Here is a 55,334-nt window from a genome sequence, read left to right as displayed (position 1 = left end):
TGGAAAGAAGCGCGCCTGTTGCGCCACGCCGCGACCTGCCCCTTGCCGCCGGTGCCCGCCAACGCAAAGCTGGTCCTTTACGGCAGCAACGATGCACAGGCGCTCTCGTCGGTGGCGATCGGCGGGAACGACAAGGCAACCACGCTTCTGGATGTCGCCATCGAGCCGGGAAGCGAGCAGCTCTACCTGATACTGGTTTCCCGCCAATCGATGCTGTGGCGCCTCAGCGGAGAAACGCGCCGCGTCGCCCATGTCGTCGTCTCGTCATCGAGCGCCGCCGAAAGCGATGTTTCGGCATCGGGCGTTGTCGGAATGCCCCAATCGAAGGTCACGATTTCACGGTCCGATTGCCCGGAAGCCTTCGGAACCATGAGTTACAGCGAGCCGGAAAAGGCACGCGCGTCCATTCAGATATCGTTGCGACGTCCGCCGGATATCATTCTTTCCAGCCCCAAGGCGCAACGTCTGTCGCTGCCTTCGGGCGACGTGATCCGCGCGGATGAACGGGAAACGCCGGTTGCCAGCGGCTTCGATCCCGAGATGTGGAAACAGGCGCTGCAAAGCTGGGAGGCGGGCGTCGTCACCATAAATCCGCGCGACGTCATCGCACGGACTTCGGTCGAATCCTATCAGGTCATGCCGGGTACAATGGGTCTCGCTCAATTGATCGGATCGGGCACATTGGTCAGGGAAGCTTCCGATCGATACCGGCTCGTTCGGCCAATTCCGCATTTCCCGATCAATTTGAACGGAGGCCAGTCCTTCACGCTCGTGATAGCGAAAGGCGTGCCGGTCCCGGCGGGAGAGCCCGGCTATATCTGCCTGATATCCGAAGAGACCGGCGAGGCACTGACCCGATACTGCAGACCGCCGACTGTGCAAGCGACGCAATAGCCCGATTCGGGCCGGGTATCGCCCGAGGCAGACTGCCCGAGGCAATCCTCGCGCCTTCAGCGACAGAAGGGAGCCGAACCCATGCGGGCGTTCACCCTGCCGGGTTGCCGCGTTGGAGGCGCTCCACGGCAAGATCGGACCGATCGACGCCCCAATCCGCCAGACCGGCGGGCCAGTCGCCACCCGTGATCAGCGCCTCCGTGGCGGCAGCCATCGCGGGAGCGGTCTGCAGACCATAGCCGCCCTGACCCGCCAGCCAGAAGAAACCTTCCGCATCGGGCGCGAAGCCAGCGACCGGAACGCGGTCGTGCGTGAAGGTGCGCAACCCCGCCCAGCTATGGCTGATCCGCCGAACGGCGAGCGAGGTATAATGTTCGACCTTCGCCGCCGCGAGCGCGATATCATAGTCCTCCGGCTGGGCGTCGGTCGGCTCGCTCGGAACCTCGTCGACGGGACAGGCCAGCAAGCGCCCCGATTCGGGCAGCATGTAGAAATCGTCGACCGCTGTCTTGGTGAACGGCCAGTCGCCGATCTCCTGATCCGGCGGCGCGTCGAAAACGATGATCGTCCGGCGCAGCGGGCGGAGGCCGAGCGGCGCGACGCCCGCCAGGCGCGCGACCTCGTCGCACCAGGCGCCCGCCGCGTTGACGAGGACGGGAGCCGCGAACCGGTCGCCGGCCGTGGTGGTCGCGATCCAGCTCGCCCCTTCGCGCGCGACCGCGACGACGCGGGCACCCGCGATCGACTGGCCGCCCGCGCGCTTGATCGCGGCGCGATAATCCTGCTGCAGCGCTTCGCTGTCGAGGCGGCGGGCGGTCCGGTCGAGCACGGCGGCGACGATCCCGTCACCCCCGCACCGCAGGACCGGAACGATGCCCCGCACGGCATCGGCGTCGAGGCGTTCAAGCCCGTCGCTATAGGGTCGCATCTCCGCCTCGAGCGCGTCGAGCCCGGCGAGCATCTCCGGCGGCGCGATGAACAGCGCGGGGGACGAGCGCGACAGCGCGGTGCCGTTCGCGCCCACGGTTTCGAAATGAGGACGGCTGAACGCCGTCATGCCGCGCACGACCGATTTGCCGATGCCGAAATGATAATAGGTCGCGCTCCGGCCACTCGAATGATAGCCGAAGCTGTCCTCGGCCTCGAGCAGGAGGGTCCGGCCGTGCGGGGCGAGCCGCGCGGCGGCCGACACCCCGGCGATGCCGCCGCCCACGATCAGAAAATCGGCTGTCTGCAATTGCTGCTCCTTTTCGACCGCCCTGCGTTTGCCGGCGGCTATAGCGGCTTCGGCCGCTCCCTCCTAGTTCGCGGCGATGCGGATGATGCCGACGCCCTTCACAATGTCGATGCGCGTGCCGAAAGGCTCCGACAACCGCTGGAGCCGTTCGAGAATGCGGGCGCCGGTTGCCGCGTCCGCCATGTGCGGCACCCCGCGCGCCGCACCGGTCGCGGTGACGCCGAGGTCGATCGGATAGAGGCGCACCTCGGTCAGCCGTCCGTCGCGAAAATGGGTGGTCGCGATCACCGATTCATAAAGATTGGGATCGGAAAAGCTCTTCGCGTTGCGCGCCTGAAGCAGCTCGGGGGTCGTGACGCTGCCCGGCGTGACACCGAACTGGTCGAACATATCGGCGGGCACGTCGTCGAGCGAATTGTTCATCATCGCGAAGTTGCCGAGCGAATAGAAGATCGGCTTGCCCTTGTAGATCTCGATGCCGCGAAGCTGGTGCGGCCCGTGCCCCATATAGACGTCAGCGCCCGCGTCGATGATCTGGTGGGCGAGGCCGGGCGCGAAGTCGGCGGGGGTCTGGCTGGCGTTGCCGGGTTCGTGATTGTGCAGCGAAAAGACGACGAAATTGCCGTTCTGCCTGGCCTGCCGCACCGCGAGCAGATTGGCGGCGAGATCCTTCGGGTTGAGGTCATAGCCGATCGTCATCGGGGTGGTCGGCGCCTCTACCGCGCGAAAGTCCCGGCCCTTGATTCGCACCGGCGCGCCCGGCTTCGTTCCGGTGATACGGGCCAGCACCGCAAGGTCGGCCTCGGATACCTGTCCGACCTCGGTGCTACGGATCGTATTGGCGCCGGGACGGCCGGGCACGCGGCCCAGCGGATCGGCCGCGGGCGTCATGGGCGTGAAGGTCGTCGTCGCCGAGACCAGCGCGACGCGCCCCTGCGGTCCGTCATAATAAGCGGGCGCGCGCGCTTCGGCCATCGTGCGCCCGGTTCCGGCGCGCACCAGATGCGCGGCATCGAGCAGCTTCAGCGTCTCGATCATCCCCTCGACACCCCAGTCGGTCGCGTGGTTGTTGGCGTGGCCGACGATGTCGATCCCCATGGCGGCGACCTCCTTCGGCACGCCCGGGTCGGCGAGCATCCAGGTGCCGCCCGATTCGGCCTGCGGCGACCCCTTGAAGGTCGCAAGATCAAGCGCGGTCGTCTCGAAATTGCCGAAGGTCACGTCGGCGCCGCGCAGGATGCGGAGCATATCGGGCGCCTGCTTCTCCAGCGTCGCCAGCATCGGGCGCAGATAGATGAGGTCGCCGACGGCGGCGAGGCTGAAATCGCCCGCGATCGGCGTGCTGGGGACCGGCGTGGTTTCGAGCGCTTCGCTGCCGCGCGGCTGGGCCTGAACCGAAAGCCCGGTCAGCGCGATCGCGGCGGACCCGGTGAGCGCCAGAAGGCGCAGCGCCCCGGAGCGGGCAAAGGGACGGGCGAAATGGATCGACATGCTGATGCTCCCCTGATGTGAAGCGACAGCGAATAGGCGGCGGCGCTGACACCAACCTGTCACAGGTCAATCGGCGCGGAGAAATCGCACCGTCACGCACAGCCCCCGCCCCGTCCGGCCATCGGCCAGCTCGATCTCCGCGCCCATGCGCTGCGCCAGAGCGCGCGCGATCGGCAGGCCCAGGCCGGTCCCCGGCGGCTGGCCGCGTCCCTGGATGCGATAGAAGCGATCCCACACCTTCTCGCGCTCCTGTTCGGGAATGCCGGGGCCGTCGTCGTCGATCTCGACCAGCGGTCCGCCCGCACCGTTCGTCAGGCGGACCGAGACCATCCCGCCCGGACGGCTGTAGCGTATCGCATTGTCGAGCAGATTGCCGATCAGTTCGGCGGCAAGCGTCGGCTGGCCCATCGCCATCACCGGACCCTCGCCCTCCTTTTCATAGCTGATGACCCGGTCGGCCGAGGCCTGCGCCGCGCGCTCTCCGGTCACGCCGGCGGCGATGTCGGCAAGGTCGAACGGCCGCACCGATATCGTCCCCTGATCCTCGCTCCGCGCGAGCGCGATCAACTGGCGCAGCAATTGCTCGAGCGTGTCGAGCGCATGAGGGATGTCGGTCAGCGCCGCCTGGCCCTGCCGCGATTGAGGGCCATAGCGTTCGAGCACGTCGAGCTGCACGCGTGCGACCGCCAGCGGCGTGCGCATCTGGTGCGAAGCGTTCGACGTGAATTGGCGCAGCGATTCGCTCGCGCGCTCCAGCCGCGCCATCAAGCCGTTGAACGCGGCGACGAAAGGTCGGATTTCGGTCGGGGTCGCTTCGTCCACGTCGAGTCTAACCGAGGGAGAAGCGGCACGCCGGGCCGCCTCGACCTGTCCGGTCAGCATGGCGAGCGGACGCAGACCCCAACGGATCGCCAGCCAGAACAGCAGGCCGGTGACGACCAGCGCCGTCAGCCCGATCATCAGAACCTGGTGCAGGAAGGCGCGTTCGTGCGCCAGCCGATCATCGACATAATCGGCGATCTGGATCGCGATCAGCCGGTCGTCGCCATGCGCGCGGCGGATTTCCATCGCGATCCGCGCGGGCTTTCCATGCAGCATACCGTCGCGCAGATAGGCAGCCTGCGTGACCTCGCGCGCGTCGGCGGGATCGAGATAGCCGCGTACCAGTTCGGTCCGGCGATAGGCGTTGGTAAAGGTGGTCGGCGGGTGACGGTCGATCGTGCCGTCGCCGACCGGGCTATAGTCAGCGGGCGGGCGCAGCGCCGCATCGCCCGCGATCAGCCGGTCGCCGCGCCAGACACTATAGTGGACGACCGGCCGCGCGCGCCGTTTCAGCAGGTGGACCGCAAGCGGCACCAGCCGCTCGCGGTCGCTTGCCGGGCTGTTGTAGGCAAGGCTCAAGGTGCGCACCGATCCGATCAGCACCCGGTCGACCGTATCGGCTTCGTTGTTGCGCGCGACCAGCGTCGTGATGATACCGAAGAACAGCACGAGCGCGGTTAGCGGCAGGAGGACCGCGGCAGTCAGGCGAAAGCGCAGCGAAGGGGGCAGGCGACGCATCGGTTCAATCGGTCTCGATCATATAGCCGAGCCCGCGGACCGTGCGAATCGCAGGGCCCGACGGCTGCAGCTTGCGGCGCAAGCGGCCGACATAGACTTCGAGCGCGTTCGGAGTGACCGCATCCTCGAAATTGAAGACTTCGGCGGCCAGCCTTTCTTTCGGAATCACCTTGCCCGGCCGCCCCATCAACGTTTCGAGCACCGCCAGTTCGCGGCGGCGGAGGTCGAGGATCCGGCCTTCGAGCGATACGGTACGGCTCGACCGGTCGAACGACAGCGCGCCGATCCGCAGCACCGGGTCGGCCGTGCCCTGGCTGCGCCGGACGAGCGCGCGCAGGCGCGATTCGAGTTCGCGCGGACTGAACGGCTTGGCCATATAGTCGTCAGCGCCGCGGTCGAGGCCGGTAACACGGTCGTCGATCATGTCGCGCGCGGTCAGGATCAGGATCGGCGTCGCGACCCCCCGCGCGCGCAGCGCCCCCAGCACGTCCAGTCCGTCGATGTCGGGCAGCCCCAGGTCGAGGACGATGGCGCTATAGGGCTCGCGGTCGGCAAGCTGCAGCGCGTCCTCGCCATTCGCCAGACAATCGACCGCGAAGCCGGCCGCTTCCAGCGACGCGGCCATGCCGCGCGACAATCGCTCGTCGTCCTCCACCAACAGCACGCGCATGACCCGATCCCGCTTCGCCTCCTCGTCTTTCCACCGGAAATTACAGCCTGCCTCTATCCAGGCATATGGAAATGTCACGCTTGAGGCCGATAATTTTCCATTCCTTGCGCCAAAGCCGCGCCTTCGCATTTGGTGTCAGCTTCGTGACAGCGATCCCCGGTAAGGCGGCGGCATTCGCGCCTTGCCCGCCGCGCCGACGGAGAATCGGAACATGGAGATCAACCTGCCCCTGCTCGCGGGAGCGACCTTGTCCTTATGGGCCGCAGCGCCATCGGCCGCGGCCGCGCCGGCGGCGAGTCCCGACGCCGCCGGCGCACGACTCGACGCGCTCTTCGCGCGCTGGGCGCATGACGATACCCCGGGCTGTTCGATCGCGATTTCGCGGAACGGACAGCCGATCGCGATGCGAAGCTATGGCATGGCCAGCCTCGAACTCGGCGTTCCGGCCACCGTCGACAGCATCTACGAGGCGGGATCGGATTCGAAGCAGTTCACCGCCGCCGCGATCCTGATGCTGGTGCGCGAGGGCAAGATGTCGCTGGACGACGACGTCCGCAAATATCTTCCCGAATTGCCCGCTTATGCCGCGCCGGTGACGATCGCGCACATGCTGCACCACACCAGCGGCCTGCGCGATTGGGGATCGGTCGCGGCGATCGAGGGATGGCCGCGCAATTCGCGCACCGCGAACAACGACGATGTGCTGAAAATCGCCGCGCGCCAGACCGAGCTCAATTTCGCGCCGGGCAGCCATTATCTCTATAGCAACAGCAATTACAATCTGCTGGCGATCGTCGTCGACCGGGTCAGCGGGCAATCGCTCGCCGATTTCACCCGCGACCGCATCTTCGCGCCGCTCGGCATGACCAGCACGCGCTGGCGCGACGATCATGGCGACATCGTGCTCCGCCGCACCGGTGCCTATGAATATGAGGACGGCGTCTGGCGCAACGAGCAGGTGATCGAGGACGCCTATGGCAACGGCGGTCTGCTCACCACCGTCGGCGATCTCGTCAAATGGCAGGCGGCGCTCGACAGCGATGCCTTCGGGCCGGGCTTCACCGCCCAGATGCAGCAGACGACGAAACTCAATGACGGCACGCCGATCGCCTATGCGCTCGCGCTGGTGAACCTCGACCATCGCGGCGAGCAGGAGGTCAGCCATTCGGGCTCGACCGGCGGCTATCGCGCCTGGATGGCGCGTTATCCGGCTCAGCGGCTCGCCGTGTCGCTGCTCTGCAATGCGGGCGATGCCGATACGCCGGTGCTCGGGCGCGCCGCCGCCGACATCTTCCTGCCGGACGAAAGCGCCGAACCGGCCTATGCGCCGCGGGGTGCCGCGCCGACCGGTCTCTATGCCGATGGCGTCAGCGGTGCGCCGCTGCGCTTCGAGGCCGACGGCAAGGGCGGCTTGCGCGCCGATGGCCGCGCGCTCGTTCCGGTCGGCCCCGGCCGCTGGATGCTGCGCGAGGATGTTTTCGCCTTCGGCACGAAGGGCGCGCTGGTCCGCGAAACGCGCGAGGGAGAAAAAATCCCCTATCGCAAGGTCGACGCCGTGACCGCGGCCGATCCCGCGCCTTATGCCGGGCGCTTCTGCTCGGCCGACACCGGAACCTGTCTCAGCTTTCAGGCGCGCGGCGGCCAGCTTGTCTACAGCGGCCCGCGCTGGGCCGACCAGATGCTGACGCCGGCCTATCGCGACGTGTTCACCGGCGACGCCGCGCCGCGCGCCTCGCGCGTCGTCGTCAAGTTCCAGCGCGACGCCGCGGGCGCCGTCACCGCGCTCCGCTTTGGCGAGAACCGCGCCTTCGACCTGCTTTTCACGCGAGCGGACTGACCGCCGATTTCATTCAACGCCATTCAAAAAAGGGGAATATCCATGCGTAACGATCGGACCGGGCTGAAAAGCCTGTTGAGGAGCGGCAGCGCCGCGATGGGCCTGATGCTCGCGCTGGCCTATAGCGGCGCGGCGGCGGCGCAGGAGGCTGGCGACGAAGCCGACACCGGGGATTCGGCGATCGTCGTCACCGGCTCGCGCATCGACCGCAAGGGCTTCGATGCGCCGACCCCGACCACCGTGGTCGGCGAATCCGAACTGGCGCAGGGCGCGCGCCCTAGCATCGCTCAGGTGCTGAACGACCTGCCGCAGTTCCGCGCGACCGTGTCGCCGAACAGCACCAACGCCAACACCAACTCCAGCACCTCGGCGATGGACCTTCGCGGCCTCGGCGCCACCCGTACGCTGACCTTGCTCAACAACCGCCGCTTCAACGGCGCGTCGGACCTCAACAGCATCCCGCAGGATATGGTGAAACGGGTCGAGATCGTCACCGGCGGCGCGAGCGCGGCCTGGGGTTCGGGCGCGATCGGCGGCGTCGTCAACATCATCCTCGACGACAATCTGACCGGCCTGAAGCTCGGCGTCCAGAACGGCATGTCGACGCGCGGCGACGGCTATCGCTACAGCATCAACGGCAGCTTCGGCACCGAATTCGCCGGCGGCCGCGGCCATTTCATGATCGGCGGCGAATATCAGAACGACAACGGCATTCTCAGCCGTAACGCACGCAAGAATGTCGGCAGCGCCGACCTGTTCACGCCCGCGGGCAGCGACGAACAGATCCTGGTGCGCGACGTCAACCCGGCCAACACGGGCCTCGACGGCCTGATCACCACCGGCGCGCTCAAGGGCATGACCTTCGCCGCCGACGGCTCGCTGCGCCCCTATCAATACGGCAGCATGATCAATCAGGACGGAACGCTGATGGTCGGCGGCGAAGGCCGCGGCATCGGCGACCAGAAGTCGCTCGCCAATCCCTATCAGCGCGTGAACAGCTATGCCCGCGCGAGCTTCGAGGTCGGCGATGCGACGTTCTGGATCGACGGCCTCTATAGCCGCATCTGGGCCAAATATCCCTTCTATGCCGAATATGGCAATTACACGCTGAAGGCCTCGAACCCCTATCTCGACGGCATCCGCAGCCAGCTCGGCGCGGGAGAGACGACGGTCAAGATCGGCCGCGTCTTCGAAGATTACGGCATGCGCACCTTCGATTATTACCGCCAGAACGTCGAAGGCGGCATCGGTGTCGACGGCAGCTTCGCCGACGGAGCATGGCGCTATTCGGCCTATTACAACCATGGCGAACTGCGCAACATGCAGAGCTATCACAACCAGATCGTCGGCTCGAAGATGACCGAGGCGCTCGACGCGGTCCGCGTCGGCGACAGCATCGTCTGCGCGGTCGCGCTGACCGATCCGACCACCGCCTGCCGTCCGCTGAACATCCTCGGCGCGGGCCGTGCCGATCCCGCCGCGATCGACTATGTGTTCGGCGACCTCGCCAAGGTCGTCTACACGACCAAGCTCGACAGCATGGGCGCCAGCCTGCGCGGCGACCTCTTCTCGACCTGGGCCGGCCCGGTCTCGGTCGCGTTCGGCGGCGAGGCGCGCTGGGAAAAGCAGGTGACGAACAGCATCGACCCGATTTCGACGGCGCGCGGGTTCAGCCGCTTCAACTTCTCGCCGCTCGACGGCGGCTTCAACGTGCAGGAAGGCTTCGGCGAAGTCGCGGTGCCGCTGCTCGACCAGCCGTTCAGCAAGCTCGATTTCAGCGCCGCCGCCCGCTACAGCCATTACAGCACCAGCGGCGGCATCTGGTCGTGGAAGCTCGGCGCCACCGACCGCATCTTCGACAATCTGCTGCTGCGCGTGTCGCGCTCGCGCGACATTCGTTCGGGCAGCCTGGCCGAACTGTTCACGACGCGCACGACCACCTTCTCGACCGTGTCGGAAGATGGTCAGACCTATAGCGTCACGCGCTACGGCGGCGGCAACCCCAACCTGAAGCCCGAAGTCGGCAGCACGCTGACGATCGGGGCGGTCTTTACCCCGACCTTCCTGCCGGGCTTCAATCTCGCGGTCGATTATTTCGACATCAAGCTGCGCGACGCGATCACCTCGCCGAACGCCCAGGACGTCATCACCGCGTGCGGCAACGGCAACCAGAACGCCTGCTCGCAGATCACGCGCGACGGCCAGGGCCGCCCGACCGAGATCAACTCGACCTATCTGAACCTGGCGCAGTACAAGACCAGCGGCGTCGACATCGAGGCGAGCTATCAGCAGCCGGTCGGCGGCGGTACGCTTCGCCTGCGCGCACTGGCGACCTATGTGTCGAAGGTCGTGATCGACGACGGCATCTCGGTCATCGATCGCGCCGGCGACGTCGGCGACGTCACCTTCGGCACGCCGCACTGGCGCGGGACCGGCAGCGTTACCTACGGCAGCGATAACGCGAGCTTCACGGCGCGCGTCCGCTATGTCGGCGGCGGAGAATATAACCATCTGCTGAACATCGCGAACAACGACACCTCGGCCCGGGTCTATGTCGACCTCAACGCGCAGGTGAATGTCGACGAGCGCTTCACGCTCTTCGCCAACGTCAACAATCTGTTCGATCGCGATCCGCCGCTGAGCCCGGCGGGATCGATCCATTATGACTCGATCGGCAGCTATGTGACGGTCGGCGCCAAGCTCCGCCTCTGATCGCCCCCGGATCATAGGCAAGGAAAAGGGCGGGCATCGCACGATGCCCGCCCTTTTTTGCGTCCCCCTCCGGCGCGAGGGCCGAAGGGGAAGCCTTATCGGATCATTGGACGCCCGCGGTCGCGAGCAGGATGCCGAGGCCGACGCTGGCGCCGTGCACGCTTTTCGTCTTTTCGACGTCGATCCACTCGTCGAGCGAATGGCCGCGTTCGGCATGCCCGCCCGAACCGATCGTGATCGCGGGGATGCCGAGGCTCATCGGGATATTGGAATCGGTCGAGGAATAGGAGGCGATGGGCGTCAGGCCCTTGGCGCGGATGATCGCTTCGGCGTTGCGAACGACCTCGGCGGTCGCGGGCGTCTGCCCCGCCGGGCGATCGCCGATCAGCTTGACGTCGGCGGTCACCGGCCCCTCCTTGATCGACCGCGCGGCATTCTCGTCCGCGACGCTCTTTTTGACGATCGCGAGGAAAGCCTGCTCGACCTTGGCGAGTTCCTCCGGATTCTCCGACCGCATGTCGAATTCCATGAAGACCTCGTTCGGGATCGAATTGACCGAGGTGCCGCCGCCCGTGACGCTGGCGGAATAGGTGGTTTTGGGCTTGGCGGGCACCGGAATCCTGTAGAAATCGACGACCGTCTGGCTCATCGCGACCATCGGATTGACGAGGCCGAAGGCGCCATAGCTGTGCCCGCCCGGTCCCTTGTAGGTGATGCGGTAGCGCCGCGACCCCACGCCGCCGGTGACGATGCGCGCCGGATCGGTGCCGTCCATCGAGATGAAGGTCTTGATACGGTCCTTATATTTGCCCTTGGCCATCATATAGCGGACGCCGCGCAGGTCGCCGGGGCCCTCTTCGCCGACATTGCCGACGAAGACGATGTCCTGCCGCACCTTGACGCCGCTTTCCTTCATCGCCCGCGCATAGGCGAGCAGAACCGCCAGGCTGCGCGTATCGTCGCCGATGCCCGGGGCGTGAAGCTGCGTGCCTTCGCGGCGAACCTTGATCGGCGTGCCTTCGGGAAAAACCGTGTCGAGATGGGCCGCGATCATCACGACCGGACCGCCCGCGGGCCCGGTGCCGCGATAGACGCCCGTGACATTGCCTTCCGGATCGATTTCGACATCGCTCAGCCCCGCATCCAGCAACATATCGCGATAGGCGGCTGCGCGCGCGGCTTCCTTGAACGGCGGCGCGGGGATTTCGGTGAGTTTGACGATCTCCGCCACGAGGCGATCATGATCGCGGTCCAGAATTTTGGCCGACTCTTCATAGGCTTTCGCCTTCAAGACCGCTTCCGGCCTTGATGGGTCCGCAGCCATGGCGACATGGGGCAAGGACAGGATCGCGGCCAGAGGAACGAGAGCGGTGCGTCGCATGAAAAGCCTTTCGCTGAAGAGATTGCCTCTGTCTCTGAAGGGCTTGCGAAAAGCGTGTCAAGCGAACTCATCGCAATTGCGGTGGAATGATCGATGCGTGACGGACGATGCGCACAATTGCGCCGTTTAACCGGCGAAACCGGCCATTTTTCGGTTCGACGAACATGGTTGGAGGCCCGAGCCGGAATCGAACCGGCGTATACGGATTTGCAGTCCGCTGCGTCACCACTCCGCCATCGGGCCTCAGGCGCAGATTTGCGTGGAGAGAGCGCCCCTAGCGATTTCGCTTCGCACTGGCAATGCGATTATTGGGCGATCGCCGACGATTGGCATCGATCCGCAACGATGCGGGCTTGGCGGCTCCCCCGTTGCCAGCTATTGCGCGGCGCAGGTTGACGGCAGGGCTGTATTACTATTGCAATACAGCATGGCATGGGCTAGGGCTGCGCGCAACGCTTTGGGTCCAGAGAATCGGAATCGGATGATGGCGACGAAATTGAGCGAGATGGGGGCGGCCGACATGCGCGCCGCGATGATCGACAGCCAGCTTAGGACGAACGACGTCATCGACCCTGCGGTGATCGGCGCGATGGGCGCTGTGGCGCGCGAGGCGCATGTGCCCGCGGCGCTCGCCGGCGTCGCCTATATGGACCGTGCGATCGATCTCGGCGCGGGCCGCGCGCTCAACCCGCCGCTCGTCACCGGCCGCCTGCTCGTCGCCGCCGATATCCGTGCCGGCCAGCGCGTGCTGCTGATCGGTGCCGCGACGGGCTATACCGCCGCGCTCCTCGCCCGGCTCGGCGCCGAGGTCCACGCCGTCGAGGAAGCGGCCGACCTGCTCGCCGCCGCACGCGCCGCGACGCCGGGCGCGACCATCCACTGGACCGAGGGCTCGCTCGCCGCCGGCGCGCCGAAGGCCGCGCCCTTCGACCGCATCATCATCGACGGCGCGATCGAAATCTTGCCCGACGCGCTTACCGCGCAGCTCGTCGAGGGCGGACGGATCGTCGCCGCGCAGCGCGACGGCAGCGTGACGCGCCTCGTGCAGGGCGTGAAGACCGGCGGCGCGGTAGCGCTCCGTTCGTTCGCCGACATGGACGTGGCGCCGCTTCCCGGCTTTGCGGCGCCCAAGGGTTTCCGATTCTGAGGGCTTCCGACGGCCCCTTTCCTCCCCGCTTCAGGCTGAACATCATAATGCACGACAAGACAGATATCGAGACCGGCCGCCGCGGCCGCTGGCTTGCCGGACTGGCAGGGGCGCTCGCCCTGGCCGCGCCGGCGCAGGCCGAAACGCTGCAGGGCGCGCTCGCCAAGGCTTATGAGAACAACCCGACGCTGACCGGCGCGCGCGCGGGCCAGCGCGCGAACGACGAGAATGTGCCGATCCAGAAAAGCTACGGGCTCCCCGACGTCGGGGCGCAGGCGAGCTATGACGAGAATGTCATCGTCCCGGGCAACAGTTTCAATTCCCCCGCGCGTTCGCTGACGGCCGGCGGACAGTTGACGGTTCCCCTGTATCAGGGCGGCGCCGTCCGCAATGCGGTGAAAGCCGCCAAATATCGCGTCGAGGCAGGGCAGGCCGACCTCCGCGCAACCGAAGCGAGCATTTTCTCGCAGGTCGTCGGCGCCTATATGGACGTCATCCGCGACATCGCGATCGTTCAGCTCAATCAAAAGAATGTCGCGGTCCTCAAGACCAATTTGCAGGCGACGAGCGATCGGTTCGAGATCGGCGATCTGACGCGCACCGACGTCGCCCAGTCGCAGGCGCGGCTCGCGCTCGCCGAAGGCGATCTGCGCACCGCCGAATCGAACCTGATCCGCAGCCGCGAAACCTATATCAAGCTCGTCGGCGATGCGCCCGTCGACCTGCAGCCGCCGCCGGCGCTGCCCAACCTGCCGGCGAGCGCGGAGGATGCGGTCGCGATCGCGCTGAACAACAACCCCGACATCGATTCGGCGAACCAGCTGCTCAAGGCGAGCGACGCCGATATCGGCACCGCCAAGGCGACCCGCGCGCCCAAGGTTTCCGCGATCCTGAACGGTGGCTACAATAATTATCTCGGCTCGCTGAACAGCGGCGTCGAAGGCGTCGGCGTCCTGCAGGAGACGTCGAGCGCCACGGCGGGCGTCCAGGTCACGCTGCCGATCTTCACCGGCGGCCGCCGTTCGGCGCAGGTCCGCCAGGCACAGTCGCGCAGCAGTCAGGCGATCGAAAATTATGTCGCGGTCGAACGCGACGTGATCGCCCAGACGCGCGGCGCCTATGCCGCGTGGCAGGCGAACGAGCGGATCATCGCGGCGACCGAACAGGCGGTCGGCGCCAACGGCCTGTCGCTGGAGGGCGTGCGCGCCGAGAACAGCGTCGGAACCCGCTCGATCCTCGACATATTGAACGCCGAGCAGGAATATCTGAACGCGCAGGTCCAGCTCGTCTCGGCGCGCCGCAATTCCTATGTCGCCGCTTTCTCGGTGCTCGCCGCGATGGGCAAGGCCGAAGCGCGCGATCTGGGGATCGAGGGCGGCGCGCTCTATGACCCGGAGGCCAATTACCGCCGCGTCAAGGGCCAGATCTGGGACTGGGCCGACGATCCGAAGCCGCAGCAGGTCGCGACCGACACCAAGGCCGTCCCCGCCGCCGACGCAAGCGTCCCGCCGTCGATCGACACCGCGCTCCCCCAATAGCCACAATAAGCTTGGCAAAACCCGCTTCGCGCCGGTAGGATGATGGTTAACCGCCCTTGAAGGGCAACCCACGATGGCGTGGGGCCCGGATTCGTGGGGTAAGGGGGCAAATATGGGCGATCTGTCGCGCGAGCCGTCTATGGAAGATATCTTGTCGTCGATTCGGCGGGTGATTGCCCGCGACGAGGCACCGGGCGCCCGCATCCAGCGCGGCGGCGAGGACGTGCTCGACCTTCACGACGAAGAATCGGACGAAGCCGACGAGACGGCGGCGATCCCGACCCCCGCGATCCCGACCGAAGAGGAACTGGTGTCGGCCGCGAGCGCGCACGCCGCACGCCAGTCGCTCGAGGCGCTGAACGCCGCGGTCTCGCCGGCCGCGCCCACGGCATCCGCTCCCGCGGGGGGCCGCACGATGGAAGAGGTCGTGCTGGAAGCACTTCGCCCGATGCTCAAGGACTGGCTCGACGCCAATCTCCCCGCGATGGTCGAGGCGATGGTGGCGAAGGAAATCAGCCGGATTACCGGGAAGAAATTCTAGGGCCCTGCGATCATCCCTGCCGCGCAGCGATGGGGAGAATTTTAGAGCGCCGCGCGTTAAATCGGCACCACCCCCATTCCGTTCGTGTCGAGCGAAGTCGAGACACCCATCGGGGCAGCGCAAGGCCGATGGGTGTCTCGACTTCGCTCGACACGAACGGGACGGTGAGTCAAATGAAGGTGCAGCACTCTATCCCGCCCAATCCTCCAGCAGATATCTTGCGATCGCCAGCGGCGGCGGGGCCACGAAGCTCGCGCCCATGTCGCCCGCGAGCGCCGCAAGCACCTCGGCGCGGTCGACCCACATCGCCGCTTCGATCTCGGTCGTATCGAGCCTCAGCGCGGGATCGCGCGCGACCGCGCGGCAGCCGATCATCAGCGACGAGGGGAAGGGCCAGGGCTGGCTCGCCACATAACTGACGTCCGAAACCTGGATACCGGCCTCCTCGAACAATTCGCGCGCGACCGCTTCCTCAAGCGATTCGCCGGGCTCGACGAAGCCCGCGAGCGCCGAGAAGAATCCCGGCGGAAAGCCCGGCTGGCGCCCGACGAGCACGCGCCCTTCATATTCGGCAAGCATGATCACCACCGGATCGACGCGTGGGAAATGTTCGGAACCGCACGATCCGCAATTGCGCCCCCAGCCGCCGCGGAAAATCTCGGTTCCCTGTCCGCACACCGCGCAAAAGCGATGCCGCGCGTGCCAGTCGACGAGGCTGCGCGCGCCACCATAGAGCGCTGCCTCCTCGGGCGAAAGCAGGGGCAGAAGCCGCATCACGGTGCGCGAGCGCGCGTCGATCCGCGCCCCCGGCGCCGGACCGCGCACGAAGCGCGGTGCCCCGGCATCGTCGATCCCGAGGAGCAGCAGCGGCCGCTCGTCAGCCGGATCGAGCGGCTCCCAGATCAGCCCGCCGCGCTCGCCCGGCACCGGGTCGATCCCGTCCATCGCGAGACAGGTCGCGCGCGGGTCGCGCGTTGCCGCCGCGAACGCCTCGGCATCGGTGCGAAGCGGATCGGCGCGGTCGAGCCGCGCGCCCGTGAACCCCAGTGGCAGCGGCATCAGGCCATCACATCCTTGTAGAAGGCCTTGCCGAAGTCGCGCTGGAAGGGCAGCGCCTCGGCGGGCATATATTGGGCATAGCCGCCGACGCGGTAGCCGCGCGTGCGGTCGACGAAGCCGATCGTCCCCGCCGCGCCGCCCCAGCCATAGACGCCCTCGCCGGTCGGCGATGAGGCAAGCGACACGCGCCCGCCGGCGCCGAAGCCCTCGCCCTCGACGAAGCTGTTCTTCGTCGTCGCCCCTTCGGGCAGCAGGTTCGACATCGCGAGCCGCGCGGTTTCGGGTTTCAGGATGCGGACGCCCCCCGTCTCGCCCTCCCCGAGCAGCATCGCGAGGAAGCGGTCGTAATCGCGCGCGCTCGCGACGAGGCCGCCGCCGCCGTAGGGGATCGGCGGCTTGTCGAGATAGATCGAGCTCGTCGCGGGATCGATCGGCAGCAGCGCACCGCCGAAGGGCGCATAGTTGGTCGAGAGCCGCCCGACATCGGCCGCCGCGACCTGAAAGCCCGTGCTGGTCATGCCTAGCGGATCGAAGATGCGCGCCTTCAGGAAAGCGTCGAAGGGCTGTCCCGACACGACCTCGATCACGCGGCCCATCAGGTCGAGCCCGACCGAATAGCTCCACTGGGTGCCGGGTTCATAGACGAGCGGCAGTTTCGCGAGCCGGTCGGCGAATTCGGCAAGGCTCGGCGCCGACGCCGACGTCGGCATGCCGGGAATCGGCAGTCGGCTGACCTGCCCGCCAAGGATGCCCGCCGCATTATAGGCGTCGCGCAGCGGCCCCTTCTGAATGATGCCATAGCCGAGCCCCGCGGTGTGCGTGAGCAGGTGGCGCACGGTGATCAGCGTCTTCGCGTCGCGCACATCGGTCAGCGAGCCGTCGGGGGTGTTCTGCACCTTCATCTTCGCGAAGGCGGGCAATATGTCGGCGATCGGCTGGTCGAGTTTCAGCCTGCCTTCCTCGACCAGCAGCATCGCCGCCATGCCGGTGACGGGCTTGGTCATCGAATAAAGCCGCCAGATCGTGTCGCCATCGACCGGCTTCGCCGAATCCATCGCCTGCGTCCCCGCGCCGAAAACATCGAGCGCTCCCTGCGCCTTGCCGATCGCGGCGAGCGTGCCCGCGAGTTCGCGGCGGTCGACGAAACCCTCGATGAAGGCATCGGTCGCGGGATAGAGCGCGGCGCCGTCGGCCTTCCACGCGAAGGCCGCGCGCGGCAGCAGCATCCCCGCGCCGCCGAGCGCGATTCCGCCGAGCATCGCGCGGCGCGAAACCATCATATTCATGCAATCCTCTCCCGCATCCTGTCGGTCAGTTTTCGATAGAGCGTCGGCAATCCCGCCGCGTCAAGCGCCGAAAGCGGCCACCATTCGCCTTCCCCTGCGGCAAGCTCGCTTTCGCGCGCGATGAGGGTCAGCCGCAGGTCGAAATGGGTGAAGCCATGATCGACATGGACGAGGCCGGACTCGGGCGGCGCCTCATCGGTCCACTCGCCGCCGGGCAGCGCGCGCATCCCGCCGAGCATCCCCTTGCCGGGGCGGCGCACCAGCCAGATCGCATCGTCCCGCTCGATCCACCAGGCGACGCCATAGCGCTGCGGCTTCGCCTTCTTCGGCGGCTTGACCGGCAGCTTCTCGATATCGGCGCGTCCACGCGCGCGGCAGTCGGTCCTCACCGGGCAGATACCGCATGCAGGCGCGCGCGGGGTGCAGATGGTCGCGCCGAGATCCATCAAGCCTTGCGCGAAATCGCCGGGGCGCCCCTGCGGGACGAGCGGCGCCAGCGCGGCGCGGATCTCGCGCTTCGCGGCGGGCAGGGCCGTCTCGATCAGCCGATGCCGCGCGATCACTCGCTCGATATTGGCGTCGACGACGACCGAGGGCCGGCCGAACGCGATCGCCGCGACCGCCGCCGCGGTATAATCGCCGACGCCGGGCAAGGCGCGCAGCCCCTCCTCGCTGTCGGGAAAGCGCCCGCCATGCCCGGCGACCACCGTCCGCGCGCAGGCGAGCAGGTTGCGCGCGCGGGCATAATAGCCGAGCCCCGCCCACGCCGCCATGACGTCGGCGTCGTCGGCCGCCGCCAGATCGGCCACCGTCGGCCAACGCCGAACGAAGCGCATGAAATAGCCCCCGACCGCCGCAACCGTCGTCTGCTGGAGCATGATCTCGGCCATCCAGACGCGATAGGGGTCGGGAACCGTCTCGCGGCTCGGCGGGATGCGCCATGGCAGATCGCGCGCCGCGCGGTCGTACCAGCCGAGCAGACGGCCTGCGAAACTATCGATGCTCTGGACGCTCACCCCCCGCCTATGGCATGGCCTCCGGCATGAAGAAAGACGCGAGCGGGGGCGATGCGGGCAAAAAGCCCAAGGCCGGGAAGGCGGCCAAAAAGCCGCCTGCCCGCCCCTATGAGCGGCCGCGCGGCGGCGAGGCGCGCTCGATCGCCGACCTCGTCCCCGAAATCGGCCGCACCGCCTTCCGCAAATTCGGCTTCATCCAGTCGTCGGTGGTCAGCCGCTGGCGCGAGATCGTCGGCGACCGGCTCGCCGACGTCACCCAGCCCGCGATGATCCGCTTTCCCGCCGGGCAGAAGGCAGGGGGGACGCTGCACCTGACGATCAGCGGCGCGCATGCCCCGATGCTCCAGCATGTCGCGCCCGACATCATCGCGTCGGTCAACCGCTTCTTCGGCTATGCCGCGATCGCCACCGTGCGCATGACGCACGGCCAGGTCACCCCCGCCGCTCCCGTTCAGCCACCGGCAATGCTGAAACCCGTACCCGCCGAACTGGGGGACAGTCTGCGCGACATCGGCGACCCGGAACTGCGCACCGTGCTCGAACGCATGGCGGCGGGGCTCGCGGGAACGCCGAACATCCCCAAGATCAGTTGAAGGTTCGTCATGCCCGCATTTCATGCCACGCCTCTCGCCCGCCGCGCTGCGATCGCCACCCTGACGGCGGCCGCGTTCACCTTGTTCGTCGCGGCCACACCCGCGAAACCGGCACGCTGGTCGGCGACCGTCAGCGTCAATTCGATCGGTGCCTATGTCGTCGGCAACCCCAGGGCGAAGGTGAAGCTGGTCGAATATTTCAGCTATACCTGCAGCCATTGCGCCGATTTCGCGAAGCTCGGCTCGGCACCGCTCAAGGCGCAATATATCGACAAGGGGCTCGTCCTCTTCGAATATCGCAACCTCGTCCGCGACCCCGTCGACCTGACCGCCGCGCTGCTGGCGCGCTGCGGCCCGGCGAGCGCCTTCGCCGGCAACCACCAGGCGATCTTCGCCGCGCAGCCGGTATGGCTGAACAAGGTGGTCAAGATGAGCGAAGCGCAGAGGGCAAGCTGGTATCAGGGCGAACCCGGCACGCGCGCGCGCAAGATCGCCGCCGACACCGGCCTTGCCGCGCTGATGCAGAAGCGCGGTTATTCGGCGGCGCAGGTGAACGCCTGCCTCGACAGCGAAGTCGCGCAGGCCGAAGTGACCGGCATGACCAATATCGGGCTATCGGCCGATCACGTCCGCGGCACCCCGACCTTCTTCGTCAACGGCCGCGACGCCGAAGTCACCGCCTGGTCCGCGCTGAAAACGAAACTCGACGCCGCGCTCAAGGGCTCGTAAAAGCCCGCTCCAGTCATCATCCCCCAATCATGCCCAAGGAAAGCCCGACCATGATCCAGCCCAAGCTGCGCATCCTCCTCCTCGCCTCGCTCGGCGCGCTCGCGCTCAGCGCGTGCGGCGAGACCAAGACCGACCAGACCAAGCAGCAGGACGTCATCGCCAAGGTCGCCGCGCCCGCAGGGAAGAGCTGGTCGCAGACGGTCAGCAAGAATGCCGACGGCGGCTATGTGATGGGCAACCCCGATGCGCCGATCAAGGTCATCGAATTCGCGTCGATCACCTGCTCGCATTGCGCGGCCTTCTCGACCGAAAGCCATGAAGAACTCCGGCGCGACTTCATCGACACCGGCCGCGTCAGCCTGGAGGTCCATAATTTCATCCGCGATCCGCTCGACGCCACCGCCGCCGCGATCATCCGCTGCGCGCCGGTCGACCGCTATTTCCCGCTGCAGGACAATGTCTTCGCATCGCAGGAAGAGTTGTTCGCGGGCGTGAAGGGCAATGAAGCCGCCGCCGACGCCGCGATGAAACTGCCCCCCGCGCAGCGTTTCCCCGCCTTCGCCAAGGCGCTGAAGCTCGACACTTTCTTTCAGTCGCGCGGCGTGACCGGCGAGCAGATCAACGCCTGCCTGTCCAACGTCGACAATATCTCGAAGCTCGAACAGGGCACCAACGCCGCGGCCGAGAAATATCAGATCCAGGGCACCCCGACCTTCGTCGTCAACGGCCAGGTTCTCGAAGGCGTCGCCGCCTGGGGTCCGCTGCGCGATCATCTGCGCACCATGGGTGTGCGCTGAACGACGGCCTAGCTCATCTCCATCATCCCGGCCCTTCGACTGCCTTGGCAGGCGCTCAGGATAAACCTCAGCAAAGCTGACGGCCGGGATCTCGCCGATGCGCCAGAGCGCAAGGATGAGGTCCCGGCCTTCGCCGGGATGACGAGATGTGAGAAGCCTTGCGACTCCCCCTTGGGCGCGCCATGACGGCGTCAGGGGGAAATGTGACGCAAAGGTTGCAACAGCTCCGATTCGACCGACTGCACGGGGATCGCCCGTGCAGATAAAGCGCCTGCGCCTGACCGGTTTCAAAAGCTTCGTCGAACCCACCGAACTGCGGATCGAGCCCGGCCTGACCGGCGTCGTCGGCCCCAATGGCTGCGGCAAGTCGAACCTGCTCGAAGCGATCCGCTGGGTGATGGGCGAATCCTCGCCCAAGTCGATGCGCGGCGGCGGGATGGAGGATGTCATCTTCGCGGGCACCGCGCAGCGCCCGCCGCGCGATTTCGCCGAGGTCGCAATCCATTGCGATACCGAGGGCGGGGTCGTCGCCGGCCTGTCCGACGCGAGCGAGGGCGACGAGCTCGAAATCATCCGCCGTATCGAACGCGGCGCGGGATCGGCCTATCGCGCCAACGGCCGCGACGTGCGCGCGAAGGATGTCGCGCTGATTTTCGCCGACGCCGCGACCGGCGCGCACAGCCCGGCGCTCGTCAGCCAGGGCAAGATCGCGAACGTCATCGCCGCGAAACCGACCGACCGCCGCGCGATGCTGGAAGAGGCTGCCGGAATCGCGGGCCTGCACGTCCGCCGCAAGGACGCCGAGCAGAAATTGCGCGCGACCGAGACCAATCTCACCCGGCTCTCCGAAATCGTCGCCGACATGGAGGTGCGCGCGAACGCGCTCCGTCGCCAGGCGCGCGCCGCCGAAAAATACCGGAAGCTGTCCGAAGACATCCGCGTCGCCGAGGGGCGGCTCATCTATGCGCGCTGGCGCGATGCCGCGGCCGCCGCCGACCAGGCGCGCCACGACGCCGACGCAGCCGAAGCCGCGGTGAAGGCGGCACAGGCCGAACTCGAAACCGTCTCGACGGCGCAGGTCGAAGTCGCGACCCGCGTCGGCGCCGCCCGCGCCGAGGCGCAGGCGCGGCGCGACGCGCTCGCGGAAGCGACCGCGACGCTCGTCCGCCTGCAGGGCGAGGAACGCGCCGCGCGCCAGCGGCTCGATGATCTGGCGGCGCAGCAGCAACGCCTGGCCGACGACCGCGCGCGCGAGGGCGAACTCGCGCGCGAGGCGCACGCCGCGCTCACCGCGCTCGATGCCGAGGCGAAGCAGCTTGCGCAGGACATCGCCGCGCACGGCGCGAGCCGGGCCACGCTCGTCGAAGCGCATCAGGCCGCGCAGGCGCATCTTCGCGATGCCGAGGTCGCGCTGGCGCAGGCGCGTGCACGCGCCGCGAGCGAGGCGGCCGACCGCCGCATCGCGGTCTCGGCGCACGATAGTGCCGCAGCCGCCGTCCGCCGCGTCGAGCAGGAGAAAGCGCGCGTCGATGCCGACATCGCCGCGCTCGGCGACAGCCACGCGCTCGCCGCCGCCCGCACCGAAAGCGCGCAGGCGGCCGAGCAGGCCGAAGCCGCGATCGCCGCCGCCGAAGCCGCCTTGCAGGAGGCCGAGGCCGACCGCGAAGCGACCGCCGCCGACCTCGCCGCCGCCGAAGCTGGGCTCGCCGAAGCGCGTGCCGCGCTCGCGGCGCTCGACGGCGAAGCCGCAACACTCGAACGCGCGCTCGCCGCCGCGCGCAGCGGCGACGACCGCATCCTCGACCGGCTGCGCGTGACTCCCGGTTATGAGGCCGCGCTCGCCGCTGCGCTCGGCGACGATCTTGACGCCGGCACCGACACCGCCGCCCCGCGCGTCTGGGGCGGTGCCGAACAGCGCCCGGACGACCCGCCCCTGCCCGCCGGCACCGAATCGCTCGCCGACTATGTGCAGGCCCCCGCCGCGCTCGCGCGCCGTCTCGCGCAGATCGCGGTCGCCGAAACCGACAGCGGTCAACCGCTCGCGGCCGGTCAGCGCCTCGTCACGCTGGACGGGGTGATGCGCCGCTGGGACGGCTTCGTGACGCGCGGCGACGGCGCGACCGCGACCGAGCGGCTGCAACGCCAGAACCGGCTCGAGGACCTCGCGGCGCAGCGCCCCCAGGTCGAACTCGGTGTGCAGGAACTGGTGGACCGCCGCGACGCCGCCGCGGCAAAAGCCGCCGAACTCGCCGAAGCAGCCGCCGCCGCGCGCAAGGGTCTCGCACAGGCCGACGAGGCCCGCCGCGCCGCGCTGCGCGCCGCCGATCAGGCCGAAGCGGCGCTCGACCGCCACCGCGACGCCGCCGCGCTGTTCGACCGCCGCCTTGCCGAAATCGCCGCCGCCGCGAAAGAGACCGCCGAAGCGCTCGCCGCGCAGGAAGCCGCGCTCGTCGCGCTTCCCGACGAAGCGCTGGCGCGCGCCGCGCTCGACACCCAGGAAGCCGCGACCGACCGCGCGCGCACCGGGGCGAACGAAGCACAGACCGCGCTCGCCGCGCACGACCGCACACTCGCGGCGCTGAGCGAACGCCAGGCGGTCGTGGGCGCCGAAATCAAGAGCTGGAAGGCGCGCGCGGGCGAGGCCGCGCGCCGCGTCACCGACATGGACAAGCGCGCCGAAGCGCTCGCCGCCGAGGCTGCGAAGCTCGCCGGGCTTCCCGACAAGCTCGCCGGCGACCGCGCCGATGCCGAGACGCGGCAGGCCGGTCTGCGCGAGCAGGTCGGCGCGGCCGAGGCGCACGAACGCGAAGCCGAAGCCGCGCTCCGCGAAGCCGAGGCGGCGCTCACCGCGATCCGCGAGCGCGTCGCCGCCGCGCGCGAGACCCGCGCCGGAGCCGCCGCGCGCTCCGAGAATGCCGAGCTGCGGCGCGTCGAAATGGGCCGCCTGTCGGGCGAGCGCTTCGAGTGCCCGCCGCCGCTGTTGCCGCAAAAGGCGGGCTTCGAGAGCGCGAGCGTCGGCGATGCGAGCACCGAATCGGCGCAGCACGACCGGCTGATCGCCGAGCGCGAACGGCTCGGCCCGGTCAATCTCGTCGCCGCCGACGAGCTCGCCGAACTCGACGTCGAGCGCGAGAAGAGCGCCGCCGAGATCGAGGAACTGACGCAGGCGGTGAACCGGCTGCGCGGCTCGATCGGCAATCTCAATCGTGAAGGCCGCGTCCGCCTGCTCGCCGCGTTCGAGACCGTCAACGAGCATTTCCAGCGCCTCTTCACCACGCTATTCAACGGCGGCCAGGCGCACCTCGAACTCGTCGATTCGGACGATCCACTCGAGGCCGGTCTCGAAATCATGGCGCAGCCGCCGGGCAAAAGGCTGGGCACGCTGACCCTGCTGTCGGGCGGCGAGCAGGCGCTGACCGCGGTCGCGCTGATCTTCGGCCTCTTCCTCACCAACCCCGCGCCGATCTGCGTCCTCGACGAAGTCGACGCGCCGCTCGACGACGCGAATATCGAGCGCTTCTGCGACCTGCTCGACCGCATGAGCCGCGAGACCAACACCCGCTATCTGATCGTCACCCACAATGCGGTGACGATGGCGCGGATGCATCGCCTGTTCGGGGTGACGATGATCGAGAAGGGCGTCAGCCGCCTGGTGTCGGTCGACCTCGGTGGGGCGGAGGAATTGCTGGCGGCGGAATGATTAAATAGGGACAGTCCCTATTATTCAGGGCGCGCTGCCCACCACCAGCATCGCCGCGAACACCAGCAGCCCTGCAAAACGATTGCTGCGGAATTTCGCCAGCGCATCGGCGCCGTTCTCGGGGTCGAGCGTTACCACCTGTCCTGTCAGGTGCAGCGCCGCGGGCACCAGCGCCACAAGCACCAGCGGATCGGGCCGCACACTCCACAGCGCCCCCGCCCAGCCCGCGAGCGCGAAACCATAGCAGAGGCCGACCCCGCCCTTCACATGGCGCCCCAGCGCGCGCGCGCTCGACTTGACGCCGACCAGCGCATCGTCCTCGATATCCTGCAGCGCATAGATGGTGTCGTAGCCGATCACCCAGGCGATGCAGCCGGCATAGAGCAACGGCAGCGCCAACCCCTGCCCTCCGCCGACCGCGATCCAGCCGACGAGCGCCCCCCAACTGAACACGAGGCCCAGCCACGCCTGCGGCCACCAGGTGATGCGCTTCATGAAGGGATAGGCAGCGACGAGCGCGAGGCTCGCGACCGCCACGATCTGCGCAGGAAGCGGCAGTTGCAGCAGCACGACCAGCCCGACGAGCGACAGCAGCGCGGTCCACAGCAAGGCGCCGCGCACCGACACCGCGCCGCTCGCGACCGGGCGCGCGGCGGTGCGCGCAACCTTCGCGTCGAGGTCGCGGTCGACGATATCGTTATAGACGCATCCCGCGCCGCGCATGACGATCGCGCCGAGCAGCATCCACAGGAACAAGGGCCAATGGCTCCGCACCCCGCCCGCGAGCGCCAGGCCCCAGGCGCACGGCCAATAGAGCAGCCACCAGCCGATCGGCCGGTCGAAGCGCGCAAGCAGCGCATAAGGGCGCAGCGGCGCGGGAAGCAGGCCGAGGAAGCCCTGATGCTGGCTGTCGGGAGGATGCGTCGCGGCGGTCATCGATGCCGCGGGCGATAGCAGCAGTCGCGCGCGGGATAAATGCCTATCGCCGCCGCGCGCCCGTTCAGGGGGCTCAGGTGGTGCAGGTCGACGCGGTCACCCCGGTCGAGGGGTAGATTTTCGTCAGGTCGCGCGGCTCGCGGATGTTGAAGGCGGCGGCCGACCGGATCGTTTTCGGTCCCAGCCATTTGCCATAGAGGAGCGGCTTATATTGATAGACGACCTCGACGAACATCACCGCGGTGCCGCTGACCGCGGTGACCTCGTGATCCTTCGGCCCCATACCCTTGAAGTTCGTGCCCGTCGCCCCGGTCCCTTCCGGACCGAAGGCCGAGGTAACCTTCATATTGCCATAGCAGCGCTGCCAGTGGATCCACTGGCCGCCTTCCTTGTTCTGCTCGAGGCTCGACAGGATGATGCGGCCGCGGTTCTTGAAGTCGAGGCCACCCGCCTGCTTCTCGACCCCGGTGAAGACCTCGTTGACGTCGATCTCGCGAACTTGCGGCTGCGCGAGGTTGCTGCCCGCCGCGATGCGCGAGGCATTGTCGGCGGTGTTGAGTCCGATCTGGCTGATGCGGGTGTTGATCAGCGTCAGATTGGCGATTTCCAGCCCCCCGAAGCCAAGCAGCACGAGGAGCGGGATCGAAAAAGCCATTTCGATGAGCACGGTCGCGCGAACGCTGCGGGCGAGGCGCCGCGCCTGAACGCGCAGACGATGAAGAACGGGGCCGGTCATGCGCATATCTCCGCCGCTATTTCGCTTCCCGCAGCAAAGGGCTGGTTGCGTAGCACGGTCGTCGATGACAGCGTCTTATATTCGGACTGCCCCAACATCCGCCACACGGGCAGGATGCGCTTGAATCGCATGGAGGCGGTATAGAGAACCACGTCGTCGGCACCGCCGTTGCCTGTCTTGCCTCCGTCCTCGACGCAGTCGACCACGCCGTCGCCGTCATAATCGACCGTGCGCGGCTCCTTCATTTTGCTGAAATCGTCATAGGCGCGGCGCTTGAAGCTCACTTCGGCACCCTTGAACACCTTGTGCACCTGGTTGCTCACGAAGGTATCGAGCTTCGACTGATCGATGGCATAGGTTTCGATCGTCGCGTCGCGACCGGCCTTGGCGACCGCGCCCTGCAGCACCTGCTGCGCATACATCTGCCAGCAATAGTCGAAGATCCCCATCAGGACGAGGAGAAAGACCGGGGCCGTCAGCGCAAATTCCATCAGCGCCGTGCCGCGCTGATGGCGGCGAAGGCGGCGAAGCAGAGCGGACACCGGGCTCATTGCGACAGCCTCAGCTTGGAGATCTGACGGGCGATCGCCTGGAACTGGTCGTTGAGCTGCGACGCATTGCTGGCTTCGAACGCCTGGCCCGACGAGGCGCAGCTGTTGAGGTTGGCGTTGCTGCCGACCCCGAACGACACCACCCAGATGGTGATCGCACGCTGGCGCGCCGCCCGGCAAAGCTGGACGAAGCGGTTGTTGTGCCGCGCGATCGCGTCATCGTCGCTCGTCGCGCCGATTCGCGGCATCGACCGTTCCTGTCCCTGATGCGACAGATTGTCACGCGGCGTCATCATGTCGCCGTCGGTCATGAAGATGACGTGACGGCTGACCGGGCGGCCGTTATAGGGTCCGTTCTCGTCGGCAAACAGGCCGCTCGGCGACAGCAGCCGCGCGCCCCACGCCATGCCCGCGTCGTGATAGGTATAGCCCTTGGGCTGCAGCGTGTTGATATAGGCCGCGAACTTGTCGTGGTCCGTCTTCGTCATCGTCTCCAGCTTCATCGCCGCCGCCGGACAGGCGGCATAGTCACCGCCCTTTTCGACGAAATTGGTGAGATCTTTCGTCGAGCCCGAAAGCGGCTTCTCCTGGCTGCGATTATAGGTGACGTCGGGGAGGAACAGCTTCCATTGGGTATCCGCATCGCCGGCTGTCGGGAGCGTATCGATATCCATGTCGAGGGCGTTCGAAGGAGCCGTCTCGTTGGACGCGAATTTCGTCGTAATCCGCTCGATGATGCACCCGCCCCAGCTCGTGGTGACCGTCGCGCCCTCATCGCCGGTATCGGACTCGATCGTCGATCCGGTCTTCAGCGGCCGCGTGTCGAATTCGCGATCGAGATAATTATAGGCGCCGTCGAAAACCCTGGTCAGGGTCTCGACCGTCTGCACCTTGTAATAGGTGCGCGTGAACGTCCAGCGGAGCTTTTTGATCTGACAACTGCCGGGCTTCTTCTTGGTGGCGGGCTGCCAGGTGGCGTCATAGGAATAATATTCATACGTCCGCTTCTGATCGCTGACGGTGATACGTGTGCTGCCGTCGATAACGGGATTCTGGACATTCTGGTTCTTGGTATCGATGATCTTGGGTGACGCGCTCTCATCCCAGTCGACGCAATCCTCCTGGACCTTGTCGACCGTCCCTGCGTCTTGCCAGTTGTCCTTCCCATTTTTCTTGTCGGCGATGGGCGGGGTCGCGTCAAAGTCCGTGGAATCGACCGTTCGCGCATCGCTCCATATTTCTTTGGTTTTCGGCGAACGCGAGGGGAGCCACTCGGAGTCGGCGAGCCAGTCGGGATTCTTCGCGATCAATATCTGTCCGACGTTGACCGACGAGCTGTAGGGAACCACCCCAAAGCGAATCCGCCCGTCGCCGACGTCGGCGTTGGTCAGCGTATCGAAGAAATCGACCGCCGCCTTGCGCAGCGCCTCGATCTTGGTGTCGTCGTCGTCGCTGTCCGCCTTGCGCGCCATCGACCCGGTGACGTCGAGCACCATCATCACATCGACGTTCGAGATTTCGAGCTTCGCGGTGCAATTGGCCGCCAGGTCGAACTGGTCCTTGCCGAAGATATACATGAGCGCGGTCGGCAGGATCGCAGTCGCGCGGCCGGCGACGTCCGACGACCCGACACCCCAGGAGGAAAAGGATACCGCGTGACTGCCGAAATTTCCGTCCGGGAAATTGAAGTTGAACATCTTGTTCGCTTCGGTCTTCGCCGGGTCCGTATAGAGGGCGCCGGCCATCGCGCGCCGGCCGGCGAGCACGCCGGCGTCGCACGCCTGTTGCAGGCGAAGCTGGGTCATATAGGCGCGCCCGATGTCGACCGCCGACCCGACGATGCCGACAACGGGCACGATCGCGGCCGCGGTCAGCATCATCGCGTTGCCGCGCTGATCGCGAAACAGGTTCGAGGCGCCAGCCCGCAGGCGGCTGAAAATGGTCCCTCGCATGGTCTAAACCCCTCTAGCCAGAGGCGCCACCCACCCAGATGCGCGACTGGTATCCTCGCACTAGGGGGAAACTGCTTACCAAATTGCTAAGCGGCGGCGCCGCGCGCGGGGCAATTCGGCGACTTCTGACCCGGATCGGGACAGAGGCGGCCCGTCACGGCGGCAGGTGCGCAACAGGAAGCGGTCTGCTATCGCATCGCGATGCCCGCGATCCCCGCCTGGCCGCCCGCCAGTACGCCCCGCCTGTTCACTTCCTTCCCGCTCGGGCCCGACGCCGCCCCGGTCATCGAGGGGGCAGCGGCGCATTATCTGCTGAACGTCATGCGGCTGCGGGTCGGCGATCCGCTGCTGCTGTTCGACGATCGCAGCGGCGAGTGGCTCGGGGTCATCGCCGACGCGGGCAAAAGATCGCTGACCCTCCGGATCGAACGCCGGACGCGCGCGCGCGAAACGGTCCCCGACCTCTGGCTCTGCTTCGCCCCGGTCAAGAAGGCGCGGCTCGACTGGATCATCGAGAAAGCAACCGAACTCGGCATCGCGCGGCTGCAGCCGGTGATCACCGAACGGACGATCGTCGAGCGGGTCAAGCGCGAGCGGATCGAGGCGCAGATCGTCGAGGCCTGCGAACAATGCGGCCGCACCGCGCTTCCCGAGCTTGCCGAACCCGTGAAGCTGCCGCACCTGCTCAGGGACTGGCCCGCCGACCGTGCGCTTCTCTTCGCCGACGAGGAAGGCGGCACGCCCTTCGCCGCGATCGATGCGCCCGCCCCCGCCGCGATCCTGACCGGCCCCGAAGGCGGCTTTACGCCGCGCGAGCGCGAGGCGCTGCTCGGCTGCTCCGCGGTCCGCCGCCTGTCGCTCGGCCCCCGCATCCTGCGCGCCGAAACCGCCGCGATCGCCGCGGTCGGGCTGTGGATGGGGCTCCACGGCGACTGGAGATGATGTCCCGTTTCGAGACAGAAATTGCTTTCAACCTGGCAGCGATTAACTTCAAATTAGCCATGATTGCTGCAATGCCGCATCCGCAACGGCAGGACCGGTGCCCATTCGCTGGCGTGGGGGCCAGTGGACGCACCTTGGCGAGCGACGCGACCATGCTTGCCCGGTCCTCGCCGTTGCAACATCTTCCGACCTCGTTCGCGACGACCGGCGAAACCCGGATCGACCGACGCGCCCGATTGCATTTTTCGCGCACGGCCCTAATGGCGCGGAGATGAGCACGCGGACGGTTTCAGATCAAAACGATCCCATCATCGAAAGCCGCGACCAGCTCGCGGCCCCCATGGCCAACGGCGAAAAGCCCCGCGACCGCTGGCGCATCGGCACCGAGCACGAGAAATTCGTCTATCGCACCGCCGATCACCGCGCCCCCTCCTATAACGAGCCCGGCGGCATCCGCGACCTGTTGATGGCGCTCACCCGCTTCGGCTGGGAGCCCGTCTATGAGAGCGGGAACGTCATCGCCCTCTCGGGCAGCGACGGCGCGATCAGCCTCGAACCCGCGGGGCAGCTCGAACTGTCGGGCGCGCCGCTCGAAAATCTCCACCAGACCTGCGCCGAGACCGGCCGCCACCTGAAGCAGGTCAAGGAAATCGGCGCCGAACTCGGCCTCGGCTTTCTCGGCCTCGGCATGTGGCCCGACAAGAGCCGCGACGAGCTGCCGCGCATGCCCAAGGGGCGCTACAAGATCATGCTCGACCATATGCCGCGCGTCGGCACGATGGGGCTCGACATGATGCTGCGCACCTGCACGATCCAGACCAACCTCGATTATGCGAGCGAGGCCGACATGGTGCAGAAATTCCGCGTCAGCCTGGCCTTGCAGCCGCTCGCGACTGCGCTCTTCGCCGCCTCGCCCTTCACCGACGGCAAACCGAACGGCTATATGTCGTATCGCAGCCACATCTGGACCGACACCGACCCCGCGCGCACCGGAATGCTGCCCTTCGTGTTCGAGGACGGCTTCGGCTATGACCGCTATGTCGATTATATGCTCGACGTGCCGATGTATTTCGTCTTTCGCGACGGCCGATATATCGACGCCGCGGGGCAGAGCTTCCGCGCCTTCCTGAAGGGTGAGCTTCCCGCGCTGCCTGGCGAGCTGCCGCGGATGTCCGACTGGACAGACCATCTCTCGACCGCTTTCCCGGAGGTGCGGCTCAAGAGCTTCCTCGAAATGCGCGGCGCCGACGGCGGCCCGTGGAACCGCATCTGCGCGCTCCCCGCGCTGTGGGTCGGGCTGCTCTATGACCAGGGCGCGCTCGACGCCGCGTGGGATCTCGTCAAGGGGTGGAGCATCGCCGAGCAGCAGGCGCTGCGCGACGCCGTTCCGCGCGACGGGCTCTGCGCACCGGCACCCGGCGGCGGCACCGTCGGCGACCTCGCGTATCGCGTCCTCGACATCGCCGCGGCGGGTCTCGCGGCGCGCGGCGAGGTCAATTCGATGGGCGATAATGAGGTCGGCTTCCTCGAACCGCTGCGCCGCATCGCCGCGAGCGGCAAATCCCCCGCGCACGACCTGCTCGACCGCTACGAAGGGCCGTGGGGCCACGATCTGTCGAAGATTTATGACGAGCTGAGCTTCTGACCCGAATCTCCCTTCCCGCAGGCGGAAGGGGAAAAAAGAATTACGCCACCGGTCCCACGCGCGGATCGGGTTCCAGCCGGATCAACGGCCGGTCGCGCCCGCTCAGCTTCGCAAACAGCCGCGGCACCAGCGCATTTCCCTGTGCCCAGTTCCAGTAAGCGACATAGGCGGGATCGGCGAGGAGATGCTTCTCCTCGGTCTTGGCGCGCCAGTAATAGATGCCGCTGACCGCCGCGAGCAGCAGCGTGTTGCGCAGCCCCTCGGCCCAGCCGCCCGCGGTGACGAGAAAGGGCATCGAGCCGACCCACCAGCTCAGATTCTTCGACACATAGGCGGGGTGACGCGTCAGCCTGTAAGGCCCGTGGGTAAGCACGCCGCGATGCGTGAGGTTCGAGAAGCGGATGCCGAACGCCATCGTCGCCCAGGCATAGACCGCCACCAGCGCAACCAGCACCGCGCCCCACAGCATCATCAGATGGTCGTGGCCCTGTAGCCAATAGCCCCAGTCGGCGCCGTTCACCCGATAGTCGAGCGGGCCGCCGTCCATCATCACGAAGGGCGGATAGCAGACGAGCGCCGCCATCCAGCTCATGAAATAGGGATTCGCGGTGCGGATGTGCGAATCGAGCGGCTTCATCGTCAATATATAGCCGACGGTCGCGATATGGACGTCGACGAGGTAGAGCAGATTGATCGTCCACAGGCTCGTCATATAGGGATTGGCCAGAACTTCGTTCATCGACACCGAGACGAGCGCCGCGAAATTGCCCGGCACGATCGACAGCATGAAGGCGGTGAAGAAGCCCTTCACCGCCCAGGCGCGGAAATGATGCGCGATCGCGCGGCCGTCGACCGGCCTTCCGGGGGCCGTCAGCCAGCGACCGAACTGGTAACAGCCGTCGCGCGGCTCGACCATGCGGCGGTCGAGCCAGAGCATATAGGGGATCGAGACGAGCAGCAGCCACGGCGCCACCCGTTCGAGCAGGTTCATCGAGAAGGCGTAGCTGCCTTCCCAATAATAGCGCATCGTGACGTAGAAGCCCGCGATCAGCGCCCAGGTCGCCCACAGGCCGGCGAGCTTGGTCAGGCTGATGTCGATCGTCTCGCGCCACGGACGGCGCAGCGACCAGTCGATCCCCGTCGACGGATTGCGGTGCACCTTGTCGACGAAGACCGACCACAGCACCATCGGGACGCCGCAGGCGAGAACGCTCGCGATCGCCGAATTGGGCCCGTTCATCGGGCCGCGCTGCCCCCAGTCGATCCCGAGCCAGCCCGCGATGGCGGGCGCGTGACGCGCGGCGAGCAGATAGGTGAAGAGGCCGATCAGACCGACGATCCCCACCCCGGCGCTGACCGCCGAACGCGGCCGATTCGCCTGTGAGTCGGCGGCTTCGACAGACCGCGCCCCTTCGGGCGACACGATATCGGGCATAGGAGTCACAGGCCCCCCTTAGGCGGAAATGGTAAGCAAGCCGTCAATAATATTGCGGCATCCCTTTACTTTGCGTCATTGCGAGGAGCGCAGCGACGAAGCAATCTCCAGTCAGCCTTCCATGTCACCGATAGCTGGAGATTGCTTCGCTCCGCTCGCAATGACAATCTCCCCGCACTGTCGCTCCCACGTAAAGCGGCCGATTCGCGGTGCTATTTCCCGCCAAAATGGCAGCATTTCCTGCACCTGCCACCGTTCACCGCGAGTCCATTTCGATTCGGCGCGAGTCATCCCCCAAAGATTCGCCCCCACTCCCGCACCCTGTTACACGCGCCGCCAAGTCGGGGCGGAGGGCTCCACAAAAACAACAAGACGGGGTCGTAGCTTGTCTTCGCAATCGACGGGTCTGCGCCATTGGCGCCAGCGCTTTTCGGCGCTGTTCCAGGACCATGAAATCTTCATTCGCACGCACGGTCACGTGCGTTTCCTGCGTATCAGCGCGGTCTGGCAAAAGCGTGTCGCGCTGATCGCCGGGCTCGTCCTCTTCGCTTGGGCGGGGGTGACGCTCGCGGTGTTCGTCAACCAGCTTCTGACCTCGGGCGAGCGCGCCGAAGTCGCCGCCAAGCAGGCCGCCGCCGCCGCCTCCGAAGCCCGCATCGCCAAATATCGCGACCGTGTCGCCGAGATTGCCGCCGACCTCGACGAGCGCCAGGGCCAGCTCGAGGAGTGGAAGAAGGATTATTTCGGCGACGAGCCGCTGCCCGCCGACGCCAAGAGCGAGGCTGGCACCGGCGAAACCGCTGCAAAACCGCTCGAAACCAGCGCGATCGACCCGCGCCTGCCCCCCGAGGCGCAGGCGCTCGCACGTCTCGAAGCGCGCCAGGAAGCCTTTTCGGCGCATCTGCTCGCGGCGGTCAAGGCGCGCGCCGCCAAGGCCGAAGTCGCGGTCGCGCAGCTCGGGCTCGACCCGGCCGGCCTCGTCCGCAACGCCGCGGCCGGGCGCGGTGGTCCCTTCACTCCCTTCCGCGGCCGCACCGGCCAGGCCGGCGCGCTCGGCAAGAGCTTCGCGGCGCTCGAAGGCGCGCTGTTCCGCATGGAAGTGCTCGAACGCACGCTGGTCGCGATTCCCTCGGGCCAGCCCGCGCATGTGCTGATGCTGTCGTCGAGCTATGGCTATCGCAGCGATCCCTTCACCGGCGCGGGCGCGATGCATTCGGGGCTCGACTTCCCCGGCCCGCTCGGCACCCCGATCCTCGCCGCCGCGCCCGGCCGCGTCACCTTCGTCGGGCAGAGGTCGGGCTATGGCAATGTCGTCGAGGTCGACCACGGTCAGGGCATCCTCACCCGCTACGCGCATCTGTCGGGCTTCACGACGCAGGTCGGCGCGCAGGTCGCCGCCGGTCAGCAGATCGCCAAGATGGGCTCGACCGGCCGCTCGACCGGCAGCCATCTGCATTTCGAAGTCCGTCTGAACGGCGTCGCGGTCAATCCGCGCCGCTTCCTGGAGGCCAAAGCCGATGTTCTTGAAGTCAAAGCCGACGCCCGACAGCGAGTCGGCGCCCTCGCTTCCGCCGTCCCCGCCCGCAGCGGTGCCCGCTAAGATGGCGACCGGCGCGCGCCATACCACCTTCTCGATCATCGGGTCGGACGTCGCGATCACCGGCAATGTCGCGGCCAGCGTCGATCTGCACGTCGACGGCAAGATCGAGGGCGACCTCAAATGCGCGAACCTCGTCCAGGGCGAGGCGAGCGAGATCAAGGGCGCCGTCACCGCCGAGACCGCGAAACTCGCGGGGCTCGTCGACGGCTCGATCGAGGCCAAGACGCTGATCGTCCACGCCAGCGCGCGGATCACCGGCGACGTCTTCTACGAAAACATCACGATCGAGAACGGCGGCAAGGTCGAAGGCAAGCTCAGCCACCGCCGTGCCGGCGCTGGTGCCGCAAAGGCCCCGCCGCCGCTCGAAGTGGTCGAGAACAAGTCGGTCGGCCTCTGACCCGGCCCGGCGCTTACGCGCCGCCGGTCACCCAGGCGAAGGCCGCGTCGCGGTCTTCGGGCTCGAAGACGCGATAGCTGATGTGCGGCAGGACCGCGCTTTCCATCCTGGTGACGGTGCGGATCCACGCCTGATCGGCGACCACCGCGACCCGCCCGAAACGATCGAGCTTGCCGAGCAGCGGCATCGCCCGCGCCATATAGGCGCCAAGGCCCGCGATCTCGATCCCGTCGATCGATCGCGTCTCGACGAAGACATGCACCTTGTCATGCCGCGCCATCGCGCCGTCGAGACGGTCCATGATCGTATCAAGTTCATCGCCGCTGATCCGGTCCGCAACCCGGACGGCGATCACGTCGTCAGCGCTGTCGATGATGTCGAGCATGGCGTTTCTCCTGCGTCCTGCGATACGCGGGGCAGCGCGCATCGTTCCCAGCCGTCGGGAGGGGAGCCTCAGCTCGACAGCGCCGCCGCCTCGCCGTTCCCGGCATTGCCCGCGACGTCGGTGAAATAGCGCTGCACGACGACGCAGTCGCGCCCGGCGCGCTTGGCGTCGTAGAGCGCTTCGTCGGCCAGCCGGTAGAGTTTCTGGAAATCGCTCGCGGGTCGCACCTCGGCGACGCCGATGCTGGCGGTCACCGTTCCCTCGCCGATCACCGCGCTATGGTCGCAGGCGGCGATGCCGCGACGCACGCTTTCGGCGAAGCGCGCGAGGACCAGCCCCTCCATCCCGACGCTGAGCAGGCCGAACTCTTCGCCGCCGAGCCGCGCGACGGTGCACATCGGCCCTTCCCACCGCTCGATCCGGCGCGCGACCTCGCACAAAACCGCATCGCCGATGTCGTGGCCGTGGACGTCGTTGATTGCCTTGAAGCGGTCGATGTCGACGACGAGCAGCGCCGCCGCCAGATCGTCGGCATGGGCGCGGTCGAGCAGCGGCGTCACGCTGTCGATGAAACCGCGCCGGTTGAGCAGCCCGGTCAGCGGGTCGCGCGCCGCCAATTGCTGGGCAAAAGCCTCGGCCGCACGGGCGCGGTCGCGCTCGACCCGCAGCAGCGCGAGCCGCCGCGTCGCCGAGGCCGAAAGCCAGAGCGCCTGCCATGTCGCGGCGAGCAGCACCATGATCTTCGACCCGCCGCCCCAAAGCCCGTCGTCGACATCGACGATATGGACGAAGGCGAGCACCGCCATCGGCAGGCACCAGGCGGCGAGGAAGTCGCGCGCCTCCACCGAACCGCGACGCCACGCCAGCCCTAGGTAGACGGCAACCGCGAGCAGGTCAGCGAGAATGACCAGCGCCAGCATGTCACCCCATAGGGTCAGGTTTTCGCTGCGGATCAGCGCCAGCGGCACCCCGACGAGGCCGAGGAAGCCGCCAAGCAGCAGCGCGGCGGCGCGCAGACGCCGCGACACGAGGTCGGGCGCGACCGCGAGGACCGCGCTCGCCGTCGCGATGGCGATCGCGAGGCAGGCAAGGAAAGTGCCGAGCTGCGCCGATACCGTGCCCGCGAGCCCCGGAAACAGGCCGAGATGCGCCTGCGACCAGACCGCACCCCACAATAGCATGACCGCCGACCAGCCCGCCTGCCAAGCCAGATATTGGCGGCGCACCGCCACCGCGAGCGACAGGCTGTAGATCGCGCTGACGAGCAGCAAGGTCAGCGCGGCGCCGACCGCGACCGCCATCCCCGTCGACTGAACAACGGCGTCGGTTTTGGGGATCAGCCGGGCATGCAGCAGGCCAAGGCTCGCGAGCCGGTCGAAGCGCATCGTCACCCCGGTCAGCGGCGCGCCGCGCTCGGGCGCCTCGAACATTATCTGCCCGCCGGCGCGCCAGTGCGATCCATAGTCGCCCTGCCGCACCTCCTGCCAGCGGACCCCGCCGTCGGCATAGGTGAACGCAACCGCGAGCCGGTCGAAACGCGACTGGTGGATCAGCAGCGCCAGGTCACTGCGCGCGATCGACAAACGCGCGGGGTCGGTGCGCAGCCACAGACTCGCGCGGTGATAGCCCGCAGGAATTCCTGCACAGGAAAAACGAAGCGCGATCAGGCTGTCATCGGGGGCGTCCACCGCGCTTTGTGCATGGCAAAGCTGGCGATCGATCGCCAGCGTCTCGGCCTGCGCCGGCCCGCCCAGCAGCACGGCGACGAGCATCGCAAAGCCGAGCACGAGTCGGCCGCACATGTTCGTCAGAAGAGCTCCCCCGGCAGTCATGCGCGCCCCTATCGCACCAATATCTTGGGAAATCTTTACCGCGGAGAAGCACCCCGCCCTAACACCGAGCCCTCGTCATTCCCGCGAAAGCGGGAATCCAGCTTTTTCTTCTTCCTTCGCGCCTTTGCGTGAGGTTTTTGAAGTCTCGCGCAAAGGCGCGAAGAATTGAGAGAGGGAAGCTGGATTCCCGCTTTCGCGGGAATGACGAAAGGGCGGGGGCAAATGCCCGGGGCTCACGAACGCGCCCGCTCCACCAACGGCGACCCGAAGCCCTCGACATATTGCGGCGCATCGTCGGCGATGCGGACCCATGGCGCCTTCGACCCGACGAAGATATGCGCGGCATAGCCCCGGAATCCCGGATCGTCGTCGAGCAGGCCCGTGGGCACGAAATAGATTTTCTCCGCGGGGTCGGTATGCGGCGTGGGACTTCCGCACGTCCCGCAGAAGCTCGACGTCCAGCCATCGCTTCCCGGCACCACGAAGTGGGCAATATTCGCCTCGCCGCCCAGCCAGCGGAAGCTCTGCGCCGACGTATAGAAAACGGCATTACCGTCGGTCCCCGACACCTTCCGGCATTTCGAGCAATGGCATTGCCCGGCCGGACCGATCTTGCCCTCGATCGCGAACGAGACCGCCCCGCAAAGGCACGATCCCCTGATTGGTTCCGGCATTCAACCTCTCCCTGCCTGTCTTTGGCGCCTTTACGGTCGGCCGACTTTCAGCGCGACCTCCACCCGGTCGCCGATCCCGATCCGCTCGGCCTTCTGGACTGCGGCCTTGACCGGCACCAGATAGCCGCCGTCACGCGGAAAGAGCGATGTCGCAAAGCGCGTTTCGCCGATCTCTGCGACAACCGGAACGACGCCCCAGCCATAGCTTAGCGACAGTCCCGCATAGCGGATCGCGCCGATATGCGCGTCGGGAACCGCGACGAACAGAAAGGGCGCCGGCCCCCGCCATTCGAAAATCACCCCATCGAACAGGATCGCTTCGTCGTCCATCGCTCAGTTCCGCGGCGCTTGCCGCCGATAGCTCAGCGCCTCGGCGATATGGATGCGTCCGACCGCCTCCGCCCCCGCAAGGTCGGCGATGGTGCGCGCGACGCGCAGCATCCGCGTATAGCCGCGCGCCGACAACCGCATCGCCGCGGCCGCCTGCGCGAGCAATTGCCGCCCCGGCTCGTCGGGGGTCGCGACCGCCTCCATCAGTTCGCCGTCGATCTCGGCATTGGTGCGCGCCTTGTGCCCCACATAGCGTTCGGTCTGGACCCGGCGCGCCGCCGCGACGCGCGCCGCGACCTCGGCGCTGCCCTCGGCGGGCGGCGGCAGGACGAGGTCGGCGGCGCTCACCGCCTCGACCTCGACATGCAGGTCGATGCGGTCGAGCAGCGGCCCCGACAGCTTCGCCTGATAGTCAGCGGCGCAGCGCGGGGCGCGGCTGCACGCGAGCGCCGGGTCACCGAGATGGCCGCAGCGGCACGGGTTCATCGCCGCGACGAGCTGCACCCGCGCCGGAAAGGTGACATGCGCATTGGCGCGCGCGATGCTGACCTCGCCGGTCTCGAGCGGCTGGCGCAGGCTGTCGAGCACTCCGCGCTGAAATTCGGGAAGCTCGTCGAGGAACAGCACGCCAAGATGCGCGAGGCTGACCTCGCCGGGCCGGACACGCAGCCCGCCGCCGACGAGCGCGGGCATCGACGCCGAATGATGCGGCGCCCGAAACGGCCGCGCGCGGACGAGCCGTCCGCCCTCAAGCCCGCCCGCGACCGAGGCGATCATCGACACCTCCAGCGCTTCGGCGGGGGTCAGGTCGGGCAGGATACCCGGCATGCACGCGGCCATCAGCGACTTGCCCGACCCCGGCGGCCCCGACATCAGCAGATTATGCGCGCCCGCCGCGGCGATTTCGAGCGCGCGCTTCGCGGTCTCCTGCCCCTTGACCTGCGCGAGGTCGGCCGCGCGCAGCGGCGCCGCGACCTCGCCCGGCTGCGGCGGCGGCAGGATCGCCTGCCCCTTGAAATGGCCGAGCAGCGCCAGCAGGTCGGGCGCGCCGATCACCTCGACATGCCCCGCCCACGCCGCCTCCGATCCCTGCGCCGCCGGACAGATCAGCCCGCGCTGGACGCTGCCCGCGTGGATCGCCGCGAGCAGCACCCCCGGCGACGGCGCGACGCGCCCGTCGAGGCCGAGTTCGCCGACGACCACATAAGAGGCAAGCGTTTCGGGGTCGATCACCCCCATCGCGCCGAGCAGCGCAAGCGCGATCGGCAGGTCGTAGTGCGAGCCTTCCTTGGGCAGGTCGGCGGGCGACAGGTTGACCGTGATCACCTTGGGCGGCAGCGCGAGCCCGATCGCGGCGATCGCGGCGCGCACCCGCTCGCGGCTTTCGCCGACCGCCTTGTCGGGCAGACCGACGACGACGAAGCGCGGCAGGCCGGGCGTGATCTGACACTGCACCTCGACCCCGCGTGCTTCAATGCCGAGATAGGCGACGGTTGAAACGATCGCGACCAAAGACTTCCCCTGTGCCCCCTTTGTTCCCACCCCCTTCATAGGATGGGGGGCGGGAAGGTCGAGTCCCTTTTGCGGCCGTTGTGGCGGGAAAAGGATCGAGGTGGAAATGGGTTCACGCGGAGGCGCGGAGGCGCGGAGAGGAAAATAGAAGAGGATTCGCGCTGAGGCGCAAAGGTCGCAGCGAAGAGAAGAATAGGGTGGCAAAGCCGCCAATCTCTTTCCTCCTTCTTTTCTCCGCGTCTCCGCGTCTCCGCGTGAACCAGATTTCTGCGACCTCTGCGCCTCTGCGCGCATTTTCCGGCCCCTGACGAAGGAGCAGACGCCGCTTCATCGAACCGTCCCGCTCTCCCAATTGACAACATACCAACCAGTCGGTATGTAGATTCGCATGACCGCGACTCACTCCTCCTCCAGCCCTCCCGCTCGCACTCCGCGCGGCAGCGCGCGCGCTCGGCTGATCGCCGCGGCGCATCAGGAGGTGCGGCGGCAGGGCTATGCCGCGACCACGGTCGATCAGATCTGCGCCGCCGCCGGAGTCACCAAGGGCGCCTTCTTCCACCATTTCGAATCGAAGGAAGCGCTCGCGGTCGCCGCCGCCGAGGCGTGGACTGAACGCGCACGGCCGATGTTCGACATGCTGCCGCATACGAAACTCGAGGATCCGCTCGACCGCCTGCTCGGCCATATCGATTTCCGCTTTTCGCTGCTCCACGGCCCGGTCGACGGCTTCACCTGCTTCATCGGCACGATGGTGCAGGACGCCTATGCGACGAGCGAGCCGATCCGCCTCGCCTGCGAGGCGAGCATCGCCGCCTATTGCGAAGCGCTGGCCCCCGATATCGAGGCGGCGATGGACGCCTATGGCGCGCCCGACGGCATGACCGCGCTCGACCTCGCGCGCCATATCCAGTCGGTGCTGCAAGGCGGCTTCGTTCTGGCGAAAACGACGAACGATCCGGCGATTGCCCGGGAAAGCGTCGCCCACCTGACACGTTATGTCCGCATGATCTTCGGGCGGACCTGACCAAGCCGACAAGCGAGAGGAGTCCCCCCATGACTGCGTCCGACACCCCCAGGATGATCTTCGTGAATCTGCCGGTCGCCGACCTCGCCCGGTCGATGGCCTTTTACGAAGCGATCGGCTTCACCAACGAACCGCGCTTCACCGACGACACCGCCGCCGCGATGGTCTGGTCGGAGACGATCTTCGTGATGATCCTGACCCACGACAAGTGGAAGAGCTTCACCGACCGCCCGATCGCCGACCGCGGGTCGAGCGAAGTGTCGCTCGCGCTGGCGCTCGGCAGCAAGGAAGCGGTCGATGCGATGGCCGCGGCCGCCGCAGCCTCCGGTGGCACCGCCGACATCAACCCGGCGCAGGATCACGGCTTCATGTACGGCCGCGACATCCTCGACCCCGACGGCCATGTCTGGGGTCCGTTCTGGATGGACCCCGCGGTCGCGAACGGCGAGGCGCCGGTCCCCGAAACCACCGCCTGACGACACCATATTTCCCCAGGAGAGAAACGATGCCCCAGATGATTTTCGTGAACCTGCCCGTCACCGACCTCGAAAAGTCGAAAGCCTTTTACGAAGCGGTCGGCGCGACCAACAACCCCGCCTTCACCGACGACACCGCCGCCTGCATGGTCGTCGCCGAGGGGTCGATCCACGTCATGCTGCTGACGCACGCCAAATGGGCGACCTTCACGTCGAAGACGATCCCCGACGCGCATCAGAGTGCGCAGGTGCTGCTCTGCCTCTCGTCCGACAGCCGCGACGCGGTCGACGGACAGGTCGACAAGGCGGTCGCTGCGGGCGGCAAGGCCGATCCGACCCCGACGCAGGATTATGGCTTTATGTACGGCCGCAGTTTCGAGGATCCCGACGGCCATATCTGGGAAGTGATGTGGATGGACCCGGCGGCGATCCCGGCCGGCGAGCCCGCCGAAGCGGCCGCCTGACAAGAGCATGGGAGAGGAGGAAGAAATGACCGACCCCATCTCCAGCGAGAGCGTCCCCGCCAAGGGCCCGTTGATCGCAGGCCGCATCCTGAGCGGTCTTGTGATCCTCTTCCTCCTCTTCGATGCCGGGCTCAAGCTCGTGTCGCCCGAAACCGCGATCCGATACAGCCCGCCGGGGCTCGGATGGCCGCTCGACGTGTCGACGATGACTCTGCTCGGCACGCTGCTGCTGATCCCGACGCTGCTTTACATCTGGCCGCGCACCGCCATTCTCGGCGCGATCCTGATCACCGCCTATCTCGGCGGCGCGGTCGCCACGCATGTCCGCATCCACAGCCCGCTGTTCAGCCACATATTGTTCGGCGTCTACCTCGGCGTGATGCTGTGGGGCGGCCTCTGGCTGCGCGATCCCCGCGTCCGCGCGCTGATTCCGCTGTCGAAGGGAGCAATCCAATAGCGAAACTCATTTCATCGTCATTCCGGCGAAGGCCGGAATCTCGACAGAGCGGACGGACGCAAAGATGAGATCCCGGCCTTCGCCGGGATGACGAAAAGAAGATAAAGAGAAGAGGAACGAACCATGTCTGCCGTGCCAGAGATCACCGCTTACAGATCGGTTCCCGACTTCGCCTGCGGCCGCATCAAGGACATTCGCATCCGCTGGGCGCTCGACGAAATCGGGCAGCGCTACAGCACACGGCTGATCGGCGGCATTTTCGAGGACAAGGCACCGGCCTATCTCGCCGATCAGCCGTTCGGACAGGTTCCGGTCTATAAGGAGGATGGCCTGATCCTGTTCGAAACGGGTTCGATCCTGATCCACATCGGCGAGGCCGGCGCGCGCCTGCTGTCGCGCGACGCAAAAGGGCGCGGGCGCGCGATCAGCTGGATGATCGCCGCGCTCAACAGCGTCGAGCCCATGATCCAGACGCTGGTGGTGCTGACCGTCAAGGGACAGGGCACCGACTGGCTTGCCGACGCCACGGCCGCGGCGAAACCCTTTGCCGAGCAGCGGCTGGCGCGCTTGTCGCAGGCGCTCGGGGACCGCGACTGGCTGGAAGCTGATTTTTCGATCGGCGACATCGTGATGATCGACGTGCTGCGCAACGCAAACCCGGAGTTGCTGGCGCCGCACCCCAATCTGACCGCCTATGTCGCGCGCGGCACGTCGCGCCCGGCCTTTCAAAGCGCGATGGCGGCGCATCTCGCCGACTGCGCGGTCGGCGAACCGCTGCCTGCCTGACCCCCAAACTCAAGCGAGGAAATAGAGCCATGCCCGTGAACCCCGACAGCCGCCTCGAAATCACCGCTTTCGACTGGGTGCCCGACTTCGCGCGCGGCTTCGTCCGCGATCTCCGCCCGCGCTGGGCGTGCGAGGAGATCGGACTCGACTATGCCGAGCATCTGATCAGCGCGATCAACCGCCCCGCCGATCATTTCCTGTTCCAGCCGTGGGGTCAGGTGCCGGTGCTCGACGACGGCGGCGTCCGCCTGTTCGAAAGCGGCGCGATCCTGCTTCATCTCGCCGAAAAGGACGCGCGGCTGCTGCCCCGCGACGGTCAGGCGCGCGCCAACACCCTCGCCTGGCTCTTCGCCGCCTATAACAGCGTCGAGCCGATGCTGTTCGAACTCGGCAATGTCGACCTGTTCGCGAAAGACGAGGAATGGGCGAAACTCCGCCGCCCGAGCCTGATCGAGTTCATTCAGGGCCGGCTCGGCCGCCTGAACGACGCCATCGGCGACAAATCCTATCTGGCGGGCGACTTCACCGTCGCCGACATCGCAATGGCGACCGTGCTCCGCGAAGCCGTCGAGGCCGGCCTGGTCGCCGAGCAGCCACGGCTGCAGGGCTATTTGGACCGCTGCCTCGCTCGCTCCGCCTTCCAGCGCGCGCTCGCCGCGCAGCTTGCCGCCTTCAGCGAAGAAGCGGGACCGCCCGCCGCCTGATCCCGAACTCCAGCCCCCGAGGAGAGACAAGATGACCTATGTGGAAGGATTCGTGCTCGCGGTACCGACCGCCAACAAGGAAGCTTATCGCAAGCACGCCGCCGACGCGGCGCCGCTGTTCAAGGAATATGGCGCGGCCCGCATGGTCGAGACCTGGGGCGACGACGTCCCCGACGGCAAGGTCAACGACTTCAAGAGCGCGGTGCAGGCGAAGCCCGACGAAACCGTCGTCTTCAGCTGGTTCGAATATCCCGACCGCGCCACCCGCGACGCCGCGAACGAAAAGATGATGAGCGATCCGCGCATGGAGGCGATGGGCGCGAACATGCCCTTCGACGGAATGCGGATGATCTTCGCCGGCTTCGATTCGATGATCGACGACCGCGCGGACGGGAGCATGGGCTATGTCGACGGCTATCTCGTCCCCGTCCCCGACGACAACAAGGACGCCTATCGCGCGATGGCCGCCAAGGCGTCCGAAGTCTTCCGCGACCATGGCGCGACGCGCGTCGTCGAGGCGTGGGGCGACGATGTGCCCGACGGCAAGATCACCGATTATCACCGCGCCGCGCACCGGAAGGACGGTGAGACCGTCGTCTTCAGCTGGGTCGAGTGGCCCGACAAGGAAACGCGCATGGCGGGCTGGGACAAGGTGATGAAGGACGAGCGGATGCAGCATGATCCGAACGACCAGACCTTCGACGGCAAGCGCATGATCTACGGCGGCTTTGCGCCGATCGTCGAGGCGTGAACCAATCCTCCCTGTGGCGAAGCCATGGGGAGGTGGCAGCCCGCAAGGGCTGACGGAGGGGCACGGGCGCGACGTCGCGGCCCCTCCACCACCGCTTCGCGGCGGTCCCCCTCCCCACCGCTGCGCGGCAGGGAGGATCTGGAGAGAGATTATGAACCATATCGCCTATCCCAACGAAAGCGCCGCCTATCGTGCCGCGCGCAACGCGCTTCTGGGCGAAGAGATCGCGCTCCGCCGCCGGATCGAGGCGGTCGCCGCGCAGCGCCGCGCCCTGCCCCCCGGCGGCGAGATCGCCGAGGATTATGTCTTCGAGCGCATCGGCGCGCACCAGCGGCCCGAGACGGTGACGCTGTCCGGACTGTTCGGCGACAGGCCGAGCATCATCCTCTACAGCTTCATGTTCGGCCCCGACCGCGATGTCCCCTGCCCCGGCTGCACGCACATGCTCGATTCGGTCGACGGCGGCGCGCGCTATATCGACGACCGCGCGCCGCTCTATATCGTCGCCAAATCGCCGATCGCGCGGCTCGTCGAATGGGCGCGGCTGCGCGGTTGGCATCACCTGAGCTTCCTGTCGGACGTCACCACTCGCTATTCGGCCGATTATTTCGGCGACACGCGCAAATTCCCGCCCGCGATGCGCGCCGACCGCGATCTGAAGGACGGCGAGGAGTGGGACGAGACGATCTTCAACGTCTTCCGCAAGGAAGGCGGCACCGTCCGCCATCACTGGGGCAGCGAAATGGCGTTCGCGCCATCCGACCCCGGCCAGCACCACCGCGCCGGCGACCTCGTCGATTCGCTGTGGGGCCTGCTCGACATGACCCCCGAGGGCCGCGGGGATTATTTCCCGACCGTGGAAGGAACCAAGCCATGACCGACGCCGCCAACTTCATCTGGTACGAACTGATGACTCCCGACCCGGCGGGCGCCGCGCGCTTCTATGGCGCCGTCGTCGGCTGGACGATCGCCGCGACACGCGACCCCGCCGCAGGCGATGTCGACTATCGCATGATCGGCCGCAGCGACGGCGGCAATGCCGGCGGCATCCTCGCGCTGAATGCCGACATGCTCGCCGGTGGCGCGCGGCCGGCGTGGCTCGGCTATATCCACGCCCCCGACGTCGATGCCGCGATCGCCGCGATCAAGGCCGACGGCGGCGCGGTGCATATGCCCGCGACCGACCTGCCCGTCGGGCGCATCGCGATGGTGTCCGACCCGCAGAGCGCCGCCTTCTACATCATGGACCCGGTGCCGCCCCCGGGCATGGAGGGCATGGAGAGCGACGTCTTCTCGGTCGACCAGCCGCAGCGCGTCCGCTGGAACGAGCTGTCGACGAGCGATCCCGACGCCGCCATCGCCTTCTACACCCGGCATTTCGGCTGGGGGCAGGACGGCGCGATGGATATGGGCGACATGGGCGCCTACCGCTTCCTGCAGCGCGGCGACGTGGGCATCGGCGCGGTGATGCCGCTGATGCCCGGCATGCCTGCCGCTATGTGGAGCTTCTACATCGGCGTCGACGACATCGACCGCGCCCATGCCGCGGTGACCGCGAACGGCGGCCGCATCCTGACCGAACCGATGGAGATCCCCGGCGGGGAATATGCGATGAACGGCGTCGATCCCCAAGGCGCCGCCTTCGGCCTGGTGGGACCGCGGAAGAGCTGAACGATAAACACTCGCCCCCATTCGAGATCCCGGCGAAGGCCGGGATCTCGACGGATCGGTCAAGAAGCGCGGGCGAGACCCCGGCCTTCGCCGGGGTGACGAACTGAAAGGAGAGAGACATGCCGAACCAACCCGACCAGCGCCCGAGCTCGGGCCTGACCCCGCATATCGCCATCCCCGACAAGCGCGGCACCGAGGCGATCGATTTCTATCGCAAGGCGTTCGGCGCGACCGAGCGGATGCGCGTCCCCGCCGACGACGGGGTGCGGCTGATGCACGCGCACCTCACCGTCAACGGCGCATCGCTGATGATGCACGACGATTTCCCCGAATATACGGGGCACGCGATGGCGGCACCGACCGGCATGACCCTGCACCTCAGCGTCGATGACACCGACGCCTGGTACGAACGCGCGATCGCGGCGGGAGCCGCGTCGACGCTCGAACCGCACGATGCTTTCTGGGGGGACCGCTATGCCCAGGTGAAAGATCCGTTCGGCCATCTCTGGTCGATCGGCGGGCCCGTCAAAGGAGAGAAATAATGTCGAACCAACCCCTAAATCAACCCACGGGCCAGGCCGTGACCCTCTGCCTCTGGTACGACAAGGATGCCGAGGAAGCTGCCAATTTCTATGCCGCGACCTTTCCGGGCAGCCGGGTCGGCAGCGTCCACCGCGCGCCGGGCGATTTTCCCGGCGGCAAGCAAGGCGATGCGCTGACGGTCGATTTCACCGTCCTCGGCATTCCCTGCGTCGGCCTCAACGGCGGTCCGGTCTTTCCGCACAGCGAGGCCTTTTCCTTTCAGGTCCACACCGACACGCAGGAAGAGACCGACCGTTACTGGAACGCGATCGTCGGTAACGGCGGGCAGGAAAGCGCCTGCGGCTGGTGCAAGGACAAATGGGGCCTCAACTGGCAGATCACCCCGCGCGCCCTGACCGACGCGACGATGGGCGGCGACCCCGCGGTCGCGAAGCGCGCCTTCGACGCGATGATGACGATGAAGAAGATCGACATCGCCGCAATCGAGGCCGCGGTCCGGGGTGAGGCCGTTGGCTAATCGCCCGCTCTTCGCCTGGGCGCTCTGCGGCACGCTCGACATCGTCTATGCCTCGGTGTGGAGCGTGCTTGCGGGCGGCACCGTCGGCGGAATGCTGCGCGGCGTCGCCAAGGGACCGTTCGGCGACGGCGCCGCCGGCTGGGGCCTCGGCGGCGCGCTCGCGGGGCTTGCGACGCATTATGCGATCATGGGCGCGATGGTCGCCTTCTGGTTCGCTGCCGTCCGCCGCGCCCCGGCGCTCCGCGAGCCGTGGTGGCTCACCGGCACCCTCTATGGCGTCATCCTCTATCTGGTGATGAACGCGCTCGTGCTGCCGCTCCGCTTCGGCGCACCCTTCCCGCCCGCCGATCTCGTCAAGGGCGCCATCGCGCTCTTTCCCCACATTTTCTTCATCGGCCTGCCGCTGGCATGGCTGACACGAAAGGCCGTCTGATGCCGATCCTCTATGGTCACCCCTTTTCGAGCTACACCTGGAAGGCGCTGATCGCGCTCTACGAAAAGGACATCGCCTTCGACTATCGCATCCTCGAGGCCGAATGGCCGCAGCATGGCGAGGAGCTCAAATCGCACTGGCCGGTCGGCAAGTTCCCGCTGCTCGTCGGCGACGACGGCCGCGCCTGGTTCGAGGCATCGATCATCATCGAATATCTCGACCGTCTGACGCCCGAACCGCGGCTGATCCCGCAGGATTTCGAAGCGGCGATGCAGGTCCGCCTGCTCGACCGCGTCTTCGACAATCATGTCATGACTCCGATGCAGGAGGTGGTGAACGACGCGCTGCGCGGCCCCGAAAATCACCTGCCGATGATCGTCGATCAGGCGAAAGCGCGGCTGGAGACCATCTATGGCTGGCTCGACAAGGAGCTCGCGGCGGGCGGCTGGGCGGCACCGACCGGCTTCAGCCTCGCCGATTGCGCCGCAGCCCCATCGCTGTTCTACGCCGACTGGGTCCATCCGATCGCCGCGGCCCATGCGAACCTGCGCGCCTATCGCGCGCGCCTGCTCGCGCATCCATCGGTCGCGCGCTGCGTCGAGGACGCCCGCCCCTATCGCGCCTATTTCCCGCTCGGCGCCCCCGACCGCGACTGACGTCAGGAGAAGAGACATGAGCGAACCCCGCGAACTGTCGGTATCGACCTTCATCGCCGCGCCGCCGGACAAGGTCTGGCAGGCGATGACCGATCGCATGGCCGAATGGTGGTGCCCGAAACCCTGGACCGTCACGCTCGACGCGATCGACCTCAGCCCCGGCGGCCGCTGCGCAATGACGATGCACGGGCCGGAGGGCGAGACGATGCCGAGCGACGGGATATTCCTCGAAGTCGTGCCGGGCCGGCGCTTCGTCACCACCGACGCGGTCGTCCGCGACGAAAGCGGCCGCCTCGCCCCCGCCGGCCCCTTCATGATCGGCGGCTGGGAAATCGAACCCGAAGCGGGCGGCACCCGCTTCACCGGCTGGGCGCGCCACTGGACCGATGAGGCGGTGGCGCAGCATGAAGCAATGGGCTTCACCCCCGGCTGGAGCGCGGTGGCCGAGCAGTTGAAGGCGCTGTGCGAGGCCGATTGAACGCCCGTCCGTCATCCCGGCGAAGGCCGGGATCTCGCCCTATCAGAGTAACGCTCCAGTGAGATCCCGGCCTTCGCCGGGATGACGGGGATATTACAAACGCCGTCCCATATCGCGGTTAACGCCGCACTGACGCTGCCGCTTCGCCCTTTGGAAACCGCGCGCGCGCGAAGGCGGGCCCATGGTTTCGCCGGCCGCTCTCGTCCGCACCCTCCTTATCGCCGCTTTCGCGGCGCTGTTGGCGTTCGCCCCGGCCAGCGCCCAGCAGGTCGTGACCGTCACCACGACGGTGACGTGGACCTATGACACGGGCGATGACAGAGCCGACGCGGACGATGGCGACGTCATCGACGAAAGCGCCGCGCTGCTCGCCGATGAAGAGCTTGCCGACGGGAGGCTCGCCGAAGACGCCGACCTCGGCGCGACGCGCCGCTATGCGCCCTCGGCCACTCTCGCGACGCTCGGCCAGGCGAAGGCGCGCTTCGGTCCCTTCGCGGTCGTCGACGGAACGACGGTTCGGATGGCGGGCGACGTCACCTCGGCGACGCCGCGCCAGTTCGCGGCGATGCTCGCGGCCTTTCCGGGTCTCAAGCGGCTCGAGATGATCGACTGCCCCGGCAGCCTCGACGAGGAGGCCAATCTGATCCTCGCCCGCGCGATCCGCCGCGCCGGGCTCGAAACCATCGTCCCGAGCGGCGGTTCGGTGCGGTCGGGCGCGGTCGAGCTCTGGCTCGCCGGCGCCGTCCGCCGCGCCGCGGCCGACGCCGAATTCGGCGTCCATAGCTGGGCCGACGAAACCGGCCGCGAAGCCAACGACTATCCCGCCGACGACCCGGTGCATGCCGAATATCTGAGCTATTACCGCGAAATGGGCATGGACGACGCGAAGGCTCGCGCCTTTTATGCGCTCACCAATGCGACGCCGTTCGACGACGTCCGCTACCTGACCCGCGCCGACATGGCGCGCTTCGTGACGCTGAACTGATCGTCGCCATTCCCCTGCGAAAGGCGACGTGTTTTAGGGTTGCAACTCACCCCGGCCTTTCCCACATCGCCTGCCATGACAGGGCGCAGCCTCTACCAGCGATTGCGATCGAACGCGCAGGTCCGCACCCTCCTGTTCTGCGCCGGGGTGCTGCTGATCGTCGCCGGGGTGATCATCGCCCCGCTGCCCGGCCCCGGCTTCGTCATCCTGTCCCCGGTCGGGCTGATGCTCTGCCTTCAGAACAGCGCCTGGGCAAAGCGCCGCTACGTCCGCTTCAAACGGCGCCATCCGCGCTACGGCGACTGGACCGACCGGGTGATGCGCCGCGTCAGCGCCGCGCGCCGCCGCGCCCGCGACCGGATCGAGGATATCCTCGATGACGATTGATCGCGGAACACGATCGGGGACGATTGACTTTGTCCCGAATCCCGCTTATCCGCGCCCCCGACAGTGGCCGCCCACGCTTGGCGGCCCTTTTCTGTTGCAGCATTTGACGAGATCTAGGGAAAACCGCGATGAAGCGCACCTATCAACCGAGCCGCCTCGTGCGCAAGCGCCGTCACGGCTTCCGCGCCCGCAAGGCGACCGTCGGCGGCCGCAAGGTCCTCGCCGCCCGTCGCGCACGCGGTCGCGCGAAGCTGTCGGCCTAAGCGCCGACGCTTCGTCGCCAAGCCTGGAGGGATCTGGGCTGGTGCGAACGCTTTCCAAACGCAGCGAATTTCTGGCCGCGAACCGCGGCCTTCGCTTTCCCATGCCCGGCTTCGTCCTCCTCGTCCGCCCGCGCGGCGACGATGACGCTGTGCCAGGCATCGGCTTTACCGTCAGCAAGAAGGTCGGCAATTCGGTCACCCGCAACCGGATGAAGCGGCGGTTTCGCAAACTGGCCCGCGCCGCGCTGCCCGAATCGGGAATTGCCGGCGCCGATCATGTGCTGATCGGCCGACCGGGCGGGAATGCCATCGCCTTTGCCGAACTGGCGGGCCATCTCGAATCGGCGCTGAAGCGCGCGGCGAAGAAGCTCGCGAAATGACCGGCTGTCCTACATTGCTTCGCTGGCATAAGATTTCGGCATGAGGATATTTCCGTCCGTGTCGAACATGCGAATTGCGAGTGAAGTTGCGCAGTTTTCCGGGCCTTTCGCATGATCGCCCGCCTGCTCATCCTGATCGCGCGTGGCTGGCAGCTCGGCCCGTCGCGCATCCTGCCGCCGACCTGCCGCTATGCACCGTCGTGCAGCGAATATGCGATCGTCGCGCTGAAGCGCCATGGTGCGATCAAGGGTGGCTGGCTGGCGACAAAGCGGCTATTGCGCTGCCACCCTTGGGGGGGCCATGGTTACGACCCGGTGCCGTAAGGCGTCCTTTCCCGACATTTTGAGACGAAGAGAGACCGAACAGCGTGGACGACAAGCGTAACTGGATCACGGCAATCTTGCTGTCGGCGGCCATCCTGCTCGGCTGGAACTTCGTCTCGCAGAAATTCTTGCCCACCCCGCCGAAGCCCGATGTGACGAAGACCCTCGCAGGCGCGGACGGGGCGGCCAATCCGGCGGTGCCCGCGCAGCCCGGAACTCCCGCGGCACCTGCGGCGGCGGCGCCAACGGTCCAGACGGCCGTTCCGGTGGAAACGGCGCTCGCCTCGGGCAACCGGGTCGCGATAGAAACCCCGGCATTGTCGGGATCGATCAGCCTCGTCGGCGCGCGGATCGACGACATCACGCTCACCAAATACCGCCAGACGATCAAGAAGGATTCGCCCCCCGTCCGGCTCTTCGCGCCCGCGAACACCAAGGCCGCCTATTTCGCCAGCGTCGGCTGGTCGGCGCAGGGCATCGAGGTTCCGGGGCCGGCCACCGTCTGGACCGCGAGCGGCGCCAAACTGACCCCGGCCACCCCCGTAACGCTGAGCTGGGCGAACGGCACCGGGCAAAGCTTTCGCATCGAATACAGCATCGACGACGACTATTTGATCACGGCGAAGCAAACCGTCGCTAACGCAGGCGCAACGCCCGTGGCCGTTCAAAGCGACGCCTTTATCATTCGCGGAGGTCGACCGACTCACCCCGAAGACCACGACACCACCACTATCCATTCGGGTCCGACCGGACTTCTGGACAGTAAATCGAATTTCACCAATTATGATGAGATTGAAAAGGCCGACAACGGTTTGATGAATTTCAAGTCAGTCGGCTGGATCGGGTTTACCGACAAATACTGGCTCTCAGCGATCGTCCCTGCAGAAAGCCAAAGGGCATCTGGCTTTTTCAAATCGCTGCCAAACAAGGGCTTTCAGGCGTTCTTCTCAAGCGGACTCAACCAGATTGCACCGGGCCGTCAAATCACGACAACCAGCCGCGTCTTCGTCGGTGCCAAAGAAGTTTCCACCCTTCAGCGGTACGAGAAGGATCTTAACATCCCTCGCCTTTCAAATGCGATTGACTGGGGCTGGTTCGAATTTTTTGAGGTACCGATCTTCAAGCTGCTCGACTGGCTGTTCCATCAGGTCGGCAATTTCGGCGTCGCGATCATGCTGCTGACGGTGATCATCCGCGCGCTGATGTTCCCGGTCGCGCAGCGCCAGTTCCATTCGATGGCGCAGATGCGCCTCGTTCAGCCCAAGATGAAGGCGCTGCAGGAACGCTACAAGGACGACAAGCCGCGCCAGCAACAGGAGCTCATGAAGCTCTACAAGGATGAGAAGATCAATCCGCTCGCAGGCTGCCTGCCGATCGTCCTCCAGATTCCGATCTTCTATGCGCTCTACAAGGTGCTGATGCTGACGATCGAAATGCGCCACCAGCCCTTCGTGCTGTGGATCAGGGATCTGTCGGCGCCCGATCCGGCGCATTTCCTCAACCTGTTCGGCCTCTTGAATTTCACGCCGCCGTCGCTGCTCGCCCTCGGGCCGCTCGCGCTGATCCTCGGCGTCACCATGTTCCTGCAGTTCCGCCTCAACCCGCAGGCGACCGACCCGGTGCAGCAGCAGGTGTTCAAGATCATGCCGTGGCTGTTCATGTTCATCATGGCGCCCTTCGCGGCGGGCCTGCTGCTCTACTGGATCACCAACAACTGCCTGTCGATCGCGCAGCAGCAGTTCATGTACCGCAAGTTCCCGCAGCTTCGGGCGGCGCCGGTCAAGTGATCCCTTCCCCTTCCCTCGTCATTCCCGCGCAAGCGGGAACCCAGAGCGTGAAAGCGCGGACTTCGGCGGCATCCGCTGGGTCCCCGCTTGCGCGGGGATGACGAAGATGGATGAGGTCGACCCCACGCTCCCCGAACGCGCGCGCAAGCTGTTCGCGGGCCCGATCGCCTTCCTGAAATCGGCGCCCGCGCTCCAGCACCTGCCCGCGCCTTCGGTGCCCGAGATCGCCTTCGCGGGCCGCTCGAACGTCGGCAAATCCTCGCTGCTCAACGCGCTGACCAACCGCAACGGCCTCGCGCGCACCTCGGTGACCCCGGGGCGGACGCAGGAACTCAACTATTTCGACGTCGGCGCGCCCCTGGTGTTCCGGCTCGTCGACATGCCCGGCTACGGCTTTGCCAAGGCGCCGAAGGATGTCGTCAAGAAATGGCGCTTTCTGGTGAACGATTACCTCCGCGGCCGGCAGGTGCTCAAGCGCACGCTGGTGCTGATCGACAGCCGCCACGGCATCAAGGACGTCGACCGCGAGGTGCTCGAAATGCTCGACACCGCGGCGGTCAGCTATCGCCTCGTGCTCACCAAGGCCGACAAGGTCAAGGCGAGCGACCTCACCGCCATCCACGCCGCGACCGAGGCCGAGGCGCGCAAGCACCCCGCCGCGCACCCTGAGGTGATCGCGACGAGCAGCGAGAAAGGCCTAGGAATCGCAGAGTTGCGCACCGCGGTGCTGGAAGCGGTGGAAAGCTAATCTCTCCCCTCCCGCTTGCGGGAGGGGCCGGGGGAGGGCATGTTAAAGGGATTCCGGGCCGAAACAGGCCCTCCCCTAGCCCCTCCCGCAAGCGGGAGGGGAAACCGGAGAGCGCATGAAACTGTTCATCGGCAACAAGGCCTATTCGAGCTGGAGCCTGCGCGGCTGGCTCGCGGCGCGGCACAGCGGGTTGCCCTTCGAGGAAGTCGCCGTCCCGCTCTATGACGAGGACTGGTCGAACCGGCGCGAGGGCGACGAGTTCGCGCCGTCGGGCGGCAAGGTGCCTATCCTGTGGGACGGCGCCGACACCGTGGTCTGGGACAGCCTGGCGATCATCGACTATCTCAACGAAAAGACCGGCGGTACCCGCGGCTATTGGCCCGACGATATGGCCGCGCGGGCGATGGCACGCTCGATGGCGGCCGAAATGCATTCGAGCTTCGCGGCGCTCCGCCGCGATTGCAGCATGAACATCCGCCGCATCTATCCCGCCGCCGAACTCGCGCCCGACGTCCAGGCCGACGTCATCCGCATCATGCAGATCTGGGCCGAGGCGCGTGCGCGCTTCGGCGGCGAGGGCGATTATCTGTTCGGCGACTGGTCGGCCGCCGACATGATGTTCGCGCCCGTCGTCACCCGCTTCGTCACTTACTCGATCGCGCTCCCGCGCTTCGCCATCCCCTATTGCCAGGCGGTGATCAGCCACCCGCACATGCAGGAATGGATCGGCGGCGCGCAGGCCGAGGACTGGGTGATCGAGGCGTTCGAGGGACCGGCCGAGGGTTGAGGCGAACGACGGCGGTCGATCGGTTGCGAACCTTTCACGTCTCGTCACCCCAAAGCAAACGTCAGCGGCGGGGATAATCCTGGGGATAAAGCTGTGGATCAGCCGTTGAGGCTGCGCCGGATCGCCGCAATCTCGGCGTCGAGTTCGCTGTCGTGGACGCGAAGCGCCTCGACCGTGCGCACCGCGTGGATCACCGTCGAATGATCGCGCCCGCCGAAGCGGCGGCCGATCTCGGGATAGGAGCGCGGCGTCAGTTCCTTTGCCAGATACATGGCGACCTGACGCGGGCGCGCGATCGCGCGGACGCGGCGCTTCGACGCCATTTCGGCCTTGTCGAGCCGGTAGTGCGCGCAGACCGCGCGCTGAATCTCGTCGATCGTGATCCGCGGGCGCGCGCTGCGGACATTTTCCGCAAGCCGGTCCTCGGCCAGCGTGAGGTCGATCACCGTCCCGGTGAGCGCCGCATAAGCGAGCAGCTTGTTGAGCGCGCCTTCGAGCTCGCGGATGTTGCGGGTGAAATGCTTGACCAGATAAGCGACGACCGGATCGGGTACCTCGACCATCGGCATCGCGGCGAGCCGCTGACGGATGATCCGTTCGCGCAGATCGTCTTCGGGCGCCTCGATATCGGCGACGAGTCCGCCCGACAGCCGCGACAGCAGGCGCGCCTCGACCCCGTCGAGCATCGCGGGCGGGCGGTCGGCGGTGACGACGAGGCGCTTGCCCGCGGTCATCAGGTCGTCGATCGTGTGGAGCAGTTCTTCCTGGGTCGAATTCTTGCCGATCACGAACTGCAGATCGTCGAGCAGCAGCAGGTCGGCGGCGCGCAGCCGCGCCTTGAACGCCATCATGTCGCCGCCGCGCATCGCGCCGACGAATTCGAGCATGAACTTCTCGGCCGACATCAGGATGATCGTCGCGGTCGGATGCGCCGCGGCATAATCTTGCGCGATCGCCTGCAAGAGGTGCGTCTTGCCCTGCCCGGTCCCCGAGCAGAGATAGAGCGGGTTGAACTGCGGCGTCTCGACCATCGCCATGCGGCGCGCGGCGTTGGCGGCGAGGATGTTCGAGCGCGCGACGACGAAGCGGTCGAACGACAGGCGCGGATCGAAGCCGAGCAAAGCAGGGTTGGCGGCGACGGGCTGCGGCGGCTCGAACGCCGGCAGCGGCTGCGTCGCCAGCGTCTCGGCGCGGGCGGCCGCGGCGGCTCCGCCGCGCACGGTCACGCCGCGTACGGCGGGCAGATGCTGGCGCCATGCGAGTTCGAGCCGGTCGCCGAAGCGTTCGTTGATCCAGTTCGCCGAAAAGCGGCTCTGCGTCTCGAGCGTCACAACGCCCGACAGGGTGCAATAATCGGCAAAGCGGACAGGCTTCAGCCAATGGTCGAAGGTACGCGCGCCGAGATCGCGGCGCAGGCCTTCGGCGACGCGCGGCCAGAGCGTAGCGGCTTCTCCGCTCACTGCTCCGTTCCTTGCGTCCATGCCATGCCGATCCCCGCCTTGTATCACGCCGTGCCGCCCCCTCGCTGCCCCCGTTCGGTTCCTCGCGCGGCCGGTCACACGCAAATTCGTCGCTGCCTGCGTCAGGACGCAAACATT

The 55,334-nt window shown here is 67.0% G+C and carries 56 protein-coding genes, 1 tRNA gene and 1 pseudogene (1 of these 58 running past the window's edge); 38 read left to right on the top strand and 20 right to left on the bottom strand.

Annotated elements, in window-relative coordinates; translation table 11 throughout:
* Positions 1-894 carry the 3' portion of an EF-hand domain-containing protein gene (locus NP825_RS00290; protein WP_257547426.1) on the top strand. It extends 612 nt beyond the left edge of the window, so the window shows 894 of its 1,506 coding nt (coding positions 613-1,506); its start codon lies beyond the left edge, outside the window; it ends in the stop codon at positions 892-894.
* A 91-nt stretch (positions 895-985) separates the two neighbouring features.
* On the opposite strand, the gene NP825_RS00285 is transcribed toward NP825_RS00290, so the two are convergent.
* The 4 genes from NP825_RS00285 to NP825_RS00270 form a co-directional block, all read right to left on the bottom strand.
* Positions 986-2,131, bottom strand: coding sequence for an FAD-binding oxidoreductase (locus NP825_RS00285; protein WP_257547424.1), 1,146 nt, complete (start codon positions 2,129-2,131; stop codon positions 986-988).
* Between the two features lie 63 nt (positions 2,132-2,194).
* A complete protein-coding gene (locus tag NP825_RS00280; protein WP_257547422.1) occupies positions 2,195-3,622 on the bottom strand; it encodes a CapA family protein in 1,428 nt (475 codons plus the stop codon).
* Positions 3,623-3,688: 66 nt separating this feature from the next.
* Positions 3,689-5,182, bottom strand: a complete 1,494-nt coding sequence (locus NP825_RS00275; RefSeq protein WP_257547420.1) for a HAMP domain-containing sensor histidine kinase — start codon at positions 5,180-5,182, stop codon at positions 3,689-3,691.
* Positions 5,183-5,186: 4 nt separating this feature from the next.
* A complete protein-coding gene (locus NP825_RS00270) occupies positions 5,187-5,852 on the bottom strand; it encodes a response regulator transcription factor (protein WP_257547418.1) in 666 nt (221 codons plus the stop codon).
* 211 nt (positions 5,853-6,063) lie between these two features.
* Here NP825_RS00270 and NP825_RS00265 point away from each other — a divergent pair, with 211 nt between their 5' ends.
* Together NP825_RS00265 and NP825_RS00260 are read left to right on the top strand one after the other, a co-directional pair.
* On the top strand, positions 6,064-7,689 hold the full coding sequence (locus NP825_RS00265; RefSeq protein ID WP_257547416.1) for a serine hydrolase: 1,626 nt from the start codon (positions 6,064-6,066) through the stop codon (positions 7,687-7,689).
* A 42-nt stretch (positions 7,690-7,731) separates the two neighbouring features.
* Positions 7,732-10,401: a TonB-dependent siderophore receptor gene (locus NP825_RS00260; RefSeq protein WP_257547414.1), complete on the top strand. Its 2,670-nt coding sequence runs from the start codon at positions 7,732-7,734 to the stop codon at positions 10,399-10,401.
* Between the two features lie 103 nt (positions 10,402-10,504).
* On the opposite strand, the gene NP825_RS00255 is transcribed toward NP825_RS00260, so the two are convergent.
* Both NP825_RS00255 and NP825_RS00250 read right to left on the bottom strand, forming a co-directional pair.
* A complete protein-coding gene (locus NP825_RS00255) occupies positions 10,505-11,782 on the bottom strand; it encodes a M20/M25/M40 family metallo-hydrolase (RefSeq protein WP_257547412.1) in 1,278 nt (425 codons plus the stop codon).
* Positions 11,783-11,951: 169 nt separating this feature from the next.
* A tRNA-Cys gene (locus NP825_RS00250) sits at positions 11,952-12,025 on the bottom strand.
* 241 nt (positions 12,026-12,266) lie between these two features.
* Here NP825_RS00250 and NP825_RS00245 point away from each other — a divergent pair.
* The 3 genes from NP825_RS00245 to NP825_RS00235 all read left to right on the top strand — a co-directional run bounded on the left by NP825_RS00245 (position 12,267) and on the right by NP825_RS00235 (position 15,008).
* On the top strand, positions 12,267-12,929 hold the full coding sequence (locus NP825_RS00245) for a protein-L-isoaspartate O-methyltransferase (protein WP_257547410.1): 663 nt from the start codon (positions 12,267-12,269) through the stop codon (positions 12,927-12,929).
* A 47-nt stretch (positions 12,930-12,976) separates the two neighbouring features.
* Positions 12,977-14,467, top strand: coding sequence for a TolC family outer membrane protein (locus NP825_RS00240; RefSeq protein ID WP_257547408.1), 1,491 nt, complete (start codon positions 12,977-12,979; stop codon positions 14,465-14,467).
* Between the two features lie 112 nt (positions 14,468-14,579).
* Positions 14,580-15,008: a DUF2497 domain-containing protein gene (locus tag NP825_RS00235; protein WP_257547406.1), complete on the top strand. Its 429-nt coding sequence runs from the start codon at positions 14,580-14,582 to the stop codon at positions 15,006-15,008.
* Between the two features lie 189 nt (positions 15,009-15,197).
* Here NP825_RS00235 and nudC read toward each other — a convergent pair whose 3' ends face one another.
* Genes nudC through NP825_RS00220 form a run of 3 tightly spaced genes read right to left on the bottom strand, consistent with a single transcriptional unit; the run spans position 15,198 to position 18,369 of the window.
* Positions 15,198-16,067: an NAD(+) diphosphatase gene (gene nudC / locus NP825_RS00230; protein ID WP_257547404.1), complete on the bottom strand. Its 870-nt coding sequence runs from the start codon at positions 16,065-16,067 to the stop codon at positions 15,198-15,200.
* Positions 16,067-17,353, bottom strand: coding sequence for a serine hydrolase (locus NP825_RS00225; protein ID WP_257547401.1), 1,287 nt, complete (start codon positions 17,351-17,353; stop codon positions 16,067-16,069). The genes nudC and NP825_RS00225 overlap by 1 nt, the downstream gene beginning before the upstream one ends.
* Entirely contained in the window at positions 17,350-18,369 is a 1,020-nt protein-coding gene (locus tag NP825_RS00220) for an A/G-specific adenine glycosylase (protein WP_257547399.1), read from the bottom strand. The genes NP825_RS00225 and NP825_RS00220 overlap by 4 nt, the downstream gene beginning before the upstream one ends.
* Positions 18,370-18,395: 26 nt before the next feature.
* Here NP825_RS00220 and NP825_RS00215 point away from each other — a divergent pair, with 26 nt between their 5' ends.
* From NP825_RS00215 to smc, 4 genes are all read left to right on the top strand, one after another.
* Positions 18,396-18,962: a DUF721 domain-containing protein gene (locus NP825_RS00215; protein WP_257547397.1), complete on the top strand. Its 567-nt coding sequence runs from the start codon at positions 18,396-18,398 to the stop codon at positions 18,960-18,962.
* A 9-nt stretch (positions 18,963-18,971) separates the two neighbouring features.
* On the top strand, positions 18,972-19,691 hold the full coding sequence (locus NP825_RS00210) for a DsbA family protein (RefSeq protein ID WP_257547395.1): 720 nt from the start codon (positions 18,972-18,974) through the stop codon (positions 19,689-19,691).
* Positions 19,692-19,741: 50 nt separating this feature from the next.
* Entirely contained in the window at positions 19,742-20,488 is a 747-nt protein-coding gene (locus tag NP825_RS00205) for a DsbA family protein (RefSeq protein WP_257547393.1), read from the top strand.
* Positions 20,489-20,744: 256 nt separating this feature from the next.
* Entirely contained in the window at positions 20,745-24,188 is a 3,444-nt protein-coding gene (gene smc / locus NP825_RS00200) for a chromosome segregation protein SMC (protein ID WP_257547390.1), read from the top strand.
* 24 nt (positions 24,189-24,212) lie between these two features.
* On the opposite strand, the gene ubiA is transcribed toward smc, so the two are convergent.
* The 4 genes from ubiA to NP825_RS00180 form a co-directional block, all read right to left on the bottom strand.
* Complete coding sequence (gene ubiA, locus NP825_RS00195; RefSeq protein ID WP_257547388.1) at positions 24,213-25,124, bottom strand: 4-hydroxybenzoate octaprenyltransferase; 912 nt, start codon at positions 25,122-25,124, stop codon at positions 24,213-24,215.
* A gap of 73 nt (positions 25,125-25,197) precedes the next feature.
* A complete protein-coding gene (locus NP825_RS00190; protein WP_257547386.1) occupies positions 25,198-25,860 on the bottom strand; it encodes a hypothetical protein in 663 nt (220 codons plus the stop codon).
* On the bottom strand, positions 25,857-26,411 hold the full coding sequence (locus tag NP825_RS00185; protein WP_257547384.1) for a TadE family protein: 555 nt from the start codon (positions 26,409-26,411) through the stop codon (positions 25,857-25,859). Before NP825_RS00185 ends, NP825_RS00190 begins: the two co-directional genes overlap by 4 nt.
* Positions 26,408-28,363, bottom strand: a complete 1,956-nt coding sequence (locus NP825_RS00180) for a TadE/TadG family protein (RefSeq protein ID WP_257547382.1) — start codon at positions 28,361-28,363, stop codon at positions 26,408-26,410. Before NP825_RS00180 ends, NP825_RS00185 begins: the two co-directional genes overlap by 4 nt.
* A gap of 201 nt (positions 28,364-28,564) precedes the next feature.
* On the opposite strand from NP825_RS00180, the gene NP825_RS00175 reads away from it, so the two are divergent.
* From NP825_RS00175 to NP825_RS00165, 3 genes are read left to right on the top strand one after another with little or no spacing between them, the layout of a single operon-like run.
* Positions 28,565-29,305 carry a 16S rRNA (uracil(1498)-N(3))-methyltransferase gene (locus NP825_RS00175; RefSeq protein WP_257547380.1) on the top strand — a complete coding sequence of 247 codons (741 nt, stop codon included), beginning with the start codon at positions 28,565-28,567 and terminating at the stop codon, positions 29,303-29,305.
* Positions 29,302-29,580 carry a hypothetical protein gene (locus NP825_RS00170; RefSeq protein WP_257547378.1) on the top strand — a complete coding sequence of 93 codons (279 nt, stop codon included), beginning with the start codon at positions 29,302-29,304 and terminating at the stop codon, positions 29,578-29,580. The genes NP825_RS00175 and NP825_RS00170 overlap by 4 nt, the downstream gene beginning before the upstream one ends.
* On the top strand, positions 29,577-30,950 hold the full coding sequence (locus NP825_RS00165) for a glutamate--cysteine ligase (RefSeq protein ID WP_257547376.1): 1,374 nt from the start codon (positions 29,577-29,579) through the stop codon (positions 30,948-30,950). The genes NP825_RS00170 and NP825_RS00165 overlap by 4 nt, the downstream gene beginning before the upstream one ends.
* Positions 30,951-30,990: 40 nt before the next feature.
* Here the strand turns inward: NP825_RS00165 and NP825_RS00160 are convergent, their stop codons facing one another.
* Positions 30,991-32,385: an isoprenylcysteine carboxylmethyltransferase family protein gene (locus NP825_RS00160; RefSeq protein WP_257547374.1), complete on the bottom strand. Its 1,395-nt coding sequence runs from the start codon at positions 32,383-32,385 to the stop codon at positions 30,991-30,993.
* Between the two features lie 385 nt (positions 32,386-32,770).
* Between NP825_RS00160 and NP825_RS00155 the strand changes: the two genes are divergently transcribed.
* Together NP825_RS00155 and NP825_RS00150 are read left to right on the top strand one after the other, a co-directional pair.
* Positions 32,771-33,985, top strand: a complete 1,215-nt coding sequence (locus NP825_RS00155) for a M23 family metallopeptidase (RefSeq protein WP_257547372.1) — start codon at positions 32,771-32,773, stop codon at positions 33,983-33,985.
* A 1-nt stretch (position 33,986) separates the two neighbouring features.
* Positions 33,987-34,382 (top strand): polymer-forming cytoskeletal protein, encoded by a 396-nt coding sequence (locus tag NP825_RS00150; protein ID WP_257547370.1) that lies wholly within the window; start codon positions 33,987-33,989, stop codon positions 34,380-34,382.
* Between the two features lie 13 nt (positions 34,383-34,395).
* On the opposite strand, the gene NP825_RS00145 is transcribed toward NP825_RS00150, so the two are convergent.
* From NP825_RS00145 to NP825_RS00125, 5 genes are all read right to left on the bottom strand, one after another.
* The gene (locus tag NP825_RS00145) at positions 34,396-34,767 is read right to left on the bottom strand and encodes an STAS/SEC14 domain-containing protein (protein WP_257547368.1); all 372 of its coding nucleotides are present in this window, start codon (positions 34,765-34,767) and stop codon (positions 34,396-34,398) included.
* Positions 34,768-34,835: 68 nt separating this feature from the next.
* A complete protein-coding gene (locus tag NP825_RS00140) occupies positions 34,836-36,569 on the bottom strand; it encodes a GGDEF domain-containing protein (protein WP_257547365.1) in 1,734 nt (577 codons plus the stop codon).
* Between the two features lie 263 nt (positions 36,570-36,832).
* Positions 36,833-37,273, bottom strand: coding sequence for a GFA family protein (locus NP825_RS00135; RefSeq protein WP_257547363.1), 441 nt, complete (start codon positions 37,271-37,273; stop codon positions 36,833-36,835).
* A gap of 30 nt (positions 37,274-37,303) precedes the next feature.
* On the bottom strand, positions 37,304-37,603 hold the full coding sequence (locus NP825_RS00130) for a DUF1905 domain-containing protein (RefSeq protein WP_257547361.1): 300 nt from the start codon (positions 37,601-37,603) through the stop codon (positions 37,304-37,306).
* A 3-nt stretch (positions 37,604-37,606) separates the two neighbouring features.
* Complete coding sequence (locus tag NP825_RS00125) at positions 37,607-39,115, bottom strand: YifB family Mg chelatase-like AAA ATPase (RefSeq protein ID WP_257547359.1); 1,509 nt, start codon at positions 39,113-39,115, stop codon at positions 37,607-37,609.
* A gap of 388 nt (positions 39,116-39,503) precedes the next feature.
* Between NP825_RS00125 and NP825_RS00120 the strand changes: the two genes are divergently transcribed.
* The 23 genes and pseudogenes from NP825_RS00120 to NP825_RS00010 all read left to right on the top strand — a co-directional run bounded on the left by NP825_RS00120 (position 39,504) and on the right by NP825_RS00010 (position 53,736).
* A complete protein-coding gene (locus NP825_RS00120) occupies positions 39,504-40,139 on the top strand; it encodes a TetR/AcrR family transcriptional regulator (protein WP_257547357.1) in 636 nt (211 codons plus the stop codon).
* Between the two features lie 29 nt (positions 40,140-40,168).
* Positions 40,169-40,615: a VOC family protein gene (locus tag NP825_RS00115; protein ID WP_257547355.1), complete on the top strand. Its 447-nt coding sequence runs from the start codon at positions 40,169-40,171 to the stop codon at positions 40,613-40,615.
* Between the two features lie 29 nt (positions 40,616-40,644).
* On the top strand, positions 40,645-41,079 hold the full coding sequence (locus NP825_RS00110) for a VOC family protein (RefSeq protein WP_257547353.1): 435 nt from the start codon (positions 40,645-40,647) through the stop codon (positions 41,077-41,079).
* Positions 41,080-41,104: 25 nt separating this feature from the next.
* Positions 41,105-41,536 (top strand): DoxX family protein, encoded by a 432-nt coding sequence (locus tag NP825_RS00105; protein ID WP_257547350.1) that lies wholly within the window; start codon positions 41,105-41,107, stop codon positions 41,534-41,536.
* 123 nt (positions 41,537-41,659) lie between these two features.
* The gene (locus NP825_RS00100) at positions 41,660-42,322 is read left to right on the top strand and encodes a glutathione S-transferase family protein (RefSeq protein WP_257547348.1); all 663 of its coding nucleotides are present in this window, start codon (positions 41,660-41,662) and stop codon (positions 42,320-42,322) included.
* A 29-nt stretch (positions 42,323-42,351) separates the two neighbouring features.
* Positions 42,352-43,026 carry a glutathione S-transferase family protein gene (locus tag NP825_RS00095; protein WP_257547346.1) on the top strand — a complete coding sequence of 225 codons (675 nt, stop codon included), beginning with the start codon at positions 42,352-42,354 and terminating at the stop codon, positions 43,024-43,026.
* A 31-nt stretch (positions 43,027-43,057) separates the two neighbouring features.
* A pseudogene (locus tag NP825_RS00090) lies at positions 43,058-43,390 on the top strand (DUF1428 domain-containing protein); the annotation flags it as partial.
* Positions 43,367-43,777, top strand: a complete 411-nt coding sequence (locus NP825_RS00085; RefSeq protein WP_374046573.1) for a DUF1428 domain-containing protein — start codon at positions 43,367-43,369, stop codon at positions 43,775-43,777. The pseudogene NP825_RS00090 and the gene NP825_RS00085, both read left to right, overlap by 24 nt.
* Positions 43,778-43,928: 151 nt before the next feature.
* The gene (locus tag NP825_RS00080; RefSeq protein ID WP_257547344.1) at positions 43,929-44,654 is read left to right on the top strand and encodes a DUF899 family protein; all 726 of its coding nucleotides are present in this window, start codon (positions 43,929-43,931) and stop codon (positions 44,652-44,654) included.
* Positions 44,651-45,448: a VOC family protein gene (locus tag NP825_RS00075; RefSeq protein ID WP_257547342.1), complete on the top strand. Its 798-nt coding sequence runs from the start codon at positions 44,651-44,653 to the stop codon at positions 45,446-45,448. Before NP825_RS00080 ends, NP825_RS00075 begins: the two co-directional genes overlap by 4 nt.
* A 119-nt stretch (positions 45,449-45,567) precedes the next feature.
* Complete coding sequence (locus NP825_RS00070) at positions 45,568-45,990, top strand: glyoxalase/bleomycin resistance/extradiol dioxygenase family protein (RefSeq protein WP_257547340.1); 423 nt, start codon at positions 45,568-45,570, stop codon at positions 45,988-45,990.
* Positions 45,990-46,508, top strand: coding sequence for a VOC family protein (locus tag NP825_RS00065; protein WP_257547338.1), 519 nt, complete (start codon positions 45,990-45,992; stop codon positions 46,506-46,508). The genes NP825_RS00070 and NP825_RS00065 overlap by 1 nt, the downstream gene beginning before the upstream one ends.
* Positions 46,492-46,941, top strand: a complete 450-nt coding sequence (locus NP825_RS00060) for a hypothetical protein (RefSeq protein WP_257547336.1) — start codon at positions 46,492-46,494, stop codon at positions 46,939-46,941. Before NP825_RS00065 ends, NP825_RS00060 begins: the two co-directional genes overlap by 17 nt.
* Positions 46,917-47,597: a glutathione S-transferase family protein gene (locus tag NP825_RS00055; protein WP_257547334.1), complete on the top strand. Its 681-nt coding sequence runs from the start codon at positions 46,917-46,919 to the stop codon at positions 47,595-47,597. Before NP825_RS00060 ends, NP825_RS00055 begins: the two co-directional genes overlap by 25 nt.
* A gap of 16 nt (positions 47,598-47,613) precedes the next feature.
* Positions 47,614-48,075 (top strand): SRPBCC domain-containing protein, encoded by a 462-nt coding sequence (locus tag NP825_RS00050; RefSeq protein WP_257547332.1) that lies wholly within the window; start codon positions 47,614-47,616, stop codon positions 48,073-48,075.
* Between the two features lie 181 nt (positions 48,076-48,256).
* Positions 48,257-49,060 carry an alpha/beta hydrolase gene (locus tag NP825_RS00045; protein ID WP_257547330.1) on the top strand — a complete coding sequence of 268 codons (804 nt, stop codon included), beginning with the start codon at positions 48,257-48,259 and terminating at the stop codon, positions 49,058-49,060.
* Positions 49,061-49,135: 75 nt separating this feature from the next.
* Positions 49,136-49,447: a PGPGW domain-containing protein gene (locus tag NP825_RS00040; protein WP_257547328.1), complete on the top strand. Its 312-nt coding sequence runs from the start codon at positions 49,136-49,138 to the stop codon at positions 49,445-49,447.
* Positions 49,448-49,575: 128 nt separating this feature from the next.
* Positions 49,576-49,710 (top strand): 50S ribosomal protein L34, encoded by a 135-nt coding sequence (gene rpmH, locus NP825_RS00035; RefSeq protein ID WP_037554958.1) that lies wholly within the window; start codon positions 49,576-49,578, stop codon positions 49,708-49,710.
* A gap of 41 nt (positions 49,711-49,751) precedes the next feature.
* Positions 49,752-50,090, top strand: a complete 339-nt coding sequence (gene rnpA, locus NP825_RS00030; protein ID WP_257547323.1) for a ribonuclease P protein component — start codon at positions 49,752-49,754, stop codon at positions 50,088-50,090.
* Positions 50,091-50,201: 111 nt separating this feature from the next.
* Positions 50,202-50,414: a membrane protein insertion efficiency factor YidD gene (gene yidD / locus NP825_RS00025; RefSeq protein WP_054586362.1), complete on the top strand. Its 213-nt coding sequence runs from the start codon at positions 50,202-50,204 to the stop codon at positions 50,412-50,414.
* Between the two features lie 44 nt (positions 50,415-50,458).
* Positions 50,459-52,201, top strand: coding sequence for a membrane protein insertase YidC (gene yidC / locus NP825_RS00020; protein ID WP_257547316.1), 1,743 nt, complete (start codon positions 50,459-50,461; stop codon positions 52,199-52,201).
* Positions 52,202-52,298: 97 nt separating this feature from the next.
* Positions 52,299-52,949, top strand: coding sequence for a ribosome biogenesis GTP-binding protein YihA/YsxC (yihA, locus tag NP825_RS00015; protein WP_257547314.1), 651 nt, complete (start codon positions 52,299-52,301; stop codon positions 52,947-52,949).
* A 115-nt stretch (positions 52,950-53,064) separates the two neighbouring features.
* Positions 53,065-53,736 carry a glutathione S-transferase family protein gene (locus NP825_RS00010; RefSeq protein WP_257547312.1) on the top strand — a complete coding sequence of 224 codons (672 nt, stop codon included), beginning with the start codon at positions 53,065-53,067 and terminating at the stop codon, positions 53,734-53,736.
* Between the two features lie 98 nt (positions 53,737-53,834).
* On the opposite strand, the gene dnaA is transcribed toward NP825_RS00010, so the two are convergent.
* Positions 53,835-55,196 carry a chromosomal replication initiator protein DnaA gene (gene dnaA, locus NP825_RS00005; RefSeq protein WP_257547310.1) on the bottom strand — a complete coding sequence of 454 codons (1,362 nt, stop codon included), beginning with the start codon at positions 55,194-55,196 and terminating at the stop codon, positions 53,835-53,837.
* Positions 55,197-55,334 lie beyond the last annotated feature (138 nt).

This window comes from Sphingopyxis sp. DBS4, assembly GCF_024628865.1.
GTDB lineage: Bacteria > Pseudomonadota > Alphaproteobacteria > Sphingomonadales > Sphingomonadaceae > Sphingopyxis.
This window is presented reverse-complemented; position numbering and strand designations above follow the sequence as displayed.

What these genes read in the sequence shown, in the direction of transcription:
- NP825_RS00280 (WP_257547422.1), bottom strand. Translation starts at nt 3,622, where the DNA reads ATGTCGATCCATTTCGCCCGTCCCTTTGCCCGCTCCGGGGCGCTGCGC.
- NP825_RS00275 (WP_257547420.1), bottom strand. Translation starts at nt 5,182, where the DNA reads ATGCGTCGCCTGCCCCCTTCGCTGCGCTTTCGCCTGACTGCCGCGGTC.
- NP825_RS00270 (WP_257547418.1), bottom strand. Translation starts at nt 5,852, where the DNA reads ATGCGCGTGCTGTTGGTGGAGGACGACGAGCGATTGTCGCGCGGCATG.
- NP825_RS00265 (WP_257547416.1), top strand. Translation starts at nt 6,064, where the DNA reads ATGGAGATCAACCTGCCCCTGCTCGCGGGAGCGACCTTGTCCTTATGG.
- NP825_RS00260 (WP_257547414.1), top strand. Translation starts at nt 7,732, where the DNA reads ATGCGTAACGATCGGACCGGGCTGAAAAGCCTGTTGAGGAGCGGCAGC.
- NP825_RS00255 (WP_257547412.1), bottom strand. Translation starts at nt 11,782, where the DNA reads ATGCGACGCACCGCTCTCGTTCCTCTGGCCGCGATCCTGTCCTTGCCC.
- NP825_RS00245 (WP_257547410.1), top strand. Translation starts at nt 12,267, where the DNA reads ATGGCGACGAAATTGAGCGAGATGGGGGCGGCCGACATGCGCGCCGCG.
- NP825_RS00240 (WP_257547408.1), top strand. Translation starts at nt 12,977, where the DNA reads ATGCACGACAAGACAGATATCGAGACCGGCCGCCGCGGCCGCTGGCTT.
- NP825_RS00235 (WP_257547406.1), top strand. Translation starts at nt 14,580, where the DNA reads ATGGGCGATCTGTCGCGCGAGCCGTCTATGGAAGATATCTTGTCGTCG.
- nudC (WP_257547404.1), bottom strand. Translation starts at nt 16,067, where the DNA reads ATGCCGCTGCCACTGGGGTTCACGGGCGCGCGGCTCGACCGCGCCGAT.
- NP825_RS00225 (WP_257547401.1), bottom strand. Translation starts at nt 17,353, where the DNA reads ATGAATATGATGGTTTCGCGCCGCGCGATGCTCGGCGGAATCGCGCTC.
- NP825_RS00215 (WP_257547397.1), top strand. Translation starts at nt 18,396, where the DNA reads ATGAAGAAAGACGCGAGCGGGGGCGATGCGGGCAAAAAGCCCAAGGCC.
- NP825_RS00210 (WP_257547395.1), top strand. Translation starts at nt 18,972, where the DNA reads ATGCCCGCATTTCATGCCACGCCTCTCGCCCGCCGCGCTGCGATCGCC.
- NP825_RS00205 (WP_257547393.1), top strand. Translation starts at nt 19,742, where the DNA reads ATGATCCAGCCCAAGCTGCGCATCCTCCTCCTCGCCTCGCTCGGCGCG.
- ubiA (WP_257547388.1), bottom strand. Translation starts at nt 25,124, where the DNA reads ATGACCGCCGCGACGCATCCTCCCGACAGCCAGCATCAGGGCTTCCTC.
- NP825_RS00190 (WP_257547386.1), bottom strand. Translation starts at nt 25,860, where the DNA reads ATGACCGGCCCCGTTCTTCATCGTCTGCGCGTTCAGGCGCGGCGCCTC.
- NP825_RS00185 (WP_257547384.1), bottom strand. Translation starts at nt 26,411, where the DNA reads ATGAGCCCGGTGTCCGCTCTGCTTCGCCGCCTTCGCCGCCATCAGCGC.
- NP825_RS00180 (WP_257547382.1), bottom strand. Translation starts at nt 28,363, where the DNA reads ATGCGAGGGACCATTTTCAGCCGCCTGCGGGCTGGCGCCTCGAACCTG.
- NP825_RS00175 (WP_257547380.1), top strand. Translation starts at nt 28,565, where the DNA reads ATGCCCGCGATCCCCGCCTGGCCGCCCGCCAGTACGCCCCGCCTGTTC.
- NP825_RS00170 (WP_257547378.1), top strand. Translation starts at nt 29,302, where the DNA reads ATGATGTCCCGTTTCGAGACAGAAATTGCTTTCAACCTGGCAGCGATT.
- NP825_RS00165 (WP_257547376.1), top strand. Translation starts at nt 29,577, where the DNA reads ATGAGCACGCGGACGGTTTCAGATCAAAACGATCCCATCATCGAAAGC.
- NP825_RS00160 (WP_257547374.1), bottom strand. Translation starts at nt 32,385, where the DNA reads ATGCCCGATATCGTGTCGCCCGAAGGGGCGCGGTCTGTCGAAGCCGCC.
- NP825_RS00150 (WP_257547370.1), top strand. Translation starts at nt 33,987, where the DNA reads ATGGCGACCGGCGCGCGCCATACCACCTTCTCGATCATCGGGTCGGAC.
- NP825_RS00145 (WP_257547368.1), bottom strand. Translation starts at nt 34,767, where the DNA reads ATGCTCGACATCATCGACAGCGCTGACGACGTGATCGCCGTCCGGGTT.
- NP825_RS00140 (WP_257547365.1), bottom strand. Translation starts at nt 36,569, where the DNA reads ATGTGCGGCCGACTCGTGCTCGGCTTTGCGATGCTCGTCGCCGTGCTG.
- NP825_RS00135 (WP_257547363.1), bottom strand. Translation starts at nt 37,273, where the DNA reads ATGCCGGAACCAATCAGGGGATCGTGCCTTTGCGGGGCGGTCTCGTTC.
- NP825_RS00130 (WP_257547361.1), bottom strand. Translation starts at nt 37,603, where the DNA reads ATGGACGACGAAGCGATCCTGTTCGATGGGGTGATTTTCGAATGGCGG.
- NP825_RS00120 (WP_257547357.1), top strand. Translation starts at nt 39,504, where the DNA reads ATGACCGCGACTCACTCCTCCTCCAGCCCTCCCGCTCGCACTCCGCGC.
- NP825_RS00115 (WP_257547355.1), top strand. Translation starts at nt 40,169, where the DNA reads ATGACTGCGTCCGACACCCCCAGGATGATCTTCGTGAATCTGCCGGTC.
- NP825_RS00110 (WP_257547353.1), top strand. Translation starts at nt 40,645, where the DNA reads ATGCCCCAGATGATTTTCGTGAACCTGCCCGTCACCGACCTCGAAAAG.
- NP825_RS00105 (WP_257547350.1), top strand. Translation starts at nt 41,105, where the DNA reads ATGACCGACCCCATCTCCAGCGAGAGCGTCCCCGCCAAGGGCCCGTTG.
- NP825_RS00100 (WP_257547348.1), top strand. Translation starts at nt 41,660, where the DNA reads ATGTCTGCCGTGCCAGAGATCACCGCTTACAGATCGGTTCCCGACTTC.
- NP825_RS00095 (WP_257547346.1), top strand. Translation starts at nt 42,352, where the DNA reads ATGCCCGTGAACCCCGACAGCCGCCTCGAAATCACCGCTTTCGACTGG.
- NP825_RS00085 (WP_374046573.1), top strand. Translation starts at nt 43,367, where the DNA reads ATGCGGATGATCTTCGCCGGCTTCGATTCGATGATCGACGACCGCGCG.
- NP825_RS00080 (WP_257547344.1), top strand. Translation starts at nt 43,929, where the DNA reads ATGAACCATATCGCCTATCCCAACGAAAGCGCCGCCTATCGTGCCGCG.
- NP825_RS00075 (WP_257547342.1), top strand. Translation starts at nt 44,651, where the DNA reads ATGACCGACGCCGCCAACTTCATCTGGTACGAACTGATGACTCCCGAC.
- NP825_RS00070 (WP_257547340.1), top strand. Translation starts at nt 45,568, where the DNA reads ATGCCGAACCAACCCGACCAGCGCCCGAGCTCGGGCCTGACCCCGCAT.
- NP825_RS00065 (WP_257547338.1), top strand. Translation starts at nt 45,990, where the DNA reads ATGTCGAACCAACCCCTAAATCAACCCACGGGCCAGGCCGTGACCCTC.
- NP825_RS00055 (WP_257547334.1), top strand. Translation starts at nt 46,917, where the DNA reads ATGGCTGACACGAAAGGCCGTCTGATGCCGATCCTCTATGGTCACCCC.
- NP825_RS00050 (WP_257547332.1), top strand. Translation starts at nt 47,614, where the DNA reads ATGAGCGAACCCCGCGAACTGTCGGTATCGACCTTCATCGCCGCGCCG.
- NP825_RS00045 (WP_257547330.1), top strand. Translation starts at nt 48,257, where the DNA reads ATGGTTTCGCCGGCCGCTCTCGTCCGCACCCTCCTTATCGCCGCTTTC.
- NP825_RS00040 (WP_257547328.1), top strand. Translation starts at nt 49,136, where the DNA reads ATGACAGGGCGCAGCCTCTACCAGCGATTGCGATCGAACGCGCAGGTC.
- rpmH (WP_037554958.1), top strand. Translation starts at nt 49,576, where the DNA reads ATGAAGCGCACCTATCAACCGAGCCGCCTCGTGCGCAAGCGCCGTCAC.
- yidD (WP_054586362.1), top strand. Translation starts at nt 50,202, where the DNA reads ATGATCGCCCGCCTGCTCATCCTGATCGCGCGTGGCTGGCAGCTCGGC.
- yihA (WP_257547314.1), top strand. Translation starts at nt 52,299, where the DNA reads ATGACGAAGATGGATGAGGTCGACCCCACGCTCCCCGAACGCGCGCGC.
- NP825_RS00010 (WP_257547312.1), top strand. Translation starts at nt 53,065, where the DNA reads ATGAAACTGTTCATCGGCAACAAGGCCTATTCGAGCTGGAGCCTGCGC.